The 41,642-nt window shown below is 65.2% G+C and carries 31 protein-coding genes, 2 tRNA genes and 1 riboswitch; of the genes, 12 read left to right on the forward strand and 21 right to left on the reverse strand.

All coding sequences use genetic code 11. The annotated features are described in order from the left end of the window. Window positions 1-63 precede the first annotated feature (63 nt). Window positions 64-1,065, reverse strand: coding sequence for a DUF808 domain-containing protein (locus WH265_RS23690; protein ID WP_021026715.1), 1,002 nt, complete (start codon window positions 1,063-1,065; stop codon window positions 64-66). 443 nt (window positions 1,066-1,508) lie between these two features. After that, window positions 1,509-2,078, reverse strand: a complete 570-nt coding sequence (gene mntP, locus WH265_RS23695; RefSeq protein ID WP_339517628.1) for a manganese efflux pump MntP — start codon at window positions 2,076-2,078, stop codon at window positions 1,509-1,511. Between the two features lie 19 nt (window positions 2,079-2,097). Continuing rightward, a riboswitch (yybP-ykoY riboswitch) is annotated at window positions 2,098-2,263 on the reverse strand. A 417-nt stretch (window positions 2,264-2,680) separates the two neighbouring features. Here mntP and WH265_RS23700 point away from each other — a divergent pair. After that, window positions 2,681-4,213: an NCS1 family nucleobase:cation symporter-1 gene (locus WH265_RS23700; RefSeq protein WP_339559866.1), complete on the forward strand. Its 1,533-nt coding sequence runs from the start codon at window positions 2,681-2,683 to the stop codon at window positions 4,211-4,213. 15 nt (window positions 4,214-4,228) lie between these two features. After that, complete coding sequence (locus WH265_RS23705; protein ID WP_021027627.1) at window positions 4,229-4,963, forward strand: aspartate/glutamate racemase family protein; 735 nt, start codon at window positions 4,229-4,231, stop codon at window positions 4,961-4,963. Window positions 4,964-5,046: 83 nt separating this feature from the next. Here WH265_RS23705 and WH265_RS23710 read toward each other — a convergent pair whose 3' ends face one another. From WH265_RS23710 to WH265_RS23770, 13 genes are all read right to left on the reverse strand, one after another. Continuing rightward, the gene (locus WH265_RS23710) at window positions 5,047-6,168 is read right to left on the reverse strand and encodes a VWA domain-containing protein (protein ID WP_232539663.1); all 1,122 of its coding nucleotides are present in this window, start codon (window positions 6,166-6,168) and stop codon (window positions 5,047-5,049) included. Window positions 6,169-6,284: 116 nt separating this feature from the next. Continuing rightward, complete coding sequence (locus tag WH265_RS23715; RefSeq protein ID WP_339559867.1) at window positions 6,285-8,846, reverse strand: DUF5682 family protein; 2,562 nt, start codon at window positions 8,844-8,846, stop codon at window positions 6,285-6,287. Window positions 8,847-8,894: 48 nt separating this feature from the next. Further along, complete coding sequence (locus tag WH265_RS23720; RefSeq protein WP_260719205.1) at window positions 8,895-9,977, reverse strand: ATP-binding protein; 1,083 nt, start codon at window positions 9,975-9,977, stop codon at window positions 8,895-8,897. A gap of 43 nt (window positions 9,978-10,020) precedes the next feature. Then, complete coding sequence (locus WH265_RS23725; protein ID WP_339559868.1) at window positions 10,021-11,742, reverse strand: DUF5691 domain-containing protein; 1,722 nt, start codon at window positions 11,740-11,742, stop codon at window positions 10,021-10,023. Continuing rightward, complete coding sequence (locus tag WH265_RS23730; RefSeq protein WP_339559869.1) at window positions 11,739-13,151, reverse strand: SWIM zinc finger family protein; 1,413 nt, start codon at window positions 13,149-13,151, stop codon at window positions 11,739-11,741. Before WH265_RS23730 ends, WH265_RS23725 begins: the two co-directional genes overlap by 4 nt. 127 nt (window positions 13,152-13,278) lie before the next feature. Continuing rightward, window positions 13,279-13,566 (reverse strand): DUF3325 domain-containing protein, encoded by a 288-nt coding sequence (locus tag WH265_RS23735; protein WP_339559870.1) that lies wholly within the window; start codon window positions 13,564-13,566, stop codon window positions 13,279-13,281. Further along, window positions 13,563-15,272: a PepSY-associated TM helix domain-containing protein gene (locus WH265_RS23740; protein WP_339559871.1), complete on the reverse strand. Its 1,710-nt coding sequence runs from the start codon at window positions 15,270-15,272 to the stop codon at window positions 13,563-13,565. Before WH265_RS23740 ends, WH265_RS23735 begins: the two co-directional genes overlap by 4 nt. Next, window positions 15,269-15,595, reverse strand: coding sequence for a DUF3649 domain-containing protein (locus tag WH265_RS23745; RefSeq protein WP_339559872.1), 327 nt, complete (start codon window positions 15,593-15,595; stop codon window positions 15,269-15,271). The genes WH265_RS23740 and WH265_RS23745 overlap by 4 nt, the downstream gene beginning before the upstream one ends. After that, on the reverse strand, window positions 15,596-16,324 hold the full coding sequence (locus tag WH265_RS23750; protein WP_339536151.1) for a cobalt ABC transporter substrate-binding protein: 729 nt from the start codon (window positions 16,322-16,324) through the stop codon (window positions 15,596-15,598). A 117-nt stretch (window positions 16,325-16,441) separates the two neighbouring features. Further along, window positions 16,442-18,808 (reverse strand): TonB-dependent receptor, encoded by a 2,367-nt coding sequence (locus WH265_RS23755; protein WP_339559873.1) that lies wholly within the window; start codon window positions 18,806-18,808, stop codon window positions 16,442-16,444. Window positions 18,809-18,913: 105 nt separating this feature from the next. Beyond that, the gene (locus tag WH265_RS23760) at window positions 18,914-20,227 is read right to left on the reverse strand and encodes a sigma-70 family RNA polymerase sigma factor (protein ID WP_339559874.1); all 1,314 of its coding nucleotides are present in this window, start codon (window positions 20,225-20,227) and stop codon (window positions 18,914-18,916) included. Window positions 20,228-20,447: 220 nt separating this feature from the next. Continuing rightward, window positions 20,448-21,248: an anti-sigma factor gene (locus WH265_RS23765; protein WP_339559875.1), complete on the reverse strand. Its 801-nt coding sequence runs from the start codon at window positions 21,246-21,248 to the stop codon at window positions 20,448-20,450. An 18-nt stretch (window positions 21,249-21,266) separates the two neighbouring features. Continuing rightward, window positions 21,267-21,842 (reverse strand): sigma-70 family RNA polymerase sigma factor, encoded by a 576-nt coding sequence (locus tag WH265_RS23770; RefSeq protein ID WP_339536159.1) that lies wholly within the window; start codon window positions 21,840-21,842, stop codon window positions 21,267-21,269. Window positions 21,843-22,203: 361 nt separating this feature from the next. On the opposite strand from WH265_RS23770, the gene WH265_RS23775 reads away from it, so the two are divergent. Both WH265_RS23775 and WH265_RS23780 read left to right on the forward strand, forming a co-directional pair. Continuing rightward, window positions 22,204-22,992: an SDR family NAD(P)-dependent oxidoreductase gene (locus WH265_RS23775; protein ID WP_339559876.1), complete on the forward strand. Its 789-nt coding sequence runs from the start codon at window positions 22,204-22,206 to the stop codon at window positions 22,990-22,992. A gap of 3 nt (window positions 22,993-22,995) precedes the next feature. Continuing rightward, window positions 22,996-23,697, forward strand: coding sequence for a glutathione S-transferase family protein (locus WH265_RS23780; RefSeq protein ID WP_339559877.1), 702 nt, complete (start codon window positions 22,996-22,998; stop codon window positions 23,695-23,697). A gap of 70 nt (window positions 23,698-23,767) precedes the next feature. Here the strand turns inward: WH265_RS23780 and purL are convergent, their stop codons facing one another. Continuing rightward, window positions 23,768-27,778, reverse strand: a complete 4,011-nt coding sequence (purL, locus tag WH265_RS23785; protein ID WP_339559878.1) for a phosphoribosylformylglycinamidine synthase — start codon at window positions 27,776-27,778, stop codon at window positions 23,768-23,770. 182 nt (window positions 27,779-27,960) lie between these two features. On the opposite strand from purL, the gene map reads away from it, so the two are divergent. Continuing rightward, window positions 27,961-28,776, forward strand: coding sequence for a type I methionyl aminopeptidase (gene map / locus WH265_RS23790; protein WP_021024879.1), 816 nt, complete (start codon window positions 27,961-27,963; stop codon window positions 28,774-28,776). Between the two features lie 222 nt (window positions 28,777-28,998). Beyond that, on the forward strand, window positions 28,999-31,617 hold the full coding sequence (locus WH265_RS23795; protein WP_021024880.1) for a [protein-PII] uridylyltransferase: 2,619 nt from the start codon (window positions 28,999-29,001) through the stop codon (window positions 31,615-31,617). A gap of 19 nt (window positions 31,618-31,636) precedes the next feature. Here the strand turns inward: WH265_RS23795 and def are convergent, their stop codons facing one another. Further along, window positions 31,637-32,176, reverse strand: a complete 540-nt coding sequence (gene def / locus WH265_RS23800; RefSeq protein ID WP_339559879.1) for a peptide deformylase — start codon at window positions 32,174-32,176, stop codon at window positions 31,637-31,639. A 140-nt stretch (window positions 32,177-32,316) separates the two neighbouring features. Between def and WH265_RS23805 the strand changes: the two genes are divergently transcribed. The 6 genes from WH265_RS23805 (at window position 32,317) to WH265_RS23830 (ending at window position 35,569) form a co-directional block, all read left to right on the forward strand. Next, on the forward strand, window positions 32,317-32,760 hold the full coding sequence (locus tag WH265_RS23805; RefSeq protein WP_043338211.1) for a YbaN family protein: 444 nt from the start codon (window positions 32,317-32,319) through the stop codon (window positions 32,758-32,760). Window positions 32,761-32,835: 75 nt separating this feature from the next. Further along, window positions 32,836-32,911 (forward strand) — tRNA-Asn (locus WH265_RS23810). A 46-nt stretch (window positions 32,912-32,957) separates the two neighbouring features. After that, window positions 32,958-33,033 (forward strand) — tRNA-Asn (locus WH265_RS23815). 146 nt (window positions 33,034-33,179) lie between these two features. Beyond that, window positions 33,180-33,965, forward strand: a complete 786-nt coding sequence (gene aat, locus WH265_RS23820) for a leucyl/phenylalanyl-tRNA--protein transferase (protein ID WP_339559880.1) — start codon at window positions 33,180-33,182, stop codon at window positions 33,963-33,965. Continuing rightward, the gene (locus WH265_RS23825) at window positions 33,958-34,716 is read left to right on the forward strand and encodes an arginyltransferase (RefSeq protein WP_339536169.1); all 759 of its coding nucleotides are present in this window, start codon (window positions 33,958-33,960) and stop codon (window positions 34,714-34,716) included. The genes aat and WH265_RS23825 overlap by 8 nt, the downstream gene beginning before the upstream one ends. A 55-nt stretch (window positions 34,717-34,771) precedes the next feature. Further along, window positions 34,772-35,569 carry an IclR family transcriptional regulator gene (locus tag WH265_RS23830; RefSeq protein ID WP_021024885.1) on the forward strand — a complete coding sequence of 266 codons (798 nt, stop codon included), beginning with the start codon at window positions 34,772-34,774 and terminating at the stop codon, window positions 35,567-35,569. A 69-nt stretch (window positions 35,570-35,638) separates the two neighbouring features. On the opposite strand, the gene WH265_RS23835 is transcribed toward WH265_RS23830, so the two are convergent. From WH265_RS23835 to pssA, 4 genes are all read right to left on the reverse strand, one after another. Beyond that, the gene (locus WH265_RS23835; RefSeq protein WP_027010406.1) at window positions 35,639-36,766 is read right to left on the reverse strand and encodes a serine hydrolase; all 1,128 of its coding nucleotides are present in this window, start codon (window positions 36,764-36,766) and stop codon (window positions 35,639-35,641) included. A 117-nt stretch (window positions 36,767-36,883) separates the two neighbouring features. Further along, the gene (locus WH265_RS23840; protein WP_021024887.1) at window positions 36,884-38,422 is read right to left on the reverse strand and encodes a 2-isopropylmalate synthase; all 1,539 of its coding nucleotides are present in this window, start codon (window positions 38,420-38,422) and stop codon (window positions 36,884-36,886) included. Between the two features lie 154 nt (window positions 38,423-38,576). After that, entirely contained in the window at window positions 38,577-40,301 is a 1,725-nt protein-coding gene (leuA, locus tag WH265_RS23845) for a 2-isopropylmalate synthase (protein WP_339559881.1), read from the reverse strand. A 221-nt stretch (window positions 40,302-40,522) separates the two neighbouring features. Beyond that, a complete protein-coding gene (pssA, locus tag WH265_RS23850) occupies window positions 40,523-41,410 on the reverse strand; it encodes a CDP-diacylglycerol--serine O-phosphatidyltransferase (RefSeq protein WP_312990404.1) in 888 nt (295 codons plus the stop codon). Window positions 41,411-41,642: the final 232 nt, after the last annotated feature.

The following is a 41,642-nucleotide window of genomic DNA, read 5'->3' on the forward strand; positions in this document are numbered from 1 at the left end:
GCGGTCCTGGGCCCGCCCGCGCGGGCCCCCGCCCCCACTGCAGCCATGCGCTGCTGCTTGCGATCAGTGCCCGCGCAGCTTGTGCCAGGCCTCCACCGCCAGCACCACCAGGCCACCAATGGCTGCACCAACGGCCACATGCACCAGCGTTGGGGCCAGCAGTGCCACCACGCCACCCATCGGGGCTACGGTACTCTCCAGCCAGTGCTCGATCGGCCCAATGCCATGCACCAGCAGGCTGCCACCCACCATGAACATCGCAGCCGTTCCGACAATCGACAGGCCACGCATCAGCCAGGGCGTAAACGCAATCAGGCCCCGGCCAAAAGCCTTGGCAGCGGCACTGGTCTTGCGCATCAGCCACATGCCCACATCGTCCATGCGCACAATACCGGCGACCAGGCCATAGACAAACACGGTGATCGCCAGCGCCACGGCCACCAGCACTGCAAACTGCTCCCACAGCGGCTTGCTGGCCACAGTGCCCAGCGCGATGGCGATGATTTCTGCAGACAGAATGAAATCGGTACGCACCGCACCCGCCACCTTGGCTTTTTCATAGGCCACAGGGTCCATGTTTTTCTCGCTGGCAGCCTTCACGGATGATGGCGCCACGCCCATCTGCGCAGCCTGCTCGGACTCCTTGACGGCATCATGGGGCGCCTGTTTGCCGGGCTTGTGGAACAGGCTCAGCACCTTCTCCACCCCTTCAAAACACAGAAAAGCGCCGCCAAGCATCAACAGCGGCGTGATCAACCAAGGTGCAAAAGCACTGATCAAAAGCGCTGCCGGCACCAAGATGACTTTGTTTTTGAGCGATCCCTTGGCCACCGCCCAGACCACCGGCAACTCCCGGTTGGCCTTGACCCCAGTCACCTGCTCGGCGTTCAGCGCCAGGTCATCACCCAGCACCCCCGCCGTCTTTTGCACCGCCACCTTGGTCTGCGTGGCCACATCGTCCAGGATGGCCGTGCTCTTGCCCGCAGCCGTCTTGGTCATCAGCGCCACATCGTCAAGCAAGGTCGCAATATCATCGAGCAACATCAACAAACCAGCACCTGCCATTACGCACTCCCTGTCTAAATTCGGTGGCAAATCATAGCGATTTCACAAAGCAATGCCGTGTCAGGCCCCGTAAAACGGTGATTTCTACGTTTTGTTGGAGCTTGTTCACAAAACTTTATGCAGGCCTTGTCAACAACTTCAGCCTGCGGCCCGTTGTACACCCATCTACACCAGAAAGGTGAAAGGACTGAAATGACTGAAGTGTTTGCTATTTGGCCTGAAGACGAACGTGACCGTAAGCGTGCTCCTGCCCGCTTCTGATACCAGCGCAGCCTGCAAGCGGTTGAGCCAGACCTAAAAGCCCGGCACCCGCAGCGATTGCAAGCCCACTGATCTCTCTCACTTAAGCCCCGCTCTGCGGGGCTTTGTTTTGCCTGTAGCAACGCTCCTACAGCGCAAAACGCAGCCAAGCCCTCCGCCATGCCAGCAGAGGGCTTTGGCTTTTACACCGCCACCATGTGCTCGTACAGGATCAGCGAGCCAATCGCAATCAGCACCACACCACCCACCGCCTCTGCCCAGCGGCCGGTGATATTGCCCAGCACGCGGCCGACCATCACGCCCAGGGTCACCATCGCAAAGGTGGCAAAGCCGATGCTGAGCGCAACGACGGTGATGTTCACATCCAGAAATGCCAGGCCCACGCCTACCGCCATCGCATCGATGCTGGTGGCAAAGCCGGTGGCCACCAGCAGCCAGAAGCCATGGCGCGCGGGCCGGCTCATCTCGGGCTCATCGGCGCTTTGAAAGGCACCCAGCACCATGCGGCCGCCCAGCACCAAGAGCAGCACAAAAGCAATCCAGTGGTCCCAGGCCTTCACATAATCGGCCGCGGCATAGCCCAGCGCCCAGCCCACCAGCGGCGTGATGGCCTCGATAACACCAAAGATCAGGCCGGTGCGCAGTGCCTCGGACCAACGGGGTTTGACAAGGGCAGAGCCTTTGCCAATCGCGGCGGCAAAGGCATCGGTAGACATGGCAAGCGCCAACAGGGAAATGGAAGCAGCGTTCATCGGAGGTTCTTCTAGGACAGTCGGGCATGAGCACAACGGCATGCCACCACTGCCCGACCGAGGTCGTGCTGGCATGCCGATGGTCTCGCCAACCGAAGAACGGATGTCTGCGCCACAGCATGCGAAATGCCGAGTATGTTGACGCAGACGCTTCCAGCGCGGAAGCAGGCTACTCCCCAAGGGAGCCCGCAGTCTAAACGCTGCGCAGCGCTTCGGAGCACATGGCCCCAAACGCGCCAAGTTCTTTAGGAATGGATCGCATTTCTGTCTTGCTGTTGCGGCCTGGACCCAGCAAAACGCCAGCCGCTACAAGCCGAAACATGAGCAAGCTCATGTACTGCAGCTCTCCCTTGGCACCCTCTGACAGAGGCAGCCAAGGCGTCTCCCAAGTAACAGTGTGGCACTTCACCCAGGGTTGCCCCTAGTTCATTTTCAGGTGTTTTGTATACACTTAATGTATGCATATGTGCACACAACGCATAGCCATTGAGGCCTGTTTTGTGCTGCACATGCCATGCATGGACCCGCGCACATGACGAGACAAACCCGGCCGCCAGGCCGCAAATAAGGCGCAGCTGGATGCGCCCGATCCAAGGATGTCAATGACCGATCTTGCAGCAGACCAGAACGCAGGCTTTGCCTTCAATCCCGCACAGCAGCGCCCCGCAGCGGCCGGTGCCTTGCCCGCCGGCGTATGCCCCTCGCTCTACAACAAAGACCTCGCGCCCACCAAGAAAGACAGCCGCTCCTGGGGTGCCTACAGCCTGTTCACGCTCTGGGCCAATGATGTGCACAGCCTGGGCAACTACGCCTTTGCCATCGGCCTGTTTGCGCTGGGCCTGGGCGGCTGGCAGATTCTGACGGCGCTGATGATGGGCGCCGCCTTGCTGTTTGTGCTGCTGACCTTGTCGGGCTTCATGGGCCCCAAGACGGGCGTGCCTTTTCCGGTGATGAGCCGCATCAGCTTTGGCACCCGGGGCGCGCAGATCCCGGCCTTGATCCGGGGCGGTGTCGCGATTGCCTGGTTCGGCATCCAGACCTACCTGGCCTCCAAGGTGCTCGATGTGCTGTTAATCACCCTCTTCCCCAGCCTGCAGGCGCTGCTGGCGCACCAGGTGCTGGGCCTGCCGGTGCTCGGCTGGATCAGCTTCAGCCTGCTGTGGGTGGTGCAGACGATGATTGCCTGCTGGGGCATGGAGAGCATCCGCAAGTACGAGGCCTTTGCCGGCCCGGTGATTCTGGTGACCTTTATCGCGCTGGCCGGCTGGGTGCTCTACAGCTCGGGCGGCAAGATCCAGTGGACGGCGTCCAAGCCCAGCACCGGTGCGGCGATGTGGGTGCAGATCATGGGTGCCGCCTCGCTGTGGGTCGCCATCTATGGCACCTTTGTGCTCAATTTCTGTGACTTCACCCGGGGTGCCACCTCGCGCAGCGCCGTGGTCAAGGGCAACTTCTGGGGCATCCCCATCAACATGCTGATCTTCGGCCTGATCGTCGTCGTGCTGACCGGCGGCCAGCTGGCGATCGATGGCACGCTGATCCTGAGCCCGACCGACATCGTCGAGAAGATCCCCAACAAGCCCTTGCTGGTGCTCGCCAGCCTGTCGCTGCTGATCCTGACCATCGCCGTCAACCTGATGGCCAACTTTGTCGCCCCCGCGCTGGCCCTGGCCAACCTGCTGCCGCGCCAGCTCAACTTCCGCCGCGCCGCCCTCGTCAGCGCCATCCTCGGCTTTGTGATCCTGCCCTGGAACCTCTATGACTCACCGCTGGTGATCCTGTATTTCCTGGGCGGTCTGGGCTCGTTCCTGGGCCCACTGTTTGGCATCGTGATGGCCGACTACTGGCTGATCCGCAAGCAGCGCGTGCATGTGCCAGCGCTCTACAGCGATGACCGCAACGGCCCTTACCATTACGAAAACGGCGTCAACCGCCGCGCCATCCAGGCCCTGGTGCCCTCGGCCCTGATTGCGCTGCTGTTCGCCTTTTTGCCGGCGCTCGAATCGGTATCGCACTTTTCCTGGTTCATTGCGGCCGGGCTCGGCGGCCTGTTCTACTGGCTGCTGACGCCCAAGGGCCAGCACTATGAAGACCAGGACGGCGAGGCCATTGCCGTGAACCATGCCCAACATTGAGACGGAGTTTTTTGCATGCGCATTCTGATCGTGAACGTCAACACCACCGAGAGCATGACCGAGGCCATCGGCGCCCAGGCGCGCCGGGCAGCCGCACCGGGCACCGAGATCGTCGCCCTCACCCCGCGCTTTGGTGCTGAATCGGTGGAAGGCAATTTTGAGAGCTACCTCTGCGCTGTCGGCGTGATGGATGCCGTCATGCGCTATGACCAGCCCTTTGATGCCGTCATCCAGGCCGGCTACGGCGAGCATGGCCGCGAAGGCCTGCAAGAGCTGCTGGAAGTGCCCGTCGTCGACATCACCGAGGCTGCGGCATCGACGGCCATGTTCCTGGGCCACAAATACGCCGTCGTCACCACCTTGGACCGCGCTGTGCCCTTGATCGAAGACCGGCTCAAGCTGGCCGGGCTGGATGCGCGCTGCGCCTCGGTGCGCGCCAGCGGCATGGCCGTGCTGGAGCTCGAGAGCCAGCCCGAGCGCGCGGTCGATGCCATCGTGCAGCAGGCCGCCAAGGCCGTTGAAGAAGACCATGCCGAGGTCATCTGCCTGGGCTGCGGCGGCATGGCCGAGCTCGAAGACAAGGTGCGCAGCCGCACCGGCGTGCCCGTGGTCGATGGCGTGGCTGCCGCGGTGACCATTGCCGAATCGCTGGTGCGCCTGGGCCTCAAGACCTCCAAGGTGCGCACCTATGCGCCGCCGCGCGCCAAGCGCATTACCGGTTTTCCGCTGCCCGATTCGCTGGGCCGCTAAACGGCTCCGTCTCCCAGCCTCTGTTTACTCCAACCGCCCTGCTCCGCAGGGCTTTTTTCTGGCTGGGTGAGTGCCAGGCAGCGTCATTGACTGGTCTTGAAGCCTTGGGTTGCCGCCCAGGCCGCCACATCATCGCGGCGAATGGCGGCTGCCATCAGCTGCGGGAAGGCATCCGGCGTGCAGGCAAAGGAAGGCACGCCCAAGGCCGCTAGCTTGGCGGCCAGTGCGGCATCATAGGCGGGCGCGCCTTCGTCGCTCAGCGCCAGCAAGGTGATGAACTGCACGCCGGATTCCACCAGCTCGTTGGCACGGCGCAGCAGGCCGGATTCCACGCCCCCCTCGTACAGGTCCGAGATCAGCACCAGGATGGTGTTGCGCGGTTCGCTGATCAGGCTCTGGCAGTAGCCCACGGCGCCATTGATGTCGGTGCCGCCGCCCAACTGCACGCCAAACAGCACATCGACCGGGTCGTCGAGCTTGTCGGTCAGGTCCACCACCGCCGTGTCAAACACCACCAGCTTGGTGGCGACGGCAGGCAGGCTGGCCATCACCGCGCCAAAGATGCTGGAGTAGACCACCGAGTTGGCCATCGAACCACTTTGGTCGATGCACAGAATCACCTCGCGCTGCGGGCGGCGCGCCTTGCGGCCGTAGCCGATCAAGGTCTCGGGCACGATGGTTTGGTACTCGGGCTGCCAGTGGCGCAGGTTGGCGCGGATCGTTCGGTTCCAGTCGATCTCGGCATGGCGCGGGCGGCGGTTGCGCTGGCTGCGGTCCAGCGCGCCGGCCACGGCGCTGCGCATCGGCTCTTCGAGCTTTTTCATCAGCTCGTCCACCACCTTGCGCACCACCAGGCGCGCGGTGGCCTTGGTGTTTTGCGGGATGACCGAGCCCAGCGAAATCAGGTTGGCCACCAGGTGCACATCGGGCTGCACGTTCTCCAGCATCTCGGGCTGCAGCAGCAACTCGCGCAGCTGCAGGCGCTCCATCGCGTCGCGCTGCATCACCTGCACCACCTGGCTGGGAAAGTACTTGCGGATATCGCCGAGCCAGCGCGACACCGAGGGCGAAGAATTGCCCCGGCCGCCTTTGCGCGAACCGAGCTGGCTGTCGCCTTCGTAGAGCGCGGCCAGCGCCTGGTCCATCTCCTGCAGGCGTCCGCCCACGGTTCCGCAGCTGGCATCGGCCGGGCTGCCCAGCACCATGCGCCAGCGCTGCAAGCGGGTGGTGGGCTGCAGCGCTTCTGCCTCGTCGGGCGGCAGGGTTTGGCTATCGTCTTGCGCCCGGCCGGGCGCGGGATGGGTGGCATTAGTCATCGTCATCACTCCAGGGCTTGTTTGGCAGGCATCGCGGCAGGCGGAATCTGCGCCAGCAACTCGAGCGGCAGCTCCAGCCCCAGCAGGGTGTTGAGCAGCGGCAGCGCCAGCACGGCGCGCGCCTCGTCCCAGGGCGCATCCTCATCGCCCGCCGCCAAGGCGGCAGCAGGCACAGCCGCACCAGCCACCGGCGCGCGCCGGGCCTTGTCTCCCAGGCTCTGCCGCTCATGCTTGCTGAAGTTGGCAAAACTGCGCCGCACCAGCGGCAAAATCTGCGCAAACTGCACTTCACCCAACCCGGCCAGCCAGGCATCGACGGCACCCCAGATGGCCTCGTCGTGCAGCAGCACCAGCGCCTGCTGGTTCAAAAAGCCATCCAGCCAGGCGGCGACATCCAGCGGCGCCGCGCCCAGCGAGAGGTTGCGGTTGAACTGCAGCACCACCTCGGCGCTGTCCAGCAAATGCTCGTCCAGCAATAGCCGGCAGCCCATGCCGCGCAGCAAGGCCGCAGCCGCATCGCCCATCGCCAGGCTGCGCAGCGCAGCGCGCCAGGCGTCGACTGCGGCCTGGGCTTGCGCATCATTGCCACGCAGGCGCAGCGCCTCGTGCGCGGCCAGCACCTTGCCCTTCATCGCAGCAGCGGCCTCTTCGTCCATCGCCATGCAGGCCACTGGCAGGCCAATGGCGGCGCGCAGCACCAGCGAATCGATGACCGTTGCCAGCAAGGCCGTATCGGTCTGGCGCACGCTGCCATAGCGGTACACATTGGCCAGTGGCGGCAGCGCCTGCAGCAGCTGGGCCACATCACCGGTGGTGGCCGCGCGCTCGGCCAGGGTGGCAATCAGCGATTCGACCAGCTGCGGCAAGTTCGCCAGCAACGCGTCGTCAATCGCCTGCGCAATCTCGGGCAAGGGCGTATCGGGCGAGAGGCTCGCGCGCAGGCGCGCAGTGGCGGCCTGCGCCACGGTGGCGCCATGCACGCTGGCCTCGATGATGCGCACGGCCAGCTCGGGCTCCCACTGCATCTGCCAGCTCTCGCGGAAGGTGCCACGGTTGCGCTGTGCATCGGCCGCGCGCGTGCCCCAGCCAATGCCCAACAAGCGCAGGCGGTGCAGAAAATGGCTGCGCGCCAGGTCGGTCTCCTTGCGCAGATCCAAGGCCAGCAGCTTGCTGGCCGCCTCGGGCTTCATGCGCAGCGATTTCTGCTGCTGCTCGATATCGCGTTGCAAGGGCACCTGCGGCACATCGGCGGGCACCGTGCCCAGCACATGGCCGACGGTGAGCTCGTCATCGATCAGGTTCAGCGGCGCGGTCTCGCCCATGCAGACCACCGTGACGATGGCCTCGTTGATCTCCTGCAGCCCGGGTATCGGCTGGCCACGCATGGCAGCCAGGCCTTCGGCCAAACGGGTGGCCTCGATGATGTGGGCGCTGGAGCAGTCTAGGTCCTTGTCGCGCAGCAGGCGTGCCACGCGGGTCAGCCAGCCGGCGGTGCGCAAGGTGGCGGCATCACGCGCGCTGCGGGCAGGTACGGCCAGGCCTTCTGCCGCTTGCTGTGCCAGGGCCGCATCGGCCCGGTAGCACTGCCAGAGATGCGCGTACCAACCCGGCGAGGTGACGCCTGCGCCATAGCCGCTGCGGCTGGCCAGGTTGCGGTAGGTCCAGGGCGCCCAGGTTGCCAGCACCTTGGCCTTGGGCAGGCCCTTGAGCACGGCGCTGTCGGCCTTGGCGGTGGTGCTTTGCTGCAGTGCGGGCACATGCCAGGCGCCGCAGACCACCGCAATGCGCTGGTAGCCGGCCTTGACTGCTTCACGGATGCACTGGCGCATATGCGCCTCCCGCTGGGCCTCGCGCAGCACATAGTGCGGGCCGCGCCAGGCCTCACCCTCGTCGCCCAGTTCGCTGCGCACCGCCGTCATGGCCTCGTTGATACTGCTAAACAGCGCTTCGCTGTTGCCGCGTTCTTCCACCAGGCGGTTCCACCAGCTCTCGCCATCCTCAAAGCCGGCCGCATGGGCGAGCCAGTCGAGCGGGTCGCGCATCGGCGGCTGCTTGCTCTCGATCGGTTCGCCGACGTCGCTGTCCATATCTGCCACCGGGGCTGTGTCAGCGCTGGCCTCAGCGGCATCGCCTGGCGCCTCTTCCGCTGCCTCCAGCGCATCGTCCTCGCCTTCTTCTCCATCCACATCCTGCGCAGGCTCCGGCTTTTTCAACGCCTGGCGCCGCGCCCAGTCCTGGGCCATCGCATGGGTTTGGGGCAGATCGATAAAGCGCGTGGCCACCCCCTGCTCGCTCGCCCATTGCAGCGCCTGCCATTCGGGCGAGAACTCGGCAAAGGGGTAGAACGCGGCCTGGCTGGGCTCGTCTTGCATGTACACCAGCATGGCGACAGGCGGGCGCAGCTCGGCACTGCGCAGCATCGGCAGCAGCGCCTCGCCCTCGGGCGGGCCTTCCACCAGCAGGCAGTCGGGCTGCAGTTGCGCCAGCGCTTGCACCAGGCTGCGCGCACAGCCCGGGCCGTGGTGGCGAATGCCAAAGAAATGGACGTTGTCAGCAGAAGTGGCCATGGGCTCGGTCAGCGTTGTCGGGGGCAGAAGAAGAACGGTGTCAGCGGCTTAGATTTGCTCGCGGCAGGCGCGGTACAGGTCTTTCCACTCCGCGCGCTCCTTCACCACCGTCTCCAGGTATTCCTTCCAGACCACGCTGTCCTGCACCGGGTCCTTGATGACGGCGCCCAAGAGGCCCGAGGCGACATCGTGCGCACGCAGCACGCCATCGCCAAAATGGCCGGCCAGCGCCATGCCGCTGTTGATCACCGAGATCGCCTCCGCGGTCGACAAGGTGGAGCTGGGCGACTTGATGCGCACGGTCTTGCCGTCTTCGGTCTGGCCATTGCGCAGCTCGCGGAAGATCTGCACCACGCGGCGCACTTCTTCGAGCGCCGGGGCCTCGGCAGGCAGCTGCAGCGCGCGGCTTTGCTCGCCCACGCGCTTGGTGACGATCTTCACTTCCTCATCCTGCGAGGCAGGCACGGGCAGCACGACGGTGTTGAAGCGGCGCTTCAAGGCGCTGGAGAGCTCGTTGACGCCCTTGTCGCGGTTGTTGGCCGTGGCGATCACCGAGAAGCCGGCAACGGCCTGGAACTCGGTCGAGAGCTCGGGCACCGGCAAGGTCTTTTCGGACAGTACGGTGATCAAGGTGTCCTGCACATCGGCGGGGATGCGGGTCAGCTCTTCGATGCGGGCGATCTTGCCGAGCTTCATCGCATGCACCAGCGGGCTGGGGACCAGCGCCTTTTCCGAGGGGCCATGGGCGAGCAGCTGGGCATAGTTCCAGCCGTAGCGCAGCTGCTCTTCGCTGGTGCCGGCCGTGCCCTGGATCAGCATGGTCGAGTCGCCACTCACTGCCGCTGCCAGGTGCTCGGACACCCAGGACTTGGCCGTGCCGGGCACACCGTACAGCAGCAGTGCGCGGTCGGTGGCCAGGGTCGATACCGCGATCTCCATCAGGCGTGGGCTGCCGATGTACTTGGCGCTCACTTCAAAACCATTGCTCAGCGTGCCGCCCATCAGGTACTGCAGCACGGCCCAGGGCGAGAGCTTCCAGTTGGGTGGGCGCGGGCGGTCATCGGCCTTTTGCAGGGCATCTAGTTCTTCGGCAAATTGCTGCTCGGCGTGCTGGCGTAGTACTTGGCTCATGGTGTGCTTCCGGTAGAGATCAAAAGGTTCGGGGTGGGCGCCATCAGGCGGGCTGGGCCGCTTGCAGCGCCAGGCGCAGATCGACAATGCGGTTGAGTTGGGCGAGCACCTGCTCGTCATCCCAGGGGCGCAGGCGCGAGCGCTCCAGGCGCGCTTGCTGCTCCTGCTTGAGCTTGGCGATGTCGGCCTCGGTACTGCCTTCGGGCACCACCAACGCAGCGGCGTCGTCGGTAGCCGTGGGCTCGGCAGGCGCTGGCGCCCGTGGCGCGCGCCACAGCCGCGCAAAGCGCTCCAGGTCAGCCACCTGCAGGCGGCGTGCGCAGGCCAGAACGGCATGGTCGGCCTGCCAGCTGTGCCAGTTGCCTGCAGGCTGGCGCGCCTGCAAGGTGCTGAGCAAGGCCTCGAGCAACCAGCGCGACATGGCAGGCGAGAGCAGCTCTGCGCGCCCCATGCCTTCGTCGATGCGGTGGATGGCCTCGATAAAGGCGCTCTTGCCCAGCTTGGCCTGCAACTGCACCAGCCACTGGGTTTCGCGCTCTGCGGCGCTGAGCTCGGCCATCAGCAGCGGCAGCACATCGCTGCTGCGCGAATCGCTCTCCATGCTCTGGATCAGCGGCAGCCAGCGCACATCGCGCTGCGCACGCAAAGCCGCAATCCAGCCCTGGCGCAGCGCGCCCTTCCAGTCGCTGCGCCGGCTCCATTCCCAGAGCTGCTCGGGCGTCTTGCCCAGATGGTGCTGCCAGAAATCGAGGGGCGTGAGCTCCACCAGCTGCTGCAGCCACCAGGCGCGATGGCCCTTGATATAGGCAGGCGGCTGCAAGGTGACGCCGTCGCGCTCCCAGTCCTTGTGGCCTTCTTGGGGCGGCTCAATCTGCCACTCGCCCTGGGCATCCTGGCTCAGCATGGCCTGGAGCGCTGCGCCCATGCGCTGGCTGTGCGGGCTGTGCGGCAGGCGTGCGAGCAGGCTGGCGGCTGATTCGCGCACCTCCTTGCTTCGGTCGCCCAGCAGCTTTTCCAGCAAGGCCTCGTCGTGGGCCGACAGGCCGCGCGCCAGGCTCTGCACCATCGGTGCACGCTCGCGGGCGCTCAGCTCCTTGAGGCTGGCCTCCAGCCGCGCGCGGGCGCCTGCCGGATCGGTGGCGCGCTGCTGCTGCAGCAAGGCCACACGCTGCTCGAGCGAGCCTTCCTGCCAGATCTGCTCGGCATCGGCCGTCTCCTGCACGCCATGCGCATAGGCCCACTGCGGGTTCTGGGCGGCCAGCCAGCGGCCGCGCTCGCCCAGCACCGGCGTGAGCCACTGGCGCAGCTCCACCGATTGGCGGCCCTGGTGCAGCGCATCCACCAGCAGCGCATAGGGCAGGCGCTGGCCGGCTTCATCGAGGCTGGCCAAGGCCAGCGCCAGCAGCTCGGGCGCATTGCCCTGCAGCACCTCGCCGAGCAGCCGCAACAGTGGCTCGCCCTGCGGCGCCGGGCGCGATTCTTGGGCCGGTGGCGGCAAGGCTGCGGCGCCGGCCGCCGCAGCCAGCTGCGGCTGCGATGCACCGGGCTGCCAGCCCACGCGCTCCAGCACGGCAGCAACGGCGGTGGCGCGCAGCACTTGCTCGGCCTGGCTGCCTGCCGGCTGCATCAAGGCCGCCTGCAGGGCCTGCTGGCTGGCCGGCGCCGTGCGGTCGATGCCCTGGGTAAAGAGGGCTGGCAGCGCCAGCCGCTCGGCGCCCCCCAGCGCCGATTGCTGCAACGCAGCCCAAAGATTTGCATGGCTCACAGCACGTCACCCCGGTTCTGCCAGATGTTGGTCCATGGCGCCTGGCCATCGCCGGCCTGCCAGGCACTGAGCAGGCGCCAGCGCCCTTGCTGCTGGCCGCCCTCCCATTCGCCAAACAGCGCCATCGGCGCGCCGCCACCGAGCGCCTGCAGTTGCCAGGCCTGGTCATCGGCTACGGCCAGCGGCACCAGCGCGGCGGCCTCGGCCCCTTGCGGCCAGACGGCATACCACTGGCCCGCGCTGACCTGCAAACGCGCCTGGCCGCACCACAGCGGCTGCACCGGTTGCAGAGGGTTGGCGGCAATGCGCTGGCTCAACTGCGCCAAGGCATCGCGCCATGCGGCCTCGTCCAAGGGGGCGCCGACGCCGGGCGCCAGCAGTTCGATATCGGAACCTGCGATGGCGCGCAGCGGCGCCTGGCCGGGGTAGAAATGCAGGCTGCCCCGGTAGCTTTGCGCCAGCAACCACGCGGTCTCAAAACCCCGGCCGCCTTGCGCATAATCGAGCAGCCAGGCAATGCGCCCGCTGTGCTGGCCTTGCAGCCATACGCGGCGCTCCAGCAAGCGGCCTTCGCGCTCAATCTGGCGCAGGCCCACCACCCGCCAGTCATCGGCCAGCGCCTGGCCCCGCGCCTGCACCTCGGCCTTGTCCAGGGGCCAGCCCAGCGCGGCCATGACATCGGCCCGGGTCTCGGCGCCGAGGGCATCGCGGCGTGCCACCGCGTCGGCCAGCAACTGCCAGTGGCCCAGCTGCACCAGCAGGTCACGCGACCATTGCGGGTGGCTGTCCACCAGCTCCCAGGCCTCCTTGATGCGGGCGGCCATGCCGCTGGCCTGCGCATCGACCATGCGCGCGGCCATGGTGTTCCAGTGCTGGCGCGCCTGCTGGTCGCCCGAGAGGTTGGCCAGGCCGTTGCGCAGCATGTCCTGCATCCACAGTTGCAGCTCATGCATGCCGGCAGCCACCTTGTCCCAGTGCTTGTCATCGCGCTTGGCCTGCTGCTTGGCCAGCGTCTCGGGATCGGGCGGGGGGGCTGCGGCAATGGCAGCGGCCTTGGCTTCTTTTTTCTCGGCTTTTTCAGCGCGGCTGTCCAGCCAGGCGCTGACCCAGGCGGGCGGCTCGGCGTTGTCGGCCACCTGGCCGGCAGCGCGCAGCAGCATCAGCGCCAGGCCATGTTTGCAGGGGAATTTGCGGCTCGGGCAAGAGCACTTGAAGGAGGGCCCGCTCAGATCGACCTGGGTCTGGTAGGGCTTGGAGCCGCTGCCCTGGCATTCGCCCCAGGCTGCCGTTTCGTTGCAGCCCAGAGTCGGCCATTTGCTGGGGTTCTTCAACCCTTGTGCCGCCTTGGTGGAAGAGGCATCCGGTGACAGCGCCACCACCTCGGCTTCGGTTGCTAAGACACGTGACAAACCGCCTCCCCTTCCGTTCAATCTGTTAGTAATCCGCTTTATAGATTTATTGCTAGCGGCATCGCACGATTGTAGGCAGGGTGCAAGACGAAATGATGCAAGACGGGCCTCCGACCCGCCTGGCGTCTCACTTTTTTACAGATTTGCGGCGTTCCCAGGCCACCATCGTGAGGATGACGATGGCGGCGCTGAGCGAGATATGGCCGCACCAGGTGACCAGGCCCAGCGACCAGCCCTTGAGCGCCACGGCAATCGCCAGCGAGGCCAGCAACGCCAGCCAGCCGGCCAGGCGCAGGCCCCGGGTTTGGCCGGCTGGTAGTTCACGGCCAAACAGGTCGAGCTGGTGGCGGTCCATGGCCAGCGCCAGCAGTGCAAATGCCGGCAGCGACACCAATTGGATAGCGAGGTGGTTCATGGCCGGGCCTCCTGCAGATCAGTGGCGATGGCAGCGGTGGCTGCCACAGCGTTGGTGACGGCCACGGCGCCGGTATCGGCAGCACGTGCGGCAGGCGCTTGCCGTGGCGCCGCCTGGCGCTGCGGCTTGAGCTTGGGTTGGTGGCGCCAGGTGCGCACCGCCAGCCAGGCATGCAGCGCGGCCAGCGCCAGCAAGGTCAGCTCCAGCCCGCTGAACACCCAGTCACCCTCGATCAGGCTGCGCCACAGCGGGCGGTCGGTGGTCAGCACATTGAGGACCGGCAGCAAGGCCAGTGCCGCGCAACCGGCCCAGAGCAGCTCCACCCAGGCGCGCTTGGCAGGCCGCAGCATGGCCCAGACTAGGCTGGCCCCCCAGAGGATGAAGAACCAGTGGATCTCCCAGTCGCTGCGTTTTTCCATGCCCAGCGGCAGCAGGCGGTTGGCCCAAAGCATGGCGGCCATGCCGATGCTCAGGCCCGCAATCGCGGCAATGTTCAGCCGCTCCACCAGCCAGAAGCCAAAGTATGGCTTGTCCGGATGGGGCAGCTTGGTGCGGCGCTTGACGGTCCACATCACCAGACCGGTGCCGACCATGGCCGTGCCCGCCAGGCTGGTGAGGAAGTAGAGCCAGCGCACGGTGCTGTCGCCAAAGCGGCCCAGGTGCAGGGCGTACAGCACGCCCCGCGTTTCAGCCGCTGCGCCGACCTGGTCCTTGACCTCGAGCAGCTTGCCCGTGCTGCCCTCGAACAGCATGTATTTGGGGCTGATCGACACGCGCTCGAAATCGCCATAGGTGACGATCACGCGCGCCGAGGCATCGCCGGCGTTGTTGACGGTGACGCGGCCAATGCGGTCTTCGCCCCAGCGCTGCTGGGCCTGGCGCACCATATCGCCCAGGGGCGCCAGCGGCGCGGCCTCCCCACTGGGTTTGCCAGCGGGAATAAAGGCGCTCAGCTCGCTTTGCATGGCCTGGCGCTCGGCCTGGGTCTTGAACGCAGCGCTGCTGGCCCAGGGCATGGTCATGGCCATCAAGGTGACCAGACCGGTATAGGTAATCATCGCGTGGAAAGGCAGCCCGAAGACCGACAGCGCATTGTGCGCATCGAGCCAGGAGCGCTGGCCCTTGCCCCAGCGGAAGGTGAAGAAGTCGACAAAGATCTTCTTGTGCGTGATCACGCCGCTGACAATGGCCACCAGCATGAACATGGCGCAAAAACTCGCCAGCCAGCGGGCCCAGAGCACGGGCATGTAATGGAACTGGAAGTGGAAACGGTAGAAGAACTCACCGCCCACGGTCTCGCGGCCGGCCACCTTCTGGCCGGTCTGCGGATCGAACACCGCGCTGCCAAAGCCGCGCTCGCCCTTCTCGGGCTTGGCAATGCGCCAGAACGCGCTCACGACATTGTTGCGCGCATCGGGCATGCCCAGGCTCCACTGGTTGCTGCCAGGGGCCACTTGCTCCAGCACCTGCGCCACGCGCGGTGCCACCTCGGAGGCATCGGGCACCACGGCCTGGTGGGCCAGCTCGGGCCGCATCCACTGCGAAATCTCTTCCTTGAAGTAGCTCACCGTGCCGGTGAGAAACATCGCATACAGAATCCAGCCCACCAGCAGCCCGGCCCAGATATGCAGGTCGGACATGGTCTGGCGAATGCCGCGTACCGCTGGCTTGCTCGGTTTGCTATCTTTTTTATCAATGGCAGTCATGCCGGAGTCACTCCATTCCATACCGGCCAGGCGGCCAGCAGCAGCGGTATTGCGGCCAGCAGCAGCCCCACCCAGGCACGGGTGGCCGAACGCACGGCAAACACCCAGATCACCGCGCCGGTGTAGACCAGAAAGCTGGCCATGGTGCCGGCCAGCACGGCCTGGGGTTTGGCCATGGGCAAGGCCAGCACGGCCACGCTGGCCACGGCCGCCAACGCATAGCCGCCGCCAATGGCGGCGACGATGCGCGACAGCAGCGGGCCGACCCGGCAGGCCTTGGCCAGCGCGGCGCGCAAGGCGCCGCTCAGCACTTGGCTGGTCATTTATTTGGCCGGGTTGGGCGTTGCCACAGGGCCAGCCGCCACAGGGGCCACGCCCTCAGGCTTCACATAGGTGACCGAGGTCACATAGCTCACGCCGTCGTACTTCTCGCCAGCGCGTTCGCCGGGCGTGCGGTCGTTGTGCTTGATCTCGGCCACATACTGGCCTTGCCATGGCAGGTCGAAATGCACCAGGCCTTGGGCATCGGTGTGGCCCTCTTTCATCCAGCCCGATTGGGTGACCAGCGCGACCTGGGTCTTGGCCAGCGGCTGGCCCTTGAACGTGGCCTTGAACTCACCGTCCTTGCCGGTCGGGGTCAGGTCCAGTGCCAGCTTGGGCTTTTGCGCAGCAAAGCCGGTGACCAGGCGTGCAGCGGGGTGGTACCAGTTGGTGACATCCTTGCCATCACGCTTGAACTTGGACAGCGGGTAGTTCGCGTCCTCGGCCACGATGGACTCGCCCGCCTGAACGCTGAAAGGCAGTGCAAAGCCATTGGCGGTCTTGTTGCCGGCAGCGGCCTTTTCCTCGCCCTTGGCGTTGATCAGCACGCCCTGGGGCTTGCCAAAGTGGTCCAGCAGGCCGGGGGATGCTTCGCGCAGGTTGTCGCCAAACTCGCCAAAGCGCAGCACCACGGCATGGTCTGCACCGGCGGGCTCGAGCCAGACCTGGTGGGCTTGGGCGGACATGGCCAGCACGGCCAGGCTCAGGGCAGACAGGGATTTCTTCAACATATGCTCTCTCTCCTATTTTGATAAACATGCTGCAGGCGCCTTGTGCGCTCCCGCAGCCCACTCCCCAGAACCGGTGGGCGGTCTCTACGCAGCTGCGCGGAGACCACCCGCAGGTTCTCAAAAATCAACCGTTGCCGACAGCACCACGGTACGCGGTGCGCTCAAGGTCAGGTAGTTGTTGCCGCTGATCAACCAGACGTTCTTGCCCGTCAGGTTTTCGACATTGGCACGCAGCACCACCGCCTTGCCGCTGACCTGGGTGCGGTAGCGCGCGCCCACGTCAAAGCGGGTCCAGCCCGAGAGCTTGAGGGTGTTGGCATTGCTGGCCCAGGCCGAGCCGGTGTGGATCATGCGGCCGTTGACCGACAGGCCCTGCACGCCGGGCACATCCCAGTCGGCGCCCAGGTTGGCATTGATCTTGGGCACGCCATAGGCATCGTTACCCTGGTACTGCGCCGCCTTGGTGACCTTGGCGCGGTTGAAGGTGAGGCCACCCATCAAGCGCAGACCACGCTGCAGCTCGCCATAGGCGGCCAGCTCCAGGCCCCGGTTGCGCTGCTCACCATCAAAGCTGTAGATGTTGGTGGTCGGGTCGGTCATGCTGTTGGGGCGGCTGATCTGGAACAGACTGGCCGTCGTCATGAAGCTGCCCCAATCCACCTTCACCCCCGCTTCGTACTGCTTGGACTTGAACGGCGGAAACACCTCGCCGGCATTGACCGCCGTGTTGGGCGCCGTGGCACCGCGCGAGAGGCCGGCCGTGTAGTTGCCGTAGAGCGAGACCTGGTCATTGGCCTTGACCACCAGGCCGACCAGCGGCGTGGTTGCGCTCTTGGCGTAGCTGCTGGTCTGCGCGCCGGTGGCAGTGCTGAAGTTGCGCAGGTCCACGGTCTGGCGGCGCAGGCCCAGCGTTAGCAGCAGGCGGTCATCGGCCAGGGCCAAGGTGTCCGTCACCGCAATGCCGTAGTTGTGCGCCTTGGAGGCCTTGTTGGGCTCGGTGCGCGCGCCTTCGACCGGCGGCAGCGGCGCGGGGTTGTAGATGTTCGATGGCGACGTGGTCAGGCCGGCCACATAGGCGTTGCCGGATTCCTGGCGCAGGTCGGAGGCGCTGACCACCAGCGAGTGCTTGATACCGGCGGTGGCGAACTTGGCACGCAGGCCCAGATCGGCGCTGCTGGTCTCGCTGTAGGAGTCATAGAAGCTGCTGCGCACCGTGAAGTCGCCAGCCGCATTCATCGACGTGGTCGTGGTCGGGAAAATCTGCTGGGCCTTGCCCTTGCGGTAGCCGATGCCGGCAAAGGCCGTGACCTGGTCGTTCAGATCGACTTCCAGGCGCGAGGCGATGACCTTGTCGTCCAGCGACAGATCGGTATCGGGGAACCAGTTGCTGCGCGAGTTGGGCGGCTTGGGCAAGGACGTGAGCGCCGGGTTGAAGCCGATCTGCGGGCGGAAATCTTCCATCTCTTCGCGCTGCGCATAGGCGTCGAGCGACCAGCGCAGATTGCTGCCCCGGTAGTCAACAGCGATTGCGCCAACGCCCAGCTTCTGGTCGCCACCACGGATGCTGGCCTCGCCGCCGCGCGCTGCGCCATTGACGCGCACGCCCCACTCCTTGTTCTCGCCAAAGCGGCGCGAGATATCGACGCTGGTGCCAAACTGCGCGCGGCCCAGGTACTGCAGGCCCACGCGGTTGAGCGGATCATCGCCCGCACGCTTGGTCTGCACATTGATGGCGCCGCCAATGCTGCCGCCCGGCGGCATGCCGCCCACCATCGCGCCCGGGCCCTTGAGCAGCTCGGCACGCTCCAGAATCTCGGCCGGCACGCGGCTCGCCGAGGTCAGGCCATAGAGGCCGTTGAGGCCCACATCGCCACCGCTGATGCCAAAGCCGCGCACCTGGATGTCTTCGCTAAAGCCCTGCGAGGCGGTGGTCAGGCGCACCGAGGCGTCGTTGGCCAGCACTTCACCCAAGGTGCGTGCCTGCTGGTCGGCCACCGCTTCTGCGGTGTAGGCCACGGTGGAGAAAGGTGTGTCCATCACATCCTGGTCGCCCAGCATGCCAATGCGGCTGCCGCGTGCCTGCTTGCCACCGGCATAGGCCTCAGGGCGGTCGCCGGCGCGGGTGGCGGGGGCCGTCACCACCACCGGGTTCAAAGCCACTTCGCCTGCGGTCTGGCCGTTGTCGATGACCAGGGTTGTGCCTTCGATGCGGGCCACCAGGTTGGTGTTGCGCAGCAGCTGGCGCACGGCATCCTGGGCGCTCATGCTGCCCTTGACCGCGGCGCCCGGGCGCCCTTGCACCAGCGCCGGTGGCGCCATCAGTTGCAGGCCGGCCTGGCGGGCCAGTTGGGCCAGCGCGCTGTCAAGCGGCTGGGCGGAAATATCAAAATCAGCGGCCGAGGCCGTGCCAGCCAAGGCGGCAATGGCCAGGGCAATCAGGTGGCGTTTGCAGGGGTGCGACATAGCGTAGGGTACTTTCCTCATGTGGTTCACAAGAGGTAATACGAACGAGACGCAGTTTTCCCTCAACGCCAGCGCAAGTATTTTTAAATGGCCGGTCAGCGGCCCATAGTGCATGCGCGCCATCGCTCAACTCTGCGCCTTGCGCCGTGCAATCGTGATGCGGCGCGCAGCGCCCTGGCCTTCTTCGCGCACCACCACCGGCACACTGCGCGGCAGCAGCTGCAGCCAGGCCCGGGCATCGGCAATGCGCACCCGGCCAAAAATCGTCAAATGCTCGGCATCGGGTGCCACCTGCAGGGGCACGGGGCAGTAACGGGCCAGGCGCTGCACCGCCAGGCCCAGCGGCTCGTGGCGGAAGTCCAGCCAGCCATTGCGCCAGGCCGCCACCTCTTCCGCGCTGCTGTCGCGCCGGGGCGACTGGCCTGGCTGCCAGTCCAGGCTCTGGCTGCCGGTCAGCTCCCAGCCATCGCCGGCATCGGCCAGATCGCCATCGCTGCCGCGCTCTTGCACGCGCACCCGGCCCTCTTCCACGGCCACACGCAGCCCGCCCTGGTTATCGAGTGCCACTTCAAACCGGGTGCCCAGCACGGTGATGCGGGCCGGGCCGGCATCGACGATAAAAGGCGCATCGGCATTGCGCGCCACCTTGAAGAAGGCTGCGCCATGGTGCATCTGCACATAGCGGCGGCTGCCGTAGTAGCGCACATCCAGGCGAGTCTGCGCATCCAGCGCAATGCTGCTGCCATCGGGCAAGGCCTGGTTGAGCTGGCGGCCGGTAGCGGTGCCCAGCTGGATTTGCCAGGTCACCACCTGGCTTTGGTACAGGCGCCAGGCCAGGCTGCCGCTAGCGCCCAGCCCTGCCACACCGAGCAAGGCCGACAGTGCGCGGCGCCGTCCCTTGCGCGGCAGCGCCTGCACGACGCCATCGCCACGCCATTCGTGCAGGGCCGCCTCGATCGCATCCATGGCGCGCATGATCTCGCGCTCCACCGTCTTGACGGAGACGCCGTGCGCAGCGGCAATCGCCGCCTGCGATTCGCCATCGAGCCGGTCGGCCAGGAACATGCGGCGGCAGCGTTCTGGCAGGGCGGCAATCGCGGCATCGACCGCTACCAACGCCTCACGCCGCAGGCTGGCCTCGGCCACATCCTGGCCCAGCGCCTGCACACCGGCGCTGCTGTCATGGAAGCTGCTGTCAAAGCGCTCGGAGCTGCGCGCAGCCCGGCGCAGGTGGTCGATCACCAGATGCTCGGCCACCGTGTACAGATAGGCGCGTGGCGCTGGGTGCTGGCTCTGCGCCATCGGCCCCGCTTCCACCACGCGCAGCCAGGCGTCATGCACGATGTCCTGCGCCGATTGGCGGCTGCCGGTACGGCGTGCCACAAAGGCGATCAGCTCGCGATAGCTATCGCGAAAGGCTTCCAACGGGAGGGCGGACATGGCGGGGACGAGCGGGCGCTAAAAATGACAAGGCGCGCTAGTATATTACGAATGAGAATAGATCTCATTTGTTATATAAATTCTCTTTGAAAACAGGGTGTTAAATCGCCCGCCCGTGGAGGCGGTTACTGCTGCCAGCGCAACCATTTTCCCGCTATGGATGACGCCATAAAAACGCCCTGTAGTGTCAGCTACAGGGCATTGGGCGGGCAAAAACTGCTTACAGATCGCGCTTGATCAAAGCCCCGCTGAACAAGACCGGCCCGGTCGGGCCCGTCTCGCTGGGCACGCCGCCCTTGGGCTCGAGACTGACCGCCAACGCAGGGACGGCCTGCACCTGGGCCAGCTGGGCCTGCAGTTGCGCCAGGCGCCCCTCGCCCATGACGCCCAGCGACTGCGGCGCGCCCTGCGCGGGCAAGGCCCAGAGCTGCAGCGACCGGTCGGCGGCCTCCTGGTAGCCGCCCACGCGCTGCAGTACCAGCTGGCCCTGGCGGGCATCAAAGGTCACCAGCATGGAGGCCTGCGCCTTGCCATCGGCCAGCACGGCGACATACTGCAGCTGGGGGCTGGCCTGCAAGGCAGTCTGGGTCTTTTGCAGCTCCGTCTGCAAGGCAGCGAGCTGCTGGCCTGCGCTGCGTTGCAGATTTTGCTGCGCATAGAGGCCAATGCCGATGGCGGCGACAGTAGCCACGGCACCGGTCAGCGCCAGCGAGCGCCACCAGGCCAGCGCCTTGGGGCTGCGGGCGTTGGCAGCAGCGCGCTGCTGCTCCATCGCCAGGCCCGCCTGGTCGGCATCGACCAGGTTCTGGATGCGGGTCCAGACGGCGGCATCGGGTTGCACGGGCGATTGCAGCTCGGACAGCGCCGACCAGCGGCCCTGCCACAGCAGTGCGGCCGAGCGCACCTGCGGGTGGGCGCGGGCCAGCTGCTCAAAGCGGCGGCGGGCACCGGCGCGCAAGGTGCCCAGCGCGTAGGCGGCGGCCAGGCGGTCGAGCAGTTCGGGGTGTTGTACCAGATTCATCAGAGCACTCCTTTGCGCCTACACGTGGCGGGCCATGCACTTGCGCAGCTGCTCCAGACTGCGGCGCATCCAGGTTTTAACGGTGCCCAGCGGCAGCTGGAAGTGGCTGGCCAGCTCGCTGTGGCTCAAATCTCGCAAATAGGCCAGGCTCACGACCTGGCGCTGGGCCTGCTGCAGCCGCTCCATGCACTGCTGCAACACGGTCGCCTGCTCACTGGCCTCCACCGATTGCATGGGGCCTTGTGCCTCGTCGCCCTGCGGCAGGTCATCCATGTCATCGACCACCGCATGCTGGTCCAGCCGCTCGGCCTTGCGCCGGCGCAGAAAATCCAGCGCCCTGCTGCGCACCAGCATGCCCATCCAGGCCAGCGGCGGGCTGAGCGAATCGCGGTAACTGCCCGCGTTACGCCAGATGGCGACAAAGCTGTCCTGCAGCACGTCCTCGGCCCAGGCCTTGTTGCCCAGAATGCGCAGCGCCAGGCCATACAGCCGGGACGCCGTCTCGTCGTACAAAAGCCGGAGCGCCTTGTCCTCGCGGGCGGCTATGCGGTCTAACAAAAGCATCAGTTCAGTGTCAGTGGTCGGTGTGCGCATGCAAGCATTGTGGGGCGAAGGCCCGCTGACGGGTGTATCCGTTGTATTGCTGCCAAGCAGCAAGCGCCCGGGGGAAAGCCGCCTTGGCCGGGCCAGGTCAGCCAGGGCCCACGCCCCCCAAACTTTCATGCATCTGGCCGCTATACGCAGCAAGCCGCCGATTGGATGCAAAACGATGCAGAAGCGATGCAAAAAAATAATCGCTGGCGCTGAATCCAAACCGCCTCGTTGTGCGTAGTGCTAAGGGTAGACCTTGCACAGACAGGGTCGGACAACCGGAACACCCTATGACAACCGCCGCCACCACCGCCACCATCGCCTACCAGCCATTGGGCCCATGCGCCAGCGCCAGGAGGCTGCCATGCCACTGAACACCCCCATTGCGCGCTGGTACGGCTTGCGTGTCTGGCTGGTCGGCGCCAGCGCGGGCATCGGTCTGGCGCTGGCCGAGCAGCTGCATGCCGCAGGCGCGCGCGTGATCGTGTCGGCGCGCCGGCAGGAAGCGCTGGACAGCTTCGCCGAACAACACCCCGGCTGCCTGCCGCTGCCGCTGGATGTCACCGACCGCGACGCGGTCGTCAGCGCCGTGCACCAGCTGCTGGAGGACGGGCCGCTGGACCTGGTCTGCTACTGCGCGGGCGAGCGGCAGACCATGCGCGCCGATGACCTGGACCTCAATAGCTTGCTGCAGCACCGCGAGGTCAATCTGACCGGCGCCTTGCATGTGATCGCGGCCGTCACGCCCCACCTGCTCGCAGCGGCGCGCGCCGGGCGCCAACCGCATCTGAGCCTGGTGGCCAGCGTGGCTGGCCTGCGTGGCCTGCCGGGCAACCTGGCCTATGGGCCCAGCCAGGCGGCACTCATCAACCTGGCTGAGACCTTGCAACTGGAGTTGGTACCCCAGGGCGTGGGCGTCAGCCTGGCCGTGGTCAAGCCCGGCCTGAGCGAGGCCTTTTTCACCGAGCCTCACCCCGCCAGCCTGCCGGTCTGGCCGCAGCCAGAGCAGGCGGCCAGCGCGATGCTCAAGGGCTGGGCCCGGGGCCACTTTCTGCTGGGTGTGCCCTGGCGCTCCCGGCTGAGCTGGCGCCCGGGCTACAAATCGACGGCATCCGGCCTGGTGGCCTGGGTGCGCCGCTTGCAAGGGAACTAAAGCATGCTGACCCTTCACCACCTGGAAACCTCGCGCTCGCAGCGCGTGCTGTGGCTGCTCGAAGAGCTGAACCTGCCCTATGCGCTGGAGACCTACCCGCGCGATGCCAAGACGCGCCTGGCGCCGCCAGCGCTCAAGCGCATTCACCCGCTGGGCCTCTCACCCATCCTCTGCGACCGGGGCCTGGTGATTGCCGAGTCTGGCGCCATCATCGAGTACCTGGCCGAGCGCTATGGCGCCTGGGCGCCGCCCGACATGGCCCACCTCGATCCGCCGCGCAGCAGCCCCGAGCATCTGCAGTGCCGCTACTGGATGCATTTTGCCGAAGGCTCGCTGATGAACTGGCTGCTGCTGCAGCTGGTGTTTGACAGCATCGCGGCCAAGCCCTTGCCGCTGCTGCTGCGCCCCGTCGTGCGCCCGGTGCTGCGCGGCCTGCGCCAGCAGGTGCACAAACAGCTGATCGCCCCGCACATGGAGGCGGCGATGGCCTATATGAACCACCACCTCGCCCACCAGCCCTGGTTTGCCGGCGAGCACCTGACGATGGCCGATTTTCAGATGGGCTTTGCGGTGGAGGCCGCGCTGGCGCGCTGCGCCAACCCCGCCGACTGGCCACACCTGCATGCCTACCGCCAGCGCATGCAGGCGCGCGAAGCTTACCAGCGGGCGATTGCCAAGGGCGGGCCGGTGGTGATGAAGCTCTGAGCCACTGAACCCCGGCGCATGAAAAAAGGCCCTGCAGTGCAGGGCCTTGGGTCATGGGGCGTTGCGCAGATCAGCCCAGCCAGTGGCGGGCATTGCGCCAGACGCGCATCCAGGGGCTGTGGGCCGAGCGGTCGCCGTCGGTCCAGCTCATCTGCACATTGCGGAACACGCGCTCGGGGTGCGGCATCATCGCGGTAAAGCGGCCATCGGCGGTGGTCACAGCGGTCAGGCCGCCGGCCGAACCGTTCGGGTTGAACGGGTACTGCTCGGTCGCCTGGCCGTGGTTGTCCACATAGCGCATCGCGGCGATCACCGCATCGGCGTTGCCACGGAAGCGGAAGTTGGCATAGCCCTCACCGTGCGCCACGGCGATCGGCAGGCGCGAGCCGGCCATGCCTTGCAGGAACAGGCTGGGCGAGTCCAGCACTTCAACCATCGACAGGCGCGCCTCAAAGCGGTTGCTCTGGTTTTGCGTGAAGCGCGGCCAGTCTTGCGCACCGGGGATGATGTCGGCCAGTTCGGCAAACATCTGGCAGCCATTGCAGACGCCCAGGCCGAAGGTGTCCTTGCGGCTGAAGAAGGCCTGGAACTGCTCGGACAGCGGCTCGTTGAAGGTGATGGAGCGGGCCCAGCCGATGCCTGCGCCCAGGGTGTCACCGTAGCTGAAGCCGCCGCAGGCGACGATGCCGGCAAAGTCACGCAGCTGGGCACGGCCCGTCTGCAGATCGGTCATGTGCACGTCCACCGCTTCAAAGCCGGCTTCGCCAAAGGCGTAGGCCATCTCCACGTGGGAGTTCACACCCTGCTCGCGCAGCACCGCCACGCGGGGCTTGGCCGCCACATTCAAATAGGGGGCCGCCACCACCTCTTGCGGGTCGAAGCTGAGGTGCACATGCATGCCGGGGTCAGACGGCACACCGACCGAGGCGTGCTCGCTGTCGGCGCAGGCGGGGTTGTCGCGCTGCTGGGCAATCTTCCAGCTGACGGCATCCCAGACCTGGTGCAGATCGCTCAGGCTGGCGCCAAACACCTTCTTGGCATCGCGCCAGACCTGCAGCTCGCCCTTGCCCATGTCCATGCTGGACGAGGCCGGACGCGTCTTGCCCACGATGTGGCTGCAGGTGGACAGGCCATGCTCACGCAGGGTCTGCAGCACCTCGGCGCTGTCGCTGGTCTTGACCTGCAGCACCACGCCCAGCTCTTCGTTGAACAGCGCGCGCAGGGTCAGGTCTTCGCGGCGGCCCGATACCTGGGCGCCCCAGTTCTTGCCTTCGCCACTGTCCATGCGGCTGTCGGAGATGCCATCGCCTTCGGTGATCAGCATGTCCACATTCAGTGCCACGCCGACATGGCCGGCAAAGGCCATTTCTGCCACGGTGGCCAGCAGGCCGCCGTCGCCCTTGTCGTGGTAGGCCAGGATCTTGCCCTGGGCGCGCAGCGCGTTGACGGCGTCAACCAGGGCGATCAGGTCCTTGGCCTCGTCCAGGTCCGGCGTTTCATTGCCGCTTTGGCCCAGCACCTGGCCCAGGATGGAGCCACCCATGCGCATCTTGCCGCGCGAGAGATCGACCAGCACCAAGGTGGTGTCGGCCTCGTTGGCGTCCAGCTGGGGCGTCAAGGTGCTGCGCACATCATCGATGGACGCAAAGCCGGTGATGATCAGGCTGACGGGCGAGGTGACCTTCTTGGTCTGGCCGCCCTCGCTCCACTGCGTGCGCATCGACAGGCTGTCCTTGCCCACGGGGATGGAGATGTTCAGCTGCGGGCACAGCTCCATGCCCACGGCCTTGACGGTGGCGTACAGATCGGCGTCTTCACCGGGCTCGCCGCAGGCGGCCATCCAGTTGGCCGACATCTTGACCTTGGACAGCGCAATGGGCGCTGCCAGCATATTGGTGATGGCCTCGGCCACTGCCATACGGCCCGATGCGGGTGCATTGATCGCGGCCAGCGGCGTGCGCTCGCCCATCGCCATGGCTTCGCCCTTGAAGCCCTGGAAATCGGCCAGGGTCACGGCGACGTCGGCCACCGGCACCTGCCAGGGGCCGACCATCTGGTCGCGGTGGGTCAGGCCGCCCACAGCGCGGTCACCGATGGTGACCAGGAAGCGCTTGGAGGCCACCGTGGGGTGGGCCAGCACATCGATCACGGCCTTTTCCAGCGGCACGCCGGTCAGGTCGATGGCCGGCAGGCTGCGTGCCACGGTCTGCACATCCTTGTGCATCTTGGGCGGCTTGCCCAGCAGCACATCCATCGGCATATCGACCGGGAATTTCTGGTCGTCTGCGGTGGCCGCCGGGTCCTGCAGCACCAGCTGGCGCTCTTCGGTCGCCGTGCCGATGACGGCAAACGGGCAGCGCTCGCGCTCGCAAAACGCCGTGAACTGCGCCAGCGACTCAGGCGCAATCGCCATCACATAGCGTTCCTGGCTTTCGTTGGACCAGATTTCCTTGGGCGCCAGGCCCGATTCTTCCAGGTTGACCTTGCGCAGGTCAAAGCGGGCGCCACGGCCGGCGTCATTGGTCAGCTCGGGGAAGGCGTTGGACAGGCCGCCGGCGCCCACATCGTGGATCGCCAGGATGGGGTTGGCTGCGCCCTGCTGCCAGCAGTGGTTGATGACCTCTTGCGCACGGCGCTCGATCTCGGGGTTGCCGCGCTGCACCGAGTCAAAGTCCAGCTCGGCCGCGTTGGTGCCGCTGGCCATCGAGCTGGCCGCGCCGCCGCCCATGCCAATGCGCATGCCTGGGCCGCCCAGCTGGATCAGCAAGGTGCCGGCCGGGAACAGGATCTTCTGGGTCTGCTCGGCATCGATCACGCCCAGGCCACCGGCAATCATGATGGGCTTGTGGTAGCCACGGGTGATGTCACCGACTTGCTGCTCGTACTCGCGGAAGTAGCCGGTCAGGTTGGGACGGCCGAATTCGTTGTTGAACGCGGCACCGCCCAGCGGGCCTTCGATCATGATCTGCAGCGGGCTGGCGATGTGCTCGGGCTTGCCGACCTCGCTGCCCCAGAGCTTGGAGACGGTGAAGCCGGTGAGGCCCGCCTTGGGCTTGGAGCCCCGGCCGGTCGCGCCTTCGTCACGGATCTCACCGCCCGCGCCGGTGGAGGCACCAGGGAAGGGCGAGATGGCCGTCGGGTGGTTATGGGTCTCGACCTTCATCAGCACATGGCTGGTGGCCGCCTGCTTTTGGTAGCTGGGCGCCGTCACGGCATCGGCCTGGGTGTTGAACGGCGCGACAAAGCGCTCGACCTGGTGGCCTTCCATGATGGAGGCATTGTCCGAATAGGCGACGACGGTGTGCTGGGGCGATACCGCCTCGGTGTGGCGGATCATGCCAAACAGGCTCTTGTCCTGCGCCACACCGTCGATGGTGAACTTGGCGTTGAAGATCTTGTGGCGGCAGTGCTCGGAGTTCGCCTGGGCAAACATCATCAGCTCGACATCGCTGGGGTTGCGTGCCAGGCCCTTGAAGGCGTTTTCCAGGTACTCGATCTCGTCGTCGGCCAGCGCCAGGCCCCATTGCTTGTTGGCTTTTTCCAGCGCGCTGCGGCCGCCGCCCAGCACATCGACAAACTCCATCGGCTGGGCTTGCAGTGCAGAGAACAGCTGCTCGGCTTCGGCGCGGGTGGCGAAGACCGACTCGGTCATGCGGTCGTGCAGCAGCGCGGCGATCTGTGCGGTCTGCTCGGCGCTCAGCTCGGGCTTGCCGCCCAGCAGGCCGGCCTTGAGCTCGATCCGGTATTCGGTCAGGCGCTCGATGCGGAACAGCGCCAGGCCGCAGTTGCGGGCAATATCGGTGGCCTTGGAGGCCCAGGGCGAGATGGTGCCCATGCGGGGCGTGACGATGAAGGCCTGGCCGTCGCTGACGCCTTCATAGGGGTCGCCATAGGTCAGCAGGGCCGCTACGCGCTCGGCCTGGGCGCCGGCCAGGGGCTGCTCGGTGGCCACCAGATGCACAAAACGGGCAGCAATGCCCGTTATCTTTGGATGGATCGCCGTCAATGCGGTCTGCAGTTGTTGGGCGCGGAAGGAGCTGAGGGCGTTACCGCCTGGTAGCTGAGTCAGGTGCAGTGTCACGTGGCAGCCTATGTGGACTAGGAGGATGGGAAGAAAGCACGCATGCGCCTTGCCCACTGCTACGGGCGGACCGTGGCAGCACCATGACAAGGGCGGGATAACCCGGGATTCTACTGTGCCCCGCCAGGACACGTAGCCGCATGGACAACAGGCCAATGGCAGCAGTGGGATAATCATGGGCTATGACGATCAAAATCAATACCGAAGACGATATTGCGCAGATGCGCATCGCAGGCCGCCTGGCCTCGGAGGTCTTGGACTACATCACCCCCCACATCCAACCGGGTATCACCACCAAGCAAATCGATCTGCTGTGCGCCGAGGCGATGGAAAAGCAAGGCACCAAATCGGCCTGCCTGGGCTACCAGCCGCCAGGCATGACGCCCTACCCTGCCTATGTCTGCACCTCGGTGAACCACGTGGTCTGCCATGGCATCCCCAATGACAAGCCGCTCAAGAAGGGCGACATCGTCAATGTGGATGTGACCATCATCACGCCCGAAGGCTATTTTGGCGACAACAGCCGCATGTTCGTGATCGGCGAAGGCACGATTGCCGGCAAGCGCCTGTGCCAGCTGACCTTTGAAGCCATGTGGCATGGCATCGTGCAGGTCAAGAATGGCGCACACCTGGGCGATATCGGCCATGCGATCCAGAAGTTTGCCGAAGGCCAGGGCCTGTCGGTCGTGCGCGAGTACTGCGGCCACGGCATCGGCAAGGTGTTCCACGACGAGCCGCAGGTGCTGCACTACGGCCGCCCTGGCACCGGCGTCGAGCTCAAGACCGGCATGATCTTCACGATCGAGCCCATGCTCAACCTGGGCAAGAAGGACATCAAGGACCTGGGCAATGACGGCTGGACCGTCATCACCAAGGACCACAGCCTCTCGGCCCAGTGGGAAGTCGAAGTGCTGGTGACCGACACCGGCTACGAAGTGCTGACCTGGTCGGAAGGCTCGCCCACGCCACCCAGCTTTGTGACCAGCACCAAGTGCTGATCGGGCGCTGATACTGCACCGATAAATCGCTGCGCGCGTGCCGGGCCTGCCCGGCACCAGCCCACACCAAGGCGGCACTGCAACCAGCATGCCGCCTTGGTCGTTTCTGGCACTCCCGCCTCCTCCATGCCCCCATTTGGTGCGTAGTGGCATGAAATGTGCTTACTCGCTGCTGCTGTTGATTGCTATGGCACACTGCCAACGACAGCATAGTTAGGCACCATGAACGATCCTCGCATTCCGCAGCTGCGCGAGCAGTACCAGGCGCAACGCAGCGCCCTGTTTGATGACATCATGGCCGGGGGCAGCAGCACCCGGGGCATACAGACCCAGCTGCGCAAGCTCTCGCAGCTGGCCGATGGGCTGCTGCGCGATCTCTGGCACCTGGCCGGCCTGCCCGGCCGCCTGAACCTGGTGGGGGTGGGCGGCTTTGGCCGGGGCAAGCTGTTTCCCTATTCCGATATCGATGTGCTGCTGCTGCTGCCCGAAGGCACCGATCCGGAGCAGGACAGCGAATTGCGCACCGCGATCGAGCAGTTCATCGGCTCGTGCTGGGATGCCGGGCTGGAAATTGGCTCGAGCGTGCGCACCATCAGCCAGTGCATCAGCGAAGCCCAGGCTGATGTGACGGTGCAGACAGCGCTGCTGGAGTCGCGCCGCATCATTGGCTCGCCCCGCCTCTACCACCTGTTCCAGGCGGCGCTGGCCCAGTCCATCAAGCCCGATGCCTTTGTCGTGGCCAAGGTGCTGGAGATGCAGCAGCGCCACAACAAGTACGAGAACACCGTCTATGCGCTCGAGCCCAACTGCAAGGAATCGCCCGGTGGCCTGCGCGATCTGCAGCTGATCCTCTGGCTGGGCCGCGCCACGGGCCTGGGCAGCCGCTGGAAGGAGTTGGCCGACAAGGGGCTGGCGACCGTCTACGAGGTGCGCAACCTGCAGCGCAACGAGGACCTGATCTGCCTCATCCGCGCGCGGCTGCACATTGTGGCGCGGCGCCGCGAGGACCGGCTGGTGTTCGACCTGCAAACGCCGGTGGCCGAATCCTTTGGCTTCAAGACCATCACCCCGGCCGGCCAGCGCTTTCCCAAGCGCGCCAGCGAGGAGCTGATGAAGCGCTACTACTGGGCTGCCAAGGCCGTGGCCCAGCTCACGCAGATCCTGATGCTGAACATGGACGAGCGCCTGCACCCGGGCAACCACACCTTGCGCCGCATCGATGACGAGTTCTACGACAAGGCCGGCCTCATCGAGGTCGCCGACGACGAGGTCTACCAGCGCAACCCGCATGCGATCTTGCGCACCTTCTTGCTCTACGAGACCGAGCCGGGCTTGAAGGACCTGTCGGCCCGTACCTTCCGCGCGCTCTACCATGCGCGCCAGCTGATGGATGCGCAGTTCCGGCGTGACCCGGTCAACCGCGCCACCTTCATGCAGATCCTGCAGCAGCCCCATGGCATCACCCATGCGATGCGGCTGCTCAACCAGACCTCGGTGCTGGGGCGCTACCTCTGGCCGTTCCGCCGCATCGTGGGCCAGATGCAGCACGACCTGTTCCATGTCTACACGGTGGACCAGCACATCCTGATGGTGTTGCGCAATGTGCGGCGCTTTTTCATGGCCGAGCATGCGCATGAGTACCCGTTCTGCTCCCAGCTGGCCGCTGGCTGGGACAAGCCCTGGATTCTGTACCTGGCCGCCCTGTTCCACGATATCGGCAAGGGCCGGGGTGGTGACCATTCGGAGATCGGTGCGCTCGAAGTCAAGCGTTTTTGCCGCGACCACCAGATTGCCAAGGAGGACCGGCAGCTGGTCGAGTTCCTGGTGCGCGAGCACCTGACGATGAGCCAGGTCGCGCAAAAGCAGGATACGTCCGACCCCGAGGTGATCACCGCCTTTGCCCAGCGCATGGGCAATGAGCGCCGGCTCACCGCGCTCTACCTGCTGACCGTCGCCGACATCCGTGGCACCAGCCCCAAGGTCTGGAATGCCTGGAAAGGCAAGCTGCTCGAAGACCTGTACCGCTCGACGCTGCGCGTACTGGGCGGGCGGGCACCCGATGTGGCCGCGCAGGTGGAAATCCGCAAGCGCGAAGCGCTGGTGCTGCTGGCGCTGTCGGCCCAGCCCCATGAATCGCAAAAAGCGCTGTGGGACACGCTGGGCCTCGATTATTTTCTGCGCCACGAGGCCGCCGATATCGCCTGGCATACGCGCCACCTGTCACGCGCCGTGGGCAGCAAGGCCACCTTGGTGCGTGCGCGCCAGTCGCTGGCCGGCGAAGGCCTGCAGGTGATGGTGTATGCGCCCGACCAGCCCGATCTGTTTGCCCGCATCTGCAGCTATTTCGACCAGGCGGGTTTCTCGATTCTGGACGCGCGCGTGCACACCGCCCTTAACCGCTATGCGCTCGACACCTTCCAGGTGGTGGCGACCGATGCACCGCAAAGCTATCGCGAGCTGATCAACCTGGTCGAGAGCGAGCTCACGCGCGTGCTGGTGGCCGCCCAGCCGCTGCCCGAGCCCGCGCAGCGCCGCGTATCGCGCCGGGTCAAGAGCTTTCCGGTGGCGCCGCGCGTGCTGCTGCGCCCCGATGACAAAGGCCAGCGCTGGCTGCTGTCCATCTCGGCGGCAGACCGCGCAGGCCTGCTCTACACCGTGGCACGCATCCTGGCGCGCCACCAGCTGAGTGTGGAGCTGGCCAAGATCAGCACCTTGGGCGAGCGCGTGGAAGACAGCTTTTTGCTGCAGGGCCCGGAGCTGCAGAACAATGTGAGCCAGATCGCGATCGAGACCGAGCTGCTCTGGGCACTGGCCGCGACGGGCAGCGGCGCGGCCGGTTGACCGTTAAGGCGGACCCGGCTCAGTCGTCCTCGGCCGCGCTGATACCGGGAAACAGCACCTCGGTAAAGCCGAACTGGCTGAAATCGCGCACCCGCATTGGGTAGAGCTTGCCCCAGAGGTGGTCGCACTCATGCTGCACCACCCGGGCATGGAAGCCTTCGGCCACGCGGTCAATCGGGTCGCCGTACTGGTCAAAGCCGGTGTAGCGGATCTTGCGCCAGCGCGGCACCATGCCGCGCAGCCCGGGCACCGACAGGCAACCCTCCCAGTCGTCTTCTTCCTCGTCCGACAAGGGCGTGATCACCGGGTTGATCAGCACCGTGGGCGGCACCAGCGGGCGGTCCGGGTAGCGCGGGTTGCGATCGGGCGAGCCGAAGAACACCACCTGCAGGTCCACCCCGATCTGCGGCGCCGCCAGGCCCGCGCCGTTGGCGTCGCGCATGGTGTCGAGCAGGTCCTGCACCAACTGGTGCAGCGCATCGGTGTCAAATTCGGTCACGGGCTGCGCGGTGCGCAGCAAACGGGCATCGCCCATTTTCAAGATTGGATAGATCGCCATGCCGGCATGGTAGCGCAGCGCGCAAGCCCGTCTGGCGCCTTTTGCCACCCAAAACACCGGCGCCGCAGCGCAGCAAGATGCCCACCCCCCTTGCCCAGCATCAAGACACTGTTATGCGGCGCGATGCACAATGCTGGACCATGAACGAGCCCGGAGCCTCTTCCACCGCGCTGCCAGACCTGCAGACACCGGCCTACTGCCCCATCCGCAGTCCGGTCTTGCGCTGGCTGCTGCTGTTGGCGGCCGTGGCCTGCCTGGCGATGGGCATCATCGGCATTTTTGTGCCGGGGCTGCCGACCACGGTCTTCATCCTGATGGCCGGGGCTTGCGCAGCGCGCAGCTCGCCGCGCCTGCATGCCTGGCTGTGGCGCCACCGCCTGTTTGGCGGCATGCTGCGCAACTGGGCGGCCGGCGGTTTTGTCAGCCGCAAGGCCAAATGGAGCGCCAGCATCACGATGGCGCTGTGCGCAGTCATCATGCTGCTGGTGCCAGCGCCTGGCTGGGCCAAGCTGTTGTCGATTGGCTGCATGGCCTGCGTGCTGGCCTGGCTGTGGTGCCGGCCCGAGCCCCCGGCGCCGCAATGAGCCCAGCGCTGCGCGGCAAAAAATGACCTCGCCCGTTTTTCAGGGCAAAAATTCGTTCTATAATCGCAGTCTTGTTCCTCAATAGCTCAGTTGGTAGAGCGCCGGACTGTTAATCCGTAGGTCCCTGGTTCGAGCCCAGGTTGAGGAGCCAAAGCTTTTTTGGCTTTGCAATCGCACAAAGCCTGTTCACTGTTTATTCCTCAATAGCTCAGTTGGTAGAGCGCCGGACTGTTAATCCGTAGGTCCCTGGTTCGAGCCCAGGTTGAGGAGCCATTCAAGAAGCCTGCACTGCCGTGCAGGCTTTTTTGTTTTTGCCGCCTCCGGCCTGCAGCGGCGGCAGAACTGCAGTATTTGTCACCCCCGCGTAGCTTTGGGGGCCAGCAGCGCGCCATTTGGCCGCTACCATGGCAGGCAACACCATGAGCGCCAACCACCACACGCCCCCGCTTGCCTGGCTGCAAGCCGATGACGACTTTCCACCCGTGGACATGGCCTGGGGGTCCCACACCCCGCACCCCGGCCTGCTGGCCGCCGGCGGCGTGCTTGACAGCGCCCACCTGCAGCAGGCCTATCGCCAGGGCATCTTCCCCTGGTTCAGCGAAGGCTCCCCCATTCTGTGGTGGTCCACCGATCCGCGCATGGTGCTGCAACCTGCCAACTTCCGGCTGCACCGCTCACTCAAGCAGGCGATCCGCAAGTTCGAGCAGGATCCAAACAGCGAGCTGCGCATCGACAGCGACTTTGCCGCCGTGATTGCCGCCTGCAGCCAGCAGGACCGCCCGGGCCAGGATGGCACCTGGATCGTCGACGACATCCAGGCGGCCTACACCCAGCTGCACCGGGATGGCTTTGCCCACAGCGTGGAGCTGTGGCAAGGCGGCCAGCTGGTGGCCGGCCTGTATTGCGTGGCCATGGGCCGCGCGGTGTTTGGCGAATCGATGTTCACCACGGTACCCAATGGCTCCAAGATCGCACTGGCCGCGCTGGTGCAGATCTGCCGGCGCGAGCAGGTGCCAATGATCGACTGCCAGCAAAACACCGGGCATCTGGCCTTCATGGGCGCTGCCGAAGTGCCGCGCAGCCGGTTTTTAGAGAATGTGCGCACGCAAATAGCGCTGCCCCCTATGCGCTGGGAGTTTGCATCTCGCGATGGGACTGACATAATCCCACTATCTGAAATGACATCTCCGCATCCGGATGAGTAGGCTGAACGAACTACCGCTGCACAGCTTGCAGTTTTATGCGACAGCGCCCTACCCATGCAGCTATCTCGAAGCGCGCATGGCGCGCTCTCAGGTAGCCACGCCCAGCCACGCCATCCAGAACGATGTCTACTCCGAGCTGATCCAGCAGGGTTTTCGCCGCAGCGGCCTGTTCACCTACCGCCCCTATTGCGACGGCTGCCAGGCCTGCGTGCCCTTGCGCGTGCAGGTGCAGGACTTCAAACCCAAGCGCCACCAGCGCCGCGCGCGCAAGCAGCACCAGGCGCTGGAGGTGCGCGTGCTGCCGCTGGGTTTTCTGCGCGAGCACTACGCGCTCTACCTGCGCTACCAGTCGGCGCGCCACACCGGTGGCGGCATGGATGAGGACAGCGTCGAGCAGTATTCGCAGTTCATGCTGCAAAGCCGGGTCAACAGCCGCCTGGTGGAGTTTCGCGAGCCCGCGCAAGGCCAGCAGCCCGGCGCTTTGAAGATGGTCTCGATCATCGACATCCTCAATGACGGCCTGTCGGCCGTCTACACCTTTTACGAGCCCGAGGCCCACACCAGCTACGGCACCTACAACGTGCTGTGGCAGATTGAACAGTGCCGCGCGATGGGCCTGCCCTACCTCTACCTGGGCTACTGGATTGCCGCCAGCCCCAAGATGCAATACAAGGCCGATTACCAGCCCTATGAGGTCTATATCGACCAGCGCTGGCAACCGGGCCAGCTCGCCAACCATTGCGCCCCTTGATCGCTCCGATCAAGCGGCCCACCCCTATCTTTGTTATTTGAGCGCCAGTCTACGCATGACCAAAACCACACATGACACCGTCACCAAGCCCAGCGTGCAAGTGCTAGAGCGCATGTTCACGCTGCTGGACGTCCTGGCCACGCGCGAGGAAGCGGTGTCACTCAAGGAGCTGAGCGAGATCACGGGCCTGCACCCGTCGACGACGCACCGCATCTTGAACGACCTGACCATTGGCCGCTTTGTGGACCGCCCCGAATCGGGCAGCTACCGCCTGGGCATGCGCCTTCTGGAGCTGGGCAACCTGGTCAAGGCGCGCATCAATGTACGCGAAGTGGCCCTGCTGCCGATGCGCCGGCTGCACCTGGCGACCCAGCAGGCCATCAACCTGAGCATGCGCCAGGGCGATGAGATCGTCTATGTGGAGCGCAGCTTCAGCGAGCGCTCGGGCATGCAGGTGGTGCGCGCCATCGGCGGCCATGCGCCGCTGCACCTGACATCGACGGGCAAGCTCTTTTTGGCCAATGACGAGCCCGAGCGCGTGCGCGCCTATGCGATGCGCACGGGCCTGGCCGGCAACACCAAGAACAGCATCACCAATTTGGCGGTGCTCGAGCGCGAGCTGTCCAAGACCCGCCAGTACGGCGTGGCGCGCGACAACGAGGAGCTGGAGCTGGGCGTGCGCTGCATGGCAGCGGGCATCTATGACGACCAGGGGCGCCTGGTCGCCGGCCTGTCGGTGTCGGCCCCCGCCGACCGGCTCGAAGACGCCTGGACCACCCGCCTGCAGGCCACGGCCAGCGAGATCTCGTCCGCCCTGGGCTTTGACGAGCACCGCCAGCCCAACGCACGCTGAGCCCGGGCAGGCCCTCACCCCCGCGCAAAAAAACCTGCCTCGGCAGGTTTTTTTGTGGGCGCAGCGCGCTCAGTGCTTGGCCAGCAGCTGCGCGCCCGAGCCTTCGACCCAGTGGCGCACGCGCTCGGCATCTGCCAGACGACCGAACTTGCCGGCCGAATCCAAGAACACCATGATGAGCTTGCGGCCGGCGACCTGGGTCTGCATCACCAGGCAGCGTCCTGCTTCGGAAATGTAGCCAGTCTTTTGCAGGCCGATATTCCAGTCCGGGTTGTGCACCAGGCGGTTGGTGTTGTTGAACTGGAGGGTGCGCTCACCCACTTCCACCTGGTAGGACGGCGAGGTGGTCAGATCGCGCATCAGCGGATCGGAGTGCGCGACATTGACCAAGGTGGCCAGGTCAAAGGCGCTGGACTGGTTGGAGCTCGACAGACCGGTGGGCTCGACATAGCGGGTATCGGCCATGCCCAGCATCTTGGCCTTCATGTTCATCATGCCCACAAAGGTCTGCAGGCCACCGGGGTAGGTGCGGCCCAGCGCATGGGCTGCGCGGTTCTCGCTGGACATCAGCGCCAAGTGCAGCAATTCGCCACGCATCAAGGTGGTGCCCACGCGCAGACGCGAGCTGCTGTGCTTTTCGGTATCCACATCGTCCTGGGTGATGGTGATCATCTCGTCCATCGGCAGCTGGGCCTGGGAGATGATCAGGCCGGTCATCAGCTTGGTGAGCGAGGCGATCGGCAGCACGGCATGGTCGTTCTTGGACAGCAGCACTTCATGGGTGTCCTGGTCCAGCACCAGGGCCACGCTGGATTTGAGCGCCAGTGGATCGGTCACATCATGCAGACCGGCCATCTGGCCAAAGGACTGGCGCTCGGGGATGATGACGGCAGCGGCAACGGCAGCGCGCCCTGCGTGGCGCCCTGCCTTGGCCAGTGTGGTCTTGCCCTTGCTGGCTTTGCCGGCGACCTTTTTAGAAGCGGGGGCAGCAGCGGCCTGCTTGTGGCGGCCATTGCGCTCACCCTTGGAGGCCACGGCCGCCTGCTTTTTGCCGGCCTTGGCCTGCACATGGGCCTTGGGAGCGGGCTTGTTCTTGGTGCTGGCCTGCACGCTGGGAGCGGACAAACCAAAGGCCAAGGTACAAATTGCAAACAAATGTGAAAAACGACGCAAAACACTGCGATGACGTAGCGCCATTATTCTGCTCCCTACAAATACGATAGCTGACAGCGGAAATTTGGATTTAAAAAATCGCGCAAATTCATTAACTTACGCGATTCTTCAATTATTTAAGTGAAATTATATTCCGAAGTCTCAACCTTGTGCAGCTACTCGCTCCGTAGGATTTTGTAACTTGTTTAGCGCAGCGATGTAAGCCTTCGCTGACGCCACCACAATATCAGGGTCTGCGCCTACACCGTTCACAACACGGCCGCCCATCTGCAAGCGCACGGTCACCTCGCCCTGGCTCTCGGTCGAGCCGCTGATCGCATTGACGGCATACAGCACCATCTCGGCGCCGCTGCGCGCCTGCGACTCAATCGCCTTCATCGAGGCATCGACCGGGCCGTTGCCAGTGGACTCGCCGCGCACCTCCTGGCCGTGGGCAATCAGCACCACGCTAGCCTTGGGCTGCTCGCCCGTTTCGCTCGATTGCGACAGCGAGACAAAGCGGTAGGTTTCGGCCTGCGCCTCGGCGCCTTCCATGTGCACCAGCGCCAGGATGTCTTCGTCAAAAATCTCGCTCTTGCGGTCGGCCAAGTCCTTGAAGCGGGCGAATGCGGCATTGATCTCGCTTTCGCTGTCCATCACCACGCCCAGCTCCTGCAGGCGCTGCTTGAAGGCGTTGCGGCCCGAGAGCTTGCCCAGCACGATCTTGTTGGCGCTCCAGCCCACATCTTCGGCGCGCATGATCTCGTAGGTGTCGCGCGCCTTGAGCACGCCATCTTGGTGGATGCCGGAGGCATGGGCAAAGGCATTGGCACCCACCACGGCCTTGTTGGGCTGCACCACAAAGCCGGTGGTCTGGCTCACCAGGCGGCTGGCAGCCACGATGTGCTGGGCATCGATGTTGACATCGAGGCCAAAATAGTCACGGCGCGTCTTGACGGCCATGACCACCTCTTCGAGTGAGCAGTTACCCGCGCGCTCGCCCAGGCCGTTGATCGTGCATTCCACCTGGCGTGCACCACCGATCTTGACGCCGGCGAGCGAGTTGGCGACGGCCATGCCCAGGTCGTTGTGGCAGTGCACCGACCAGATGGCCTTGTCGCTGTTGGGAATGCGCTCGCGCAGGTTCAGAATGAACTGGCCATAGAGCTCGGGGATCGCGTAGCCGACGGTGTCGGGCACGTTGATGGTCGTGGCGCCTTCGGCAATCACGGCCTCGATCACGCGGCAGAGGAAATCAGGGTCGCTGCGGTAGCCGTCTTCCGGGCTGAACTCGATATCGCCCACCAGGTTGCGGGCAAAGCGCACCGACATCTTGGCCTGTTCGAACACCTCATCGGGCGACATGCGCAGCTTTTTCTCCATGTGCAGCGGGCTGGTCGCAATGAAGGTGTGGATACGCGCACGGTTGGCGGGCTTCAAGGCCTCGGCCGCGCGGGCGATGTCGCGGTCGTTGGCGCGGGCCAGCGAGCAGATGGTCGAGTCCTTGATGATGGAGGCGATGCTCTGGACACAATCGAAATCACCGTTGGAGCTGGCGGCAAAACCGGCCTCGATGACGTCCACCTTGAGGCGTTCGAGTTGGCGCGCAATGCGCAGCTTTTCGTCCTTGGTCATCGAGGCGCCGGGCGATTGCTCGCCATCGCGCAAGGTGGTATCAAAAATAATCAGTTGGTCGCTCATCGTGTGTTCTCCATTGCATTGGTCTTGCGCTGCCGCCGTGCTACCACCGTGGGTGAGTGGAATCTCTAAAACAGGCTGCAGGAAAGCGATCTGCTCGCCCTCCTGCAGCCTGCTTCAACCGCGCTACAGTTTACGTGCTTTGCTCCGCCTGTGGTTAGGCGGTAGCTACTTGTGCAGCCGCTTGTGGCGCTGCCGTTTGCACGCTGGCGACAGCACCGCTACGTGCTACCGCGCTCATCACCGCGCGGAAAGCCGCCTGGGTGCTGTTGCTGTCCATGCCCACGCCGTACAGGCTCTGGCTGTCGCCCACGCGCAGCTCGATATAGGCAGCGGCCGTGGCATTGGCGCCCTTGTCGCCACGGGCATCGCTGGCGGCAACGGCATGTTCGCTGTAATCGAGCAGACGCACAGGAATACCGATGGCGCTGCTGACCGCTTGCACAAAGGCATCGATCGGGCCATTGCCGTGGCCGGCAATGCTGACGGCCTGACCGGCCCACTGCACCTTGCCGCTGATGCGCACATCATCGCTGTCGTTCGATTCCACGCGGTACTGGGCCAGTGCATGGTTGGCGCTGAGTTGGTACTCGCGCTCGAAGATCTGCCAGAGGTCCTTGGCGGTGAACTCGGTGCCGGCCGTGTCCATCGCGCGCTGCACCACCTGGCTGAACTCGATCTGCAAGCGGCGTGGCATCGCCAGGCCATAGGCTTCTTCGAGCAGGTAGGAGATGCCGCCCTTGCCCGACTGGCTGTTGACGCGGATCACAGCCTCGTAGCTGCGGCCCAGGTCCTTGGGGTCGATCGGCAGGTAAGGAATTTCCCAGATATCGGCATCCTGGCGGGCCGCAAAGGCCTTCTTGATGGCGTCCTGGTGCGAGCCCGAGAACGAGGTGTAGACCAGGTCGCCGGCATAGGGGTGGCGCGCGGGCACGGGCAACTGGTTGCAGTACTCGACTTCAGCGCGGATGGCATCGATGTCCGAGAAATCGAGCTGGGGCGATACGCCCTGCACATACATGTTCAAGGCCACGTTGACGATGTCGAGGTTGCCGGTGCGCTCGCCATTGCCAAACAGGCAGCCTTCGACGCGGTGGGCGCCGGCCATCAAGGCCAACTCGGCGCTGGCCGTGCCGGTGCCACGGTCATTGTGCGGGTGCACGGACACCACCACCTCAGGGCGGCTGGCGAACTTGCGCACCATCCACTCGATCTGGTCGGCAAACACATTGGGGGTGGCGTTCTCTACCGTGGTGGGCAGGTTCAGGATGATGTCACGGCCCGCGCCCCAGGCGGCAATCGCGGTCTCGCAGGCCTGCAAGGAGACCTCAAGCTCGGCGAGCGAGAAGGTCTCGGGCGAGTACTGCAAGACCCATTCGGTGCCGGGCTGGGCATCGGTCAAGGTCTTGAGGTGGCTGACCTGGTCTTTGACCAGGGCCATCACCTCGGGCACGCTCATGCCGAACACCACCTTGCGCCAGACCGGGGCCACCGCGTTGTAGATGTGGACGATGGCGCGCGGCGCGCCTTGCAGGGCCTCGACCGTGCGCGTGATCAGCTCAGGGCGGGCGGGGGTCATCACCTGGATGGTGACGTCAGCGGGAATGCGCTTTTCCTCGATCAATTGGCGCACAAAGTCGAACTCGATCTGCGAGGACGCGGGAAAGCCGACTTCGATTTCCTTGAAACCAATCTTGACCAGCATGTCGAACATGCGCAGCTTGCGCGCCAGGTCCATGGGCTCGATCAGCGCCTGGTTGCCATCGCGCAGATCGGTGGACAGCCAGATGGGCGCCTGGGTGATCTGGGCATCAGGCCAGGTGCGGTCACGCAACGCAATGGCTGGAAAAGCGCGGTACTTGCTGGAAGGTTGGGTCAACATGGTTGTCTGGTCTTTCTCATCGGAACAAAAAGTTCGGGGTTGGAAACCAGCAACCTGCTAAAACAGAATCGGCCCGTTGCTGGTGCAAACGGGCCGAGGTGTAGGGGTGAAAAACTGCGCGCTACTCTACCTGCCCGTTGGACATGCTAGTAGTAGAGCTAGGGACAGGTTTTGCATGGCGTTTACTCTAACACAGGTTTTGCCCGGTGTCTGCAAAAAACTCAATCGTGGTGCAAGCCGCGCTCTTCGGGCTCGTCGGTCGAGGTCGCCACGATCGAGACATGCTGGCCCTTGAAGCGGCGCCAGGCATAGATCACATAGCCCGAGAGCGAATAGGCCACAAAGATCAGGAACAGCATCGTGGCCGGCTCGATGCTGACCACCGCCAGCAACAGCACCACTACCACCAGCGAGATGAAGGGCACGCTCTTGGCAGCGCCCGCATCCTTGAAGCTGTAGTACGGGATATTGGTGACCATGGTCAGGCCCGCCAGCAAGGTGATGGCAAACATGATCCAGGACAGGTCATCGCGGCTGGCCGGATAACCGCCAAACAGCGCAATCACCTGGCCGAAAATCGGCACATCGCGGTGCGATACCAGGAGCGCGCTGGTGAGCCAAATAAAGCCCGCCACCAAGGCTGCAGCAGCGGGCGATGGCATGCCCTGGAAGTAGCGCTTGTCCACCACCCCGGTGTTCACATTGAAGCGCGCCAGGCGCAGCGCTGCGCAGGAGCAATAGACAAAGGCTGCGATCCAGCCCCAGCGGCCCAGCGGGCGCAGCGCCCACTCATAGGCAATGAGCGCCGGCGCCGCACCAAAGGACACCATGTCCGACAGCGAATCCATCTGCTCGCCAAAGGCGCTTTGCGTGTGCGTCATGCGCGCCACGCGGCCGTCCAGGCTATCGAGCACCATCGCGCAGAACACGCCCACGGCCGCAGCCTCGAAACGGCCATTCATGGCCATCACGATCGAGTAAAAACCGCCAAACAAGGCGGCCAAGGTAAACGAGTTGGGCAGCACATAGATGCCCTTGCGCCACTTGCGCTGCGCAGGCTGCAGTGCATGCGCTGCGGCCTTGGGCTTGGTTTCGTTTTCGTCCAGCATTCAATCCACTCCAGCGCCAGCTATCTCTGCGCAATCAGCTACATATTTTATAGTTTCCGGCAGGCTCGGGCCCGGCCGGCCATGGCCTACAGTGTAGCTTTTGCCAATAGGGGCCCGCCTGGCATGCCCATGAAAAAAGGACTGCCAAGGCAGTCCTCAGGTTGCTGATAAACCCCCGTTTTTTCAAACGGGGGTTTTTTCTTGTCAGTTTGCAAGCCGATGTGCAGACCTT

Origin of the sequence: Comamonas sp. MYb396 (assembly GCF_037479555.1) — a bacterium.
GTDB lineage: Bacteria > Pseudomonadota > Gammaproteobacteria > Burkholderiales > Burkholderiaceae_C > Comamonas.

Coding starts and splice junctions, on each gene's coding strand:
- WH265_RS23840 (WP_021024887.1), bottom strand. CDS start 38,422: ATGAGCGACCAACTGATTATTTTTGATACCACCTTGCGCGATGGCGAG.
- mntP (WP_339517628.1), bottom strand. CDS start 2,078: ATGAACGCTGCTTCCATTTCCCTGTTGGCGCTTGCCATGTCTACCGAT.
- WH265_RS23750 (WP_339536151.1), bottom strand. CDS start 16,324: ATGTTGAAGAAATCCCTGTCTGCCCTGAGCCTGGCCGTGCTGGCCATG.
- pssA (WP_312990404.1), bottom strand. CDS start 41,410: ATGCTGGACGAAAACGAAACCAAGCCCAAGGCCGCAGCGCATGCACTG.
- def (WP_339559879.1), bottom strand. CDS start 32,176: ATGGCGATCTATCCAATCTTGAAAATGGGCGATGCCCGTTTGCTGCGC.
- WH265_RS23735 (WP_339559870.1), bottom strand. CDS start 13,566: ATGAACCACCTCGCTATCCAATTGGTGTCGCTGCCGGCATTTGCACTG.
- WH265_RS23780 (WP_339559877.1), top strand. CDS start 22,996: ATGCTGACCCTTCACCACCTGGAAACCTCGCGCTCGCAGCGCGTGCTG.
- WH265_RS23770 (WP_339536159.1), bottom strand. CDS start 21,842: ATGCGCACACCGACCACTGACACTGAACTGATGCTTTTGTTAGACCGC.
- WH265_RS23705 (WP_021027627.1), top strand. CDS start 4,229: ATGCGCATTCTGATCGTGAACGTCAACACCACCGAGAGCATGACCGAG.
- map (WP_021024879.1), top strand. CDS start 27,961: ATGACGATCAAAATCAATACCGAAGACGATATTGCGCAGATGCGCATC.
- WH265_RS23690 (WP_021026715.1), bottom strand. CDS start 1,065: ATGGCAGGTGCTGGTTTGTTGATGTTGCTCGATGATATTGCGACCTTG.
- WH265_RS23715 (WP_339559867.1), bottom strand. CDS start 8,846: ATGGCCACTTCTGCTGACAACGTCCATTTCTTTGGCATTCGCCACCAC.
- WH265_RS23825 (WP_339536169.1), top strand. CDS start 33,958: ATGAGTAGGCTGAACGAACTACCGCTGCACAGCTTGCAGTTTTATGCG.
- aat (WP_339559880.1), top strand. CDS start 33,180: ATGAGCGCCAACCACCACACGCCCCCGCTTGCCTGGCTGCAAGCCGAT.
- WH265_RS23760 (WP_339559874.1), bottom strand. CDS start 20,227: ATGTCCGCCCTCCCGTTGGAAGCCTTTCGCGATAGCTATCGCGAGCTG.
- WH265_RS23755 (WP_339559873.1), bottom strand. CDS start 18,808: ATGAGGAAAGTACCCTACGCTATGTCGCACCCCTGCAAACGCCACCTG.
- leuA (WP_339559881.1), bottom strand. CDS start 40,301: ATGTTGACCCAACCTTCCAGCAAGTACCGCGCTTTTCCAGCCATTGCG.
- WH265_RS23700 (WP_339559866.1), top strand. CDS start 2,681: ATGACCGATCTTGCAGCAGACCAGAACGCAGGCTTTGCCTTCAATCCC.
- WH265_RS23720 (WP_260719205.1), bottom strand. CDS start 9,977: ATGAGCCAAGTACTACGCCAGCACGCCGAGCAGCAATTTGCCGAAGAA.
- WH265_RS23835 (WP_027010406.1), bottom strand. CDS start 36,766: ATGGCGCTACGTCATCGCAGTGTTTTGCGTCGTTTTTCACATTTGTTT.
- WH265_RS23795 (WP_021024880.1), top strand. CDS start 28,999: ATGAACGATCCTCGCATTCCGCAGCTGCGCGAGCAGTACCAGGCGCAA.
- WH265_RS23745 (WP_339559872.1), bottom strand. CDS start 15,595: ATGACCAGCCAAGTGCTGAGCGGCGCCTTGCGCGCCGCGCTGGCCAAG.
- WH265_RS23710 (WP_232539663.1), bottom strand. CDS start 6,168: ATGGTGCTGGGCAGCCCGGCCGATGCCAGCTGCGGAACCGTGGGCGGA.
- WH265_RS23765 (WP_339559875.1), bottom strand. CDS start 21,248: ATGAATCTGGTACAACACCCCGAACTGCTCGACCGCCTGGCCGCCGCC.
- WH265_RS23805 (WP_043338211.1), top strand. CDS start 32,317: ATGAACGAGCCCGGAGCCTCTTCCACCGCGCTGCCAGACCTGCAGACA.
- WH265_RS23775 (WP_339559876.1), top strand. CDS start 22,204: ATGCCACTGAACACCCCCATTGCGCGCTGGTACGGCTTGCGTGTCTGG.
- WH265_RS23830 (WP_021024885.1), top strand. CDS start 34,772: ATGACCAAAACCACACATGACACCGTCACCAAGCCCAGCGTGCAAGTG.
- WH265_RS23740 (WP_339559871.1), bottom strand. CDS start 15,272: ATGACTGCCATTGATAAAAAAGATAGCAAACCGAGCAAGCCAGCGGTA.